Annotated in this window: 38 protein-coding genes; 17 read left to right on the top strand and 21 right to left on the bottom strand. The window is 63.7% G+C overall.

Translation table 11 applies throughout. The annotated features are described in order from the left end of the window. Positions 1-110: flagellin (locus tag L879_RS23375; protein ID WP_280948955.1), on the top strand; the 110-nt coding region annotated here is incomplete at its 5' end. Positions 111-179: 69 nt separating this feature from the next. On the opposite strand, the gene pdeM is transcribed toward L879_RS23375, so the two are convergent. After that, the gene (gene pdeM / locus L879_RS0117470; RefSeq protein WP_027317237.1) at positions 180-881 is read right to left on the bottom strand and encodes a ligase-associated DNA damage response endonuclease PdeM; all 702 of its coding nucleotides are present in this window, start codon (positions 879-881) and stop codon (positions 180-182) included. Next, positions 878-3385 (bottom strand): ligase-associated DNA damage response DEXH box helicase, encoded by a 2508-nt coding sequence (locus tag L879_RS0117465; RefSeq protein WP_027317236.1) that lies wholly within the window; start codon positions 3383-3385, stop codon positions 878-880. Before L879_RS0117465 ends, pdeM begins: the two co-directional genes overlap by 4 nt. A gap of 154 nt (positions 3386-3539) precedes the next feature. Between L879_RS0117465 and L879_RS0117460 the strand changes: the two genes are divergently transcribed. Next, the gene (locus L879_RS0117460) at positions 3540-4358 is read left to right on the top strand and encodes an SDR family oxidoreductase (protein WP_027317235.1); all 819 of its coding nucleotides are present in this window, start codon (positions 3540-3542) and stop codon (positions 4356-4358) included. A gap of 1 nt (position 4359) precedes the next feature. Here the strand turns inward: L879_RS0117460 and L879_RS0117455 are convergent, their stop codons facing one another. Beyond that, entirely contained in the window at positions 4360-5289 is a 930-nt protein-coding gene (locus L879_RS0117455) for a class I SAM-dependent DNA methyltransferase (RefSeq protein WP_027317234.1), read from the bottom strand. A 79-nt stretch (positions 5290-5368) separates the two neighbouring features. On the opposite strand from L879_RS0117455, the gene L879_RS0117450 reads away from it, so the two are divergent. The 4 genes from L879_RS0117450 (at position 5369) to L879_RS0117435 (ending at position 9418) form a co-directional block, all read left to right on the top strand. Then, entirely contained in the window at positions 5369-6424 is a 1056-nt protein-coding gene (locus L879_RS0117450; protein WP_027317233.1) for a ligase-associated DNA damage response exonuclease, read from the top strand. Then, positions 6421-8163 (top strand): cisplatin damage response ATP-dependent DNA ligase, encoded by a 1743-nt coding sequence (locus L879_RS0117445; RefSeq protein WP_027317232.1) that lies wholly within the window; start codon positions 6421-6423, stop codon positions 8161-8163. Before L879_RS0117450 ends, L879_RS0117445 begins: the two co-directional genes overlap by 4 nt. A 2-nt stretch (positions 8164-8165) precedes the next feature. Continuing rightward, positions 8166-8618, top strand: coding sequence for a secondary thiamine-phosphate synthase enzyme YjbQ (locus tag L879_RS0117440; RefSeq protein WP_027317231.1), 453 nt, complete (start codon positions 8166-8168; stop codon positions 8616-8618). Between the two features lie 128 nt (positions 8619-8746). Continuing rightward, positions 8747-9418, top strand: coding sequence for a response regulator (locus L879_RS0117435; RefSeq protein WP_027317230.1), 672 nt, complete (start codon positions 8747-8749; stop codon positions 9416-9418). A gap of 100 nt (positions 9419-9518) precedes the next feature. Here the strand turns inward: L879_RS0117435 and L879_RS0117430 are convergent, their stop codons facing one another. Beyond that, on the bottom strand, positions 9519-10460 hold the full coding sequence (locus L879_RS0117430) for an alpha/beta hydrolase (protein ID WP_027317229.1): 942 nt from the start codon (positions 10458-10460) through the stop codon (positions 9519-9521). Positions 10461-10552: 92 nt separating this feature from the next. Here L879_RS0117430 and L879_RS0117425 point away from each other — a divergent pair, with 92 nt between their 5' ends. Then, positions 10553-10816 carry a DUF6460 domain-containing protein gene (locus tag L879_RS0117425; RefSeq protein WP_051435405.1) on the top strand — a complete coding sequence of 88 codons (264 nt, stop codon included), beginning with the start codon at positions 10553-10555 and terminating at the stop codon, positions 10814-10816. Positions 10817-10834: 18 nt separating this feature from the next. Continuing rightward, the gene (locus L879_RS0117420) at positions 10835-12172 is read left to right on the top strand and encodes an MATE family efflux transporter (protein ID WP_027317227.1); all 1338 of its coding nucleotides are present in this window, start codon (positions 10835-10837) and stop codon (positions 12170-12172) included. Positions 12173-12187: 15 nt separating this feature from the next. On the opposite strand, the gene L879_RS0117415 is transcribed toward L879_RS0117420, so the two are convergent. Then, positions 12188-13273: a quinone-dependent dihydroorotate dehydrogenase gene (locus tag L879_RS0117415; RefSeq protein WP_027317226.1), complete on the bottom strand. Its 1086-nt coding sequence runs from the start codon at positions 13271-13273 to the stop codon at positions 12188-12190. Next, positions 13270-13614, bottom strand: coding sequence for a DUF952 domain-containing protein (locus tag L879_RS0117410; RefSeq protein ID WP_027317225.1), 345 nt, complete (start codon positions 13612-13614; stop codon positions 13270-13272). Before L879_RS0117410 ends, L879_RS0117415 begins: the two co-directional genes overlap by 4 nt. Positions 13615-13770: 156 nt before the next feature. Between L879_RS0117410 and L879_RS0117405 the strand changes: the two genes are divergently transcribed. Next, positions 13771-14403 carry a S24 family peptidase gene (locus tag L879_RS0117405; RefSeq protein WP_027317224.1) on the top strand — a complete coding sequence of 211 codons (633 nt, stop codon included), beginning with the start codon at positions 13771-13773 and terminating at the stop codon, positions 14401-14403. A gap of 3 nt (positions 14404-14406) precedes the next feature. On the opposite strand, the gene L879_RS0117400 is transcribed toward L879_RS0117405, so the two are convergent. Together L879_RS0117400 and L879_RS0117395 are read right to left on the bottom strand one after the other, a co-directional pair. Then, positions 14407-16128 (bottom strand): lysine--tRNA ligase, encoded by a 1722-nt coding sequence (locus L879_RS0117400; protein WP_027317223.1) that lies wholly within the window; start codon positions 16126-16128, stop codon positions 14407-14409. 103 nt (positions 16129-16231) lie between these two features. Next, complete coding sequence (locus L879_RS0117395) at positions 16232-17110, bottom strand: transporter substrate-binding domain-containing protein (protein ID WP_051435407.1); 879 nt, start codon at positions 17108-17110, stop codon at positions 16232-16234. Positions 17111-17178: 68 nt separating this feature from the next. Between L879_RS0117395 and L879_RS22145 the strand changes: the two genes are divergently transcribed. Then, on the top strand, positions 17179-19044 hold the full coding sequence (locus L879_RS22145; protein WP_051435404.1) for a glycosyltransferase family 2 protein: 1866 nt from the start codon (positions 17179-17181) through the stop codon (positions 19042-19044). On the opposite strand, the gene L879_RS24020 is transcribed toward L879_RS22145, so the two are convergent. The 3 genes from L879_RS24020 to L879_RS0117375 form a co-directional block, all read right to left on the bottom strand. After that, positions 19004-19171, bottom strand: coding sequence for a hypothetical protein (locus L879_RS24020; RefSeq protein WP_169732755.1), 168 nt, complete (start codon positions 19169-19171; stop codon positions 19004-19006). The genes L879_RS22145 and L879_RS24020 overlap by 41 nt on opposite strands. A gap of 64 nt (positions 19172-19235) precedes the next feature. Beyond that, positions 19236-21428 carry an SF1B family DNA helicase RecD2 gene (recD2, locus tag L879_RS0117380; RefSeq protein ID WP_051435403.1) on the bottom strand — a complete coding sequence of 731 codons (2193 nt, stop codon included), beginning with the start codon at positions 21426-21428 and terminating at the stop codon, positions 19236-19238. Between the two features lie 164 nt (positions 21429-21592). Then, positions 21593-22261 (bottom strand): hypothetical protein, encoded by a 669-nt coding sequence (locus L879_RS0117375; protein WP_027317220.1) that lies wholly within the window; start codon positions 22259-22261, stop codon positions 21593-21595. A 320-nt stretch (positions 22262-22581) separates the two neighbouring features. Between L879_RS0117375 and L879_RS0117370 the strand changes: the two genes are divergently transcribed. After that, positions 22582-23232 carry a hypothetical protein gene (locus L879_RS0117370; protein WP_027317219.1) on the top strand — a complete coding sequence of 217 codons (651 nt, stop codon included), beginning with the start codon at positions 22582-22584 and terminating at the stop codon, positions 23230-23232. Positions 23233-23268: 36 nt separating this feature from the next. Here L879_RS0117370 and L879_RS0117365 read toward each other — a convergent pair whose 3' ends face one another. Genes L879_RS0117365 through L879_RS0117355 form a run of 3 tightly spaced genes read right to left on the bottom strand, consistent with a single transcriptional unit; the run spans position 23269 to position 26380 of the window. Next, positions 23269-24264, bottom strand: coding sequence for a metallophosphoesterase family protein (locus L879_RS0117365; protein ID WP_027317218.1), 996 nt, complete (start codon positions 24262-24264; stop codon positions 23269-23271). Next, complete coding sequence (locus L879_RS0117360) at positions 24261-26087, bottom strand: AAA family ATPase (protein WP_051435402.1); 1827 nt, start codon at positions 26085-26087, stop codon at positions 24261-24263. Before L879_RS0117360 ends, L879_RS0117365 begins: the two co-directional genes overlap by 4 nt. Further along, on the bottom strand, positions 26084-26380 hold the full coding sequence (locus tag L879_RS0117355; RefSeq protein WP_027317216.1) for a hypothetical protein: 297 nt from the start codon (positions 26378-26380) through the stop codon (positions 26084-26086). The genes L879_RS0117360 and L879_RS0117355 overlap by 4 nt, the downstream gene beginning before the upstream one ends. 289 nt (positions 26381-26669) lie before the next feature. On the opposite strand from L879_RS0117355, the gene L879_RS22970 reads away from it, so the two are divergent. The 4 genes from L879_RS22970 to L879_RS0117335 all read left to right on the top strand — a co-directional run bounded on the left by L879_RS22970 (position 26670) and on the right by L879_RS0117335 (position 28864). Continuing rightward, a complete protein-coding gene (locus L879_RS22970) occupies positions 26670-27275 on the top strand; it encodes a hypothetical protein (protein ID WP_051435401.1) in 606 nt (201 codons plus the stop codon). 6 nt (positions 27276-27281) lie between these two features. Continuing rightward, positions 27282-27695 carry a hypothetical protein gene (locus tag L879_RS0117345; RefSeq protein WP_027317215.1) on the top strand — a complete coding sequence of 138 codons (414 nt, stop codon included), beginning with the start codon at positions 27282-27284 and terminating at the stop codon, positions 27693-27695. Positions 27696-27723: 28 nt separating this feature from the next. Next, positions 27724-27999 carry a hypothetical protein gene (locus L879_RS0117340; protein WP_027317214.1) on the top strand — a complete coding sequence of 92 codons (276 nt, stop codon included), beginning with the start codon at positions 27724-27726 and terminating at the stop codon, positions 27997-27999. A 364-nt stretch (positions 28000-28363) separates the two neighbouring features. Continuing rightward, complete coding sequence (locus L879_RS0117335) at positions 28364-28864, top strand: single-stranded DNA-binding protein (RefSeq protein ID WP_027317213.1); 501 nt, start codon at positions 28364-28366, stop codon at positions 28862-28864. On the opposite strand, the gene L879_RS0117330 is transcribed toward L879_RS0117335, so the two are convergent. The 3 genes from L879_RS0117330 to L879_RS0117320 all read right to left on the bottom strand — a co-directional run bounded on the left by L879_RS0117330 (position 28826) and on the right by L879_RS0117320 (position 31760). Next, positions 28826-29125 (bottom strand): hypothetical protein, encoded by a 300-nt coding sequence (locus L879_RS0117330; protein ID WP_027317212.1) that lies wholly within the window; start codon positions 29123-29125, stop codon positions 28826-28828. The genes L879_RS0117335 and L879_RS0117330 overlap by 39 nt on opposite strands. A 78-nt stretch (positions 29126-29203) precedes the next feature. Next, the gene (locus L879_RS0117325) at positions 29204-30502 is read right to left on the bottom strand and encodes a porin (RefSeq protein ID WP_027317211.1); all 1299 of its coding nucleotides are present in this window, start codon (positions 30500-30502) and stop codon (positions 29204-29206) included. 355 nt (positions 30503-30857) lie between these two features. Continuing rightward, positions 30858-31760, bottom strand: coding sequence for a hypothetical protein (locus tag L879_RS0117320; RefSeq protein WP_027317210.1), 903 nt, complete (start codon positions 31758-31760; stop codon positions 30858-30860). A 743-nt stretch (positions 31761-32503) separates the two neighbouring features. Here L879_RS0117320 and L879_RS22135 point away from each other — a divergent pair. Continuing rightward, on the top strand, positions 32504-38578 hold the full coding sequence (locus L879_RS22135; protein WP_035460051.1) for a cadherin domain-containing protein: 6075 nt from the start codon (positions 32504-32506) through the stop codon (positions 38576-38578). Between the two features lie 598 nt (positions 38579-39176). On the opposite strand, the gene rpsU is transcribed toward L879_RS22135, so the two are convergent. The 4 genes from rpsU to L879_RS0117290 form a co-directional block, all read right to left on the bottom strand. Further along, a complete protein-coding gene (gene rpsU, locus L879_RS23370) occupies positions 39177-39479 on the bottom strand; it encodes a 30S ribosomal protein S21 (protein WP_084021131.1) in 303 nt (100 codons plus the stop codon). 77 nt (positions 39480-39556) lie between these two features. After that, positions 39557-39751, bottom strand: coding sequence for a hypothetical protein (locus L879_RS0117305; protein ID WP_027317209.1), 195 nt, complete (start codon positions 39749-39751; stop codon positions 39557-39559). A gap of 70 nt (positions 39752-39821) precedes the next feature. After that, complete coding sequence (locus tag L879_RS23895; protein ID WP_027317208.1) at positions 39822-40178, bottom strand: DUF6481 family protein; 357 nt, start codon at positions 40176-40178, stop codon at positions 39822-39824. A 345-nt stretch (positions 40179-40523) separates the two neighbouring features. After that, entirely contained in the window at positions 40524-40733 is a 210-nt protein-coding gene (locus tag L879_RS0117290; protein ID WP_027317207.1) for a cold-shock protein, read from the bottom strand. Between the two features lie 437 nt (positions 40734-41170). Here L879_RS0117290 and L879_RS0117285 point away from each other — a divergent pair. Then, positions 41171-41388, top strand: a 218-nt coding sequence (locus L879_RS0117285) for an IS630 transposase-related protein (protein ID WP_027316171.1), incomplete at its 3' end; no start/stop codon positions are given.

The following is a 41388-nucleotide window of genomic DNA, read 5'->3' as shown; positions in this document are numbered from 1 at the left end:
ACGAGGCCTCGACCCGCTTCCAGGCGCTGCAGACCCAGCAGCAGCTCGGCGTGCAGGCCCTCTCCATGGCCAACCAGAACAGCCAGATGATCCTGCGCCTCTTCCAGTAAGAAGAGCAGCATTCATCGGACAGGAACCCCGCCTTCGCAGGCGGGGTTTCCTTTTGCCCTTTGCCCTCGTCAATCCCGGCAGAGCATGGACCTCGCGATGGCGAAGATCCGCTCGGAGCCGATGAGATGCGCGGTGAACCCATTCGAAAAGAGCGGCCTGAAGGCCGCATCGCAGGCGTTGAGGCCGCCCGCATAGGCGCCGAGCGCCGGCATCACGCAGCGGTTGCCATCCGTGAGGAAGCAGCGCCGCCGCGTGGCGCGCCCGCGCATCACCACCTTGCCGACGGGATGCAGATGCCCCGCAATCTCCGCCTGTTCTCCGGCCATCGGTTCGTGACGCAGGGTGAGAGAACCCAGCATCATTTCCTCCGCCACCTGCCCGCCGATATTCTCCGGAAGGACGCGGTCGTGGTTGCCCGTGATCCAGATCCAGTCGCGCCCCGTCTGCACGCCGCCGAGCGCCGTGCGCTCCTCGTCTCCGAGGCGGTCCGGGCCGCCGATATCGTGAAAGCTGTCGCCGAGCGCGATGACGGTTCTGGGATCGAAGCGGAACACCGCGTCGGTAAGGGCCGCAAGCGTCTCGCGCGTATCATAGGGCGGAAGCATCATGCCGCGCCGCGCAAACGACGAGCCCTTCTCGAAATGGAGATCGGCCACGAGCAGGACATCGTGATCGGGCAGATAGAGCGCGCCCGTGAGATCGAGCACCGCCGCCTGCCCTTTCAGCCCTATTTGCTGAGTGGTCCGTTGGATCTTTCGCAAAGCCGTCACGCCAAAGCCTCGTCGAGAAGCGCCGCTTCCGCCTCGGCCAGAATTTCGTCCGCGTTGTCGCTATAGACGCTCTCGCGGCCGATCTCCAGCATGACGGAGACGCTCAAAGGGGATACCCGGTCGAGCGGCTTGTGAATGATTCGCCCCCGGATGCGCTCAAGCATCATGCCGAGCCGCCTCACGTCGAGGAGTCCCGTTGCCGCATCCGCCCGCGCGGCGCGCAGGAGAACATGGCCGGGCTCGTGCTTGCGCAGCACGTCATAGACGAGATCGGTGGAGATCGTGACCTGCCGGCCCGTCTTCTTCTCTCCTGGGAAGCGGCGTTCGATGAGGCCCGCGATCACGGCGCATTGGCGGAAGGTGCGCTTCATCAGCGCGGATTCGGCGAGCCAGTCCTCTAGGTCGTCCCCCAGCATGTCCTGCGAGAACAGGTCGTCCATGAAATTCGGATCGCGCGCGGCGCGGCCTGCGATGTCGCCCGAGGCATAGATCGCGATTCCGTAATCGTTCGCCACGAAGCCCAGCGGCTTGAGCTTCGCCCGCTCAAGGCGGCGGGTGAGCAGCATGCCGAGCGTCTGGTGCGCGAGCCGCCCCTCGAAGGGAAAGCAGGTCATGTAGAAGCGATTGCCGCGCGGAAAGGTCTCTACGAGAAGGTCGCGCGGCCCCGGCACGATCGAGCGGCGGCGCTGCTGCAACAGCCATTCGGTCATCTGCGGCGGCAGGCGATCCCACTCGAAGGGATCCGCGAGGATGTCCCGCACGCGGGCGGCGAGAAACGTGGAGAGCGGGAACTTGCCGCCCTCGTAGGACGGGATCATCGGATCCGTGCCCGAGCCCGCGCGCGTCACCACCACCTCGTCCTCGGATATGCCCTCGAAGCGCAGCACCTCGCCCGCGAAGAGAAAGGTGTCGCCCGGCGTCAGCGTCTCGGCGAAGTATTCCTCGATCTCTCCGAGGATCCGCCCACGCGGCAGGACCGTGCCGGGACGCGAGCGCAGGCTCTTGCCGAGACGCACCTTGATCATGCTGGATTCGACGATGGTGCCGACATTCAGGCGGTATTGCTGCGCAATGCGCGCGTCGCGCACGCGCCATAATCCGTCCTTGCCCTTCACGATCTTGGCGAAGCGCTCATAGGCCCGAAGCGCATAGCCCCCGGTGGCGACGAAGGCGACGCAAGCCTCGTAATCCTCCCAGGAGAGTTCCGCGTAGGGCGCGGCGGAGCGCACCTCCTCGTAAAGCTCCTCCAGACGAAACGGCCCGGCGCAGGCCATGCCAAGGATATGCTGGCAAAGAACGTCGAGCGCGCCGATGCGCGCATCCGGCGTGTCCTGCGCCGCCTCGTGCACCGCATCCAGCGCCGCGCGGCATTCGAGAATCTCGAAGCGGTTGGCGGGCACGAGATAGGCCTGGGACGGCTCGTCCATGCGGTGATTGGAACGGCCGATGCGCTGCATGATCCGCGAGGCGCCTTTTGGCGCGCCCACATTCACCACGAGGTCCACGTCCCCCCAATCGATGCCGAGATCGAGGGTCGCGGTGCAGACCACGGCCTTCAGTTTGCCTGCCGCCATCGCCTCCTCGACGCGGCGGCGCTGCGCGACGTCGAGGGAACCGTGATGAAGCGCGATGGCGAGCCCGTCGTCATTGAGCTTCCACAGTTCCTGGAACGTGTATTCGGCCTGGAGCCGCGTGTTGACGAAGACGAGCGTGGTCTTGTGCCCTTTGATCAGCTCATAGATCGCCGGCATCGAGAGCGAGGCCGTGTGACCCGCAAGCGGCAACGGCTCGCCCAGTTCGAGCATGCGGATGTCGGGCCTGGCCCCTCCCTGCACCACGACGAGATCCGCGAGCGCATTTTCAGGGGAGCGCTGCGGCACCAGATAGCGCCTGAGATCGTCCGGCTCGCGCACGGTCGCGGAGAGCCCCACGGCGGTGGCCTGCGGCGCGATGGCCAGAAGCCGCGCGAGACCCAGCGAGAGCAGGTCGCCGCGCTTCGAGGTGACGAGGGAATGCAGCTCGTCCAGAACCACGCGCCTCAAGCCCTTGAACAGCTCCTCGGCCTCGCGATGGGCGAGCAGGAGCGCCAGCTGCTCCGGCGTGGTGAGCAGGATGTCGGGCGGACGCTCGATCTGCCGGGCCCGCTTGTGAGAGGGCGTGTCGCCCGTGCGCGTCTCGATGCGGATGGGCAGGCCCATCTCCGCCACCGGCCGCTCGAGATTGCGGGCGATGTCGGTGGCGAGCGCCTTCAGGGGCGAAATGTAGAGGGTGTGCAGCCCCCGCGCCCCGCCGGCCCGGCCTCGTCCCCGCTCCGCCAGCTCGACGAGGCTCGGCAGGAACCCGGCGAGCGTCTTGCCCGCTCCCGTCGGCGCCACCAGCAGCACGGAGCGCCCCTCTCGCGCCTTGGCGACGAGGTCGAGCTGGTGCGCCCGCGGCGTCCAGCCGCGGCTCTTGAACCAGTCTCGAAAGGTCTTCGGGAGGAGGGAGGCGGAGCGTTGGGACATGAACCCTCAAGATAAGGCCGCCGAAAAGGTTTCGCCATGGCCTCGCTTCGGAGCACCCGGAACATGTGAAAGCCGCCTCCTAGCCGCTTGCCATCGGGGCAAGGATCGACTCAGCTCGGGACCCGCAAAGAACCACAATGAGAGGACCAGCGCCATGCCCTACGATTCCCAGTTCGAGAATGCCGTCGCCGTCGTCACGGGAGGCACGCAGGGCCTCGGCGAGGCCATCGCCCGCACGCTCGCCGAACGCGGCGCCAAGGGGCTCGTGATCTGCGGGCGCAACGAGGAGCGGGGGCATGCGGTGGCGCGCTCAATCTCCGAACAGGGCTGCCACACGGAGTTCGTGCGGGCGGATCTCGAAAGCGTCGAGGAGGCCCGTCAGGTCACGGCGCGGGCGGACAGCATCTTCGGGCGGCTCGACGTGCTCGTGAACGCGGCGGGCATCACCGATCGCGGCACGATCTTCGACACGACGCCGGAACTCTTCGACCGCATGTTCGCGGTGAACGTGCGCGCCCCCTTCTTCCTCATGCAGGAGGCCGCCAAGATCATGCGGCGGGAGCGGATCGAGGGCGCGATGGTCAACATCCTGTCCATGTCGGCCCATGGCGGCCAGCCCTTCATCTCCGCCTATTGCGGCTCCAAGGGCGCGCTCGCCACGCTCACCAAGAACGCCGCCTTCAGCCTCATGCCCTGGCGCATCCGCGTGAATGGGCTCAACATCGGCTGGATGAACACGCCGGGCGAGGACCGGATCATGAAGACCTATCACGGTGCGCAGGACGGATGGCTGGAGAAGGCCGCCGGGGAGCAGCCCTTCGGCCGCCTGCTGGACCCGCGCGAGGTGGCCCGCGCCGTGGCGTTCCTCGCCTCGTCCGAATCCGGCCTCATGACCGGCTCGCTGATCGATTTCGACCAATCGGTGCTGGGCTGCTACGAGAGCGCGCCGCATCCCTCGACGCCGGCGCGGTAGATCAGCGCTGCAGCACCGCCAGGAACCCGGGAACCGGCACGCCGCGATCCTCGCGGGTCGAGACCGGTTCGAGGATCGCGACGGAAAAGCCGGTCCGCTCCGCGAGCGCGCGGAGATAGGCCTCGCTATGGGCATAGCGGGCGTCGCGGCCGAGGATGAAATCCGCGCCCTCATGGGCCTGCACCGTGAAGGCGAACAACCCTTCGCGCCCGAGCACCCGGTGCGCTTCGCGAAAGACCGCATCGAGCGCCGCCATGTAGACGAACACGTCGGCCGCCACCACGAGGTCGGCCTCGGCGTCTTTGCGGCCCGAGAGGAACGAGACCAGCTCGCTCTCGTGCAGGGCAGCGTAGAGCTTCGTCCTGGCCGCCTTCTCCAGCATGCGCGGCGAGAGATCGACGCCCTCGATGGAGGCGCAGAGCCCGTCGAGCGCCTGCGCCATCAGCCCCGTGCCGCAGCCGAGATCGAGGGTCGGACCGAACCGGTAATCGCGGATACGCTTCGAGCAGGCCCGGCGCAGGGCATCGGCGATCAGCTCCGGGCCGCGATAGGCCAGGCTCTTCGTCAGGTGCCGGTCGAACTTGGGCGCGTAATCGTCGAAGAGCGCCCGCACATAGCCGTCCGTCATCGCCTCGTCGGGCGGCAGGGCGCCGAGCCTGGCGAGGTCGATCCGAACGCCGAGCTCGTCCCCGGGTTCGAGAGCGAGCGCCTGCCGCAGGGCTTCCAGTGCCTCCTCCCGCCGGCCCATCTCGGCGAGCGAGCGCCCCAGCATGGCATGGGCCGCCGCGAAACCCGGCGCGAGTTCCAGCACCTGCCGCGCCAGATCGGCCGCGGCCTCGAAGTCCCGCTCGTCGAAGGCGGCGCGGGCATATTCGTAGCGTCGGTCGGCGAGGTAATCGCCGGAGGTTCGGACGGTGGTGGTCTGCGGCATGGCTTTTCGGATGCGGGAGAGACGGGGTTCTGTCAATGCGACTTGGGCTTAGCCCCGAGGCAACCCTATATTCTCATCCATGGCGCTGCGTTCCACCGACATCCTCACCCAGACCCCGCAAGGGCTCTATTGCCCCCTCGGCGACTTCCACATCGATCCGGTCAGGCCCGTCCAACGGGCGCTCATCACCCATGGTCATTCGGACCATGCCCGCGCGGGCCACCGCTCCGTCCTGGCGACGCGGGAGACCCTGCGAATCATGGGCGTGCGCTACGGGGAGGGCTTCGCGGGCTCGACCCAGGAGGCGCCCTTGCGCGAGAGCCTCCGCATCGGCGACGCGACCGTGCGCTTTACACCTGCGGGCCATGTGTTGGGCTCGGCCCAGATCGTCATCGAGGCGGGCGGCACCCGCGTCGTGGTCTCGGGCGACTACAAGCGCGCCGAGGACCCGACCTGCTTGGCGTACGAGGTCGTGCCCTGCGACGTGTTCATCACGGAGGCGACCTTCGGCCTGCCGGTTTTCCGCCACCCCGATACGCGGGCGGAGGTGCGAAAGCTCCTCGATTCCGTCGCCCTGTTCCCGGAGCGCGCCCATATCGTCGGGGCCTATGCGCTCGGCAAGGCGCAGCGCGTCATGGCGCTGCTACGCGAGGAGGGCTACGACAGGCCGATCTATCTTCACGGGGCCATGGAGCGCCTGACCGAGCTCTACAAGTCCGAGGGGATCCCCTTGGGCGAGACGCCCAAGGTCGCGGCCTCCGAGCGCGCGAAGCTCGCGGGCGCCATCGTGATCTGTCCGCCCTCCTCCATCCAGGACCTATGGTCCCGCCGGTTCCCCGATCCCGTCACGTGCTTCGCCTCCGGCTGGATGCGGGTCAGGGCGCGGGCCCGGCAGAAGGGCGTGGAGCTGCCCCTCGTGATCTCCGACCATTCCGACTGGGACGACCTCTGCCGCACGATCCGGGAGACCGGCGCCGGCGAGGTCTGGGTCACCCATGGCCAGGAGGATGCGCTCGTCCATTGGTGCACCGCCCGCGGCATCCGGGCCCGGCCCCTGCACATGCTGGGCTATGGCGACGAGGGCGAGGCGGAGGAGCCTCAGGCCGCCACGGCGGAAGCGGGAGACGGCGCATGAACCGCTTCGCCGCCCTCCTCGACCGGCTCGCCTACGAGCCGCGCCGCAACGCGAAACTGCGGCTGCTCACGGACTATTTCCGCCACACGGCGGACCCGGAGCGGGGCTACGCCCTGGCCGCCATGACCGGCGCGCTGACGTTCAAGGAGGCCAAGCCCGGCCTGATCCGGGGCCTCGTGGAGGAGCGGACCGATCCGGAGCTGTTCCGGATGTCCTACCACTATGTCGGCGATCTCGCGGAAACTGTGGCGCTGATCTGGCCCGCGCCGGGGCATCAGGAGGCGGCGATCCCTTTCCCGCAAGGGGGAGGCGACATCGGACCGGGCCACAACAATCCGCCGCATGTGCCCTCGTTGACGGAAGTGGTCGAGACGCTTGCCACCATGAGCAAGAGCGACCTGCCCGCGAAGGTCGCGGGCTGGCTCGACGCCCTCGACGAGACCGGGCGCTGGGCGCTGCTCAAGCTCATCACGCGGGAGCTGCGCGTCGGCGTCTCGGCGCGGCTGGCCAAGACCGCCGTGGCCCAGCTGGGCCAAGTGGAGCCCGATGAGGTCGAGCTGATCTGGCACGGCCTGGAAGCGCCCTATCAGGACCTCTTCGCCTGGGTCGAGGGCCGGGGGGACAGGCCGGAGACCAGCAATCCCGCCCCTTTCCATCCGCCCATGCTCGCGCATCCGCTGGAGGACGAGGATTTCGGGAAGCATGCGGCCGCCGACTTCATGGCCGAATGGAAATGGGACGGAATCCGCCTCCAGGCCGCCGCAGGCCGGGACGGCGACGGGCGTTCGGTGCGCCGCATCTATTCCCGCACGGGCGAGGACGTCTCCCGCGCCTTCCCGGACCTCCTAGAGGCGCTCGCCTTCGAGGGATCGATCGACGGCGAACTCCTGATCGTACGGGAGGGCCGCGTGCAGAGCTTCAACGTGCTCCAGCAGCGGCTGAACCGGAAGGCCGTGACCCCGAAGCTGATCGCGGAGTTTCCGGCGCATCTGAGGGTCTACGACATCCTGTTCGAGGGGACGGAGGACCTGCGCGCCCTGCCCTTCGCGGAGCGGCGCAGGCGGCTCGAGGCGCTCGTGGCAAGGCTCGCCGATCCGCGCATCGACCTCTCGCCCCTGGTGCCCTTCGCATCCTGGGAGGAGCTGGCCGCCGCCCGCGCCGATCCGGCAGCGGTCGGAGCCGGTCCCGACGCGGAGGCCATCGAAGGCTGCATGATCAAGCGGGCGGACAGCCCCTATCTCCCAGGCCGCCCCAAGGGGTACTGGTACAAATGGAAGCGCGATCCGTATCTCGTCGATGCGGTGATGATGTACGGCCAGCGCGGCCACGGAAAGCGCTCGTCCTTCTACTCCGACTACACCTTCGGCGTCTGGCGCGACGGGCCTGACGGCGAGGAACTGGTGCCCGTCGGCAAGGCCTATCACGGCTTCACCGACGAGGAGCTGGTGAAGCTCGACCGCTATGTCCGCAACCACACGGTCAACCGGTTCGGGCCCGTGCGGGAGGTGGAATACGGCAAGGAGAAGGGGCTCGTGCTGGAGGTGGCCTTCGAGGGACTGCAACGCTCGACCCGCCACAAATCCGGCGTCGCCATGCGCTTTCCCCGCATCAACCGCATCCGCTGGGACAAGCCGGCGGCGGAGGCCGACCGCATCGAGACCCTCGAGAAGATGCTCGAACGGGGCGAAAAGGAAGTTCATCCGTTGAAGGATCGACAGACTGAACGGAGCAAAGCGTGACGATGTTTAACGTGGAAACCCTCTCCGAGGGCAGCGTGACGCAGCAGGTCAACGGACGGCTCGTGGTGGAGACCCAGGGGCCGGGCTTCACGGAGATCACGGAGGCCGTCTCCCGCTGGGTGTTCGGCACCGGCGTCCTGAACGGCCTCCTGACCATCTTCTGCCGTCATACCTCGGCGTCGCTGCTGATCCAGGAGAACGCCGACCCTGATGTGCGCCGCGACCTGCTGACCGCCTTTGACCGGCTCGCACCCCGCGACGCCGGGTATATTCACGCAACGGAAGGTCCGGACGACATGCCGGCCCATATCAGGACCGTCCTGTCCGGGATTTCGCTGTCCATTCCCGTCGTGGACGGCCAGATGGTCCTCGGGACCTGGCAGGGGATCTATCTCGTCGAGCACCGGGACCGGCCCCATGCCCGCGACCTTATTTTCCACCTGATCGGGGCGTAATCCACATGAACGGATGCGGGATCTCCGTAGATTCCCGTAGATTAGACAAGATCATAGATTGCCGCCTTGCTATTTCGTGAAGGATGCGGCTAAGGCTCAAGGGAGCCTCTCGTGGGAGAAGACGAAACGTGCAAAGTCAAACCACCACGATCATCATTGCCGATGACCATCCGTTGTTTCGTGGCGCATTGAGACAGGCCGTCGCCTCCATCATGCCACAGTCCCGCGTGATCGAGGCCAGCGGCATGGAGGACTTGAACGCCACCCTGTCCCAGCAGCGCGACGTCGACCTCATCCTCCTCGACCTGACCATGCCGGGCGTCCAGGGCTTCTCGGGGCTCATGTCGCTGAGGGCGCAGTATCCCGAGCTTCCGGTGATGATCGTTTCCGCTACGGAGGATCCCACCGTGATCCGGCGCGCCATGGATTTCGGCGCTTCCGGCTTCATCCCGAAATCCATCGACATCGACAGCATCGGCGGCGCGATCCAGGCCGTGCTCGCGGGCGATACCTGGACCCCGCCGGATGTGGACCTCTCGGCCGCCGAGGACCCGGAAACCGCCGACCTCGTCCGGCGTCTGGGCACCCTCACGCCGCAGCAGGTTCGCGTGCTGACCATGCTCTCCGAGGGCCTGCTCAACAAGCAGATCGCCTATGAGCTCGGGGTTTCGGAGGCCACCGTGAAGGCCCATGTCTCCGCCATCCTCGACAAGCTCGGCGTCGACAGCCGCACGCAGGCCGTCATCGCCGCCTCGAAGATCGGCGTGACCCAGCGCCCCTCCCCGGCCGGGGCGAACTAAGACATTCTCCGGCAACGAGGGCCTGCCTTGGCCCAGGCAGTGGAAACCGGGCGAACGCGCGGGTCAGCACTCTCTGGCCCGATCCCCGTTATGGGATGCGTCAGAGCCTCTCGATGAACGCGTCGATCCGCGACAGCGCCTGCTCGCTCATGGCGCTGTCGAAGCGGATGAACACATGGCAGCCGCCGGGCCAGACGGCGAGTTCGGCCTGGTTGCCCGCCGCTGCGTAACGAGAGGCCATGAAGAGCGTGTCGTCCACCAGCATGTCCCTCGTGCCGACGGAGAAAAGCGTGGGCGGCAATCCCTTGAGATCGGCGAAAAGCGGCGAGATATCGGGATCCGTCCGGTCGCTCACATGGCCGACGAAGTTGTTGGCGAAGACCCGGATGTCGTTCGTGTTGAGGATCAGGCGCTCGCTGCCCCAGTGCCGGACGCTCGGCGTCAGGTTGAGATCGTAGCAGCCGGCGAACAGGTTCGCGCCCCGGAAGGGCTTGAGCCCATGCCGGTCCCTCAGGCGCAGCATCGTCACCGCCGAGAGATGGGCTCCCGCCGACTCGCCGCCGATGAACAGGCGCGAGGTGCCGAAGCGGCTCTCCATTTCCCGGATCACCCAGAGCGCGGCGGCCTCGCAATCGTCGGGGGCCGCCGGATAGGGATTCTCGGGGGCCAGGCGATACTCGACAGTGACGACCGCAAGACCGCAGCGGTCGGCGAGCCGGTCGAGCCAGGGGTCCTGCTCGTCCGCCGTGCCCCAGGTCCAGCCGCCGCCGTGGATGTGGAGATAGACGCCGCGGGGATTCTCCGGCGCGATGATCCGCAAGGGAATGGGGCCTCCGGGCCCATCGATCGTGATCGCCCGCGCCTTGCTGCTCAAGGGCATCAGGGGAAACGGCCCGAGCCCCTGGCGGCGGCGCTCGCGAACGAGGGCCGGCGGCACGGAGGTGGGATCGGGAAGGGCCGCGAGCTTGGCCACGATATCGGCGTTCTGGGCGCGGATCTCCTCGCTGATGGCGGAGGGATCGAAGAGAGCAGGATCGATCATGCGAAACTCAGGTGGTTGCGTTCATCGCAGGCCCCTGCGATGAAGCATATGCGGAGGCCCAGGTCCAGTTACGCTTTCCGACGAGAAGAGATATGTCCAATCTGAACCGTTTTCTTGGCGGCTCCCCAGGCTCCGTCCTGGTCAAGCTGATCTTCCTGTCCCTCCTCGTCGGGGCCTTCATGGCCTTCCTCGACATCACTCCCCTCAGACTGATCGAGGGAGTGTTCAACTGGATCGGCTCCGTCCTCGATCTCAGCCTCGATACCGTTAAGGAAGTGGGGCTCTGGGTCGTTTACGGGGCCATCATCGTCGTCCCGCTCTGGTTCGTTTCGCGCCTGTTCGGCAGCCGACGCTGACGCATTTCGAGGATCATCATGGACGGCTCAAGCGTCGCTCCGCGACTGGAGATCTCCCATCGCCGAATCATGGCGCTCGCCTTGCCGATGACCCTGTCGCACGTGACGACGCCGCTCCTGGGGCTCGTGGATGCGACGGTGATCGGACGGCTCGGCGAGGCGCATCTGCTCGGCGCGGTGGCGCTCGGCGCCGTGATCTTCGATTTCGTGTTCTGGAGCTTCGGCTCCCTGCGCATGGCGACCGCGGGCCTCACCGCCCAGGCGACCGGAGCCGGCAACCGGCATGAGATCGACCTGACCCTTGCCCGCGCCTTTCTGGTGGCGGCTGCGACGGGCCTGCTGCTGATCGTGCTGCAATGGCCCATCGCGGCGCTCGCCTTTTCCATGGCCGGAGCGAGCGAGGCCGTGACCGGCGCGCTCTCGATCTACTTCTTCATCCGCATCTGGTCCGCGCCCTTCACCCTGGCGAATTACGTGATCCTGGGCTCCACCTTGGGGCGCGGCCGCACGGATCTCGGCCTCATCCTCCAGGTGGCGATCAACGTCGCCAACATCGTGTTCACCATGGCTCTCGTTCTGGGCTTCGGCCTCGGCATCGCGGGCGCGGCCATCGGCACGGCGCTCGCCGAAGTGCTGGGCACGGGGCTCGGCATCGTCGTCCTGCGCCGTCTCGGCTCGAATCCTTTCGCCGTCACATGGGCCGAGGTTCTGAACCGGGCGGCGATGCTGCAGACGCTCGCCATGAACCGGGACATCATGATCCGCAACGTGGCGCTGATCCTCGCCTTCTCGATCTTCAGCGCGCTGGGCGCGCGGGACGGCGACGTCACGCTCGCCGCGAATGCGGTGCTCTACAACATGTTCCTGATCGGCGGCTATTTCCTCGACGGCTTCGCGACCGCCGCCGAGACCCTGTGCGGCCAGAGCATCGGCGCCCGCGACGAGCGCAGCTTCCGGCGCGCCATTCGCTTGAGCCTGGGATGGTGCATCGGATTCGGGCTGGCGCTGTCCGCCATCTTCCTGATCGCCGGCGGCCTCTTCATCGATTTCGTCTCGACCAATCCGGACGTGCGGTCCTATGCCCGGCACTATCTCGTCTTCGCGGCCCTGACGCCCCTGGTCGGCGCAGCGGCCTTCGCGTTCGACGGCATCTATACGGGCGCGACCTGGACGCGGTCCATGCGCGATCTCATGGTGATCGCCTTTACAGCCTATGCCGCCATTCTGCTGACGGCAGGCGACCTCGGCAACACGGCTCTCTGGATCGCGCTGCTCGCGTTCCTCGGCGCACGGGGCCTGGGTCAGGTTGCCCTTTATCCAAGGCTGGCGAAGAGGACTTTCGCCAGCCTGTCGTGAGCACGGGAACGGTCCTCAGAACTGTCCTTGCGCGATCGCCGATGCATCGCGACCCGTTGCTTGCGCCAGAGATGTCTTCTCGCGCTCAAGAAGCCGCAACAGACCGCTCTTGATCTCGGGAACGAGGCCCGGCCCCTTGTAGACCATGGCGGAATAGAGCTGCACCAGGCTCGCCCCGGCGCGGATCTTGGCCCAGGCGGCTTCGGCGCAATCCACACCTCCGACGCCGATGAGCGGGATCCTGCGCTCCACGCGCAGAAAGGTCTCGGCGAGAAGTTTCGTGGATGGAACGAACAGAGGCTTGCCCGAGAGCCCGCCCGTTTCCGAAGCAAGGCTCTTTTCCTTCAGGCTGTCGGGGCGGGCAATGGTGGTGTTGGAAACCGTGAGCCCATCGATGCCGCGCCTGAGCGCCGTGGCAACGATCGCGTCGAGCGCATCGAGCGAGATGTCGGGCGCGATCTTGAGAAGAACGATCGTCTTCTGTCCTCTCCGATCCGCCTTGTCGCGCGCTTCCATGGAACGCGCGAGCAGGTCGTCGAGGAAGGCCTCGCCCTGCAAATCGCGCAGCCCGGGAGTGTTCGGCGAGGAAACGTTGATCGTCAGGAAATCGGCAAGCCCGCAGAGCTGTTCGATGCACAGGACATAATCGGCGATCCTGTCGCTCGAATCCTTGTTGGCGCCGATATTCACGCCCACGATTCCCGGACGTCCGCGCCGGTGCACAAGCCGTCGGCGCACGGCGTCGAGGCCTTCGCTATTGAGCCCGAACCGGTTGATCACCGCCTCGTCGCGCGTCAGGCGAAACACGCGCGGACGTGGATTACCGTCCTGAGGCTTCGGCACGACTCCGCCGATCTCGACGAATCCGAACCCGAGGCCGAGGAGCTGATCGGGCACTTCGCATTGCTTGTCGAAACCCGCCGCAAGCCCGATGGGATTGGGAAACTTTTTACCAAGCACGGTTACGGACAGGCGTGGATCGTCGGCCGGCGGCGCAGTCACCGGCATCAACGACAGCCCCCGGATCGTCAGCTGGTGCGCCGTCTCGGCATCGAGGGCATGAAGCGCCGGTTTGGCGAGGGAGAACAATGCGCCGATCATGGTTCGAGATCCGGAAAGACATGCAGGCCATCCGCCCCGAGGGGCAGAGGCTTCACCCATCGCACTGCGGAGAGAGGCAATTTTGCGTAAAGATGCGGGAACAGGTCCCCGCCCCGCGACGGTTCATAGCGCAGGGCTTCGCCGAGTGAGTCGGCATCGATGGCGATCAGCAGGAGGCCGTCCTGACCCGCAAAATGCCTTGCCGCCGTCTCGCGAACCTGTGCTGCCGTTGAAAAATGGAGGTACCCATCCTGGATATCGATGGCAGCGCCCTCGAAGAAACCGCATCGCTCGGCTTCTCGCCACTGCGCTGCGGCACAGATTTTATAAATAATATGCATGAAAAAACCGATTATCTCCGCGTCGCTTCTGGAGCAACCCTGATTAGACATATTGTCTCAAGAGTTGTGAGCCAGTTGTCTGTGCCACAGAACACTCTTAATTCCTATTCATAGGTTCGGTTTCATTGAATTCCGCTCCTTGCGAAGGTTAGTACCATGTTATCTCACGAGCGTGTTTGGGCCGCTATCGATGCGTTAGCATCACGACACGGCATGACGGCATCCGGCCTTGCTCGCAAGGCAGGTCTCGATGCGACCAGCTTCAACAAGTCGAAGCGTATCAGCCCCGAGGGCCGGGAGCGCTGGCCCTCCACCGAGTCGATCTCGAAGATCCTCAAGGCCACCGGCGCGAGCCTGGAAGATTTCCTGCGCCTCGTCGAACCCGCCGGTTCCCTGCGCCGCTCCATGATCCCGCTGATCGGCATGAAGGAAGCAGCCGCGGGCAAGATCTTCACCGAAGAGGGGATGCCTCTGGAAGGTCCCGGATGGGACGAACTGGAATTTCCCGATTTCGGGCAGGAGAAGGTTTTCGCCCTCGAAGTCACGGGCGATGCCCTGGCCCCGCTCTATCGCGATGGCGACGTTCTGATCGTCTCGCCGACGGCGAGCACCCGCAAAGGGGACCGCATCGTCGTCTGCACCACGGGCGGCCAGATCCTGGCCAAGGAGATGAAGCGCCGCTCGGCCAAGACCCTGGAAATGACCTCTCTCGCCAAGGACCAGGAGGATCAGGTGATCCCGGCGGAGGAGATCGCCTGGTCCGCCCGGATCATGTGGGCGCGGCAGTAAGATTTAAGCCGCGCGCTCCTTCAGGAACGCCTCGTGCTCGCGCACGAGATCGCCAGCGAGCGCTTTTCGGATCAGCGCCCGCGTCTCCTTCACACCGTAAAGCGCAACGAAGGAGCCGAAGCGCGGGCCGCGCGGCTCGCCCAGCAGCACCTGATAGATCGTGTTGAACCACTCGATGGAAACGCCGGGCCGTTCGGGCGTCGCGCCCTTGGCCTTGAGATCCTGGTAACGCGGCTCGGCGCGGCCGACATTGTAGATCTCTTCCTGGATCGCTTCCGCCGTCGCGGGACGCTCCCCCGTCTCGAAGGATCCCAGAACCTCCTCCAGGCGGCGCAGGGAAGCGGCCTCCACCTCGTCCGCCAGACGATAGGTCTTCTGCGGCTTCACGAAATCCTCGAAATAGCGCACGGCGCGCTTCACGAGGCTGTCGAGGCGCGGATGCGTTTCGGGAGAGACGCCGGGCGCATAGCGACGGATGAAGCCCCAGAGCACCGCCGGGTCTTCCGAGTTCGCCACGGCCACCAGATTGAGCAGCATGGAGAAGGAAATCGTCGTGCCGGGCTGGTTGGCGCCGCCGGACGAGACCAGCTCGGGCGCCGGAGGCTCGCCGCTGTGGATGTGCCAGACCGGGTTCATCAGGCGCGCCTTGGCGTCCTGCGCCGGGTATTTCTCCAGGAAGGTCAGGTAATCGTCCACCTGGCGCGGGATCACGTCGAAGTAGAGCTTCTTCGCCTCGCGCGGCTTGTTGAACATGAACAGCGCCAGGCTGTCCGGCGTGCCGTAGGTCAGCCACTCGTCGATGGTGAGGCCGTTCCCCTTGGACTTGGAGATCTTCTGCCCCTTATCGTCGAGGAAGAGCTCGTAATTGAAGCCTTCCGGCGGCAGGCCGCCGAGCGCCTTCGTGATCTCGCCCGAGAGCTTCACGCTGTCGATGAGATCCTTGCCCGCCATTTCGTAATCGACGCCGAGCGCCACCCAGCGCATGGCCCAGTCGGGCTTCCATTGCAGCTTGGCGTGACCGCCCGTCACCGGCGTCTCGAAACGCTCGCCCGTCTCGGGATCGCGCCAGACGATGGTGCCGGCATCGAGCTTGCACTCGTCGATCGCCACCTGCATCACGACACCGGTCTTCGGATGGATCGGCAGGAAGGGCGAGTAGGATTGCTGGCGCTCCTCGCGCAGCGACGGCAGCATGATCGCCATCACCGCGTCGTAGCGTTCGAGCACCGTCAGCAGAGCCTTGTCGAAGACGCCCGACTTGTAGCACTCGGTCGAAGACATGAACTCGTAATCGAAGCCGAAGGCATCGAGGAATTCGCGCAGGCGCGCGTTGTTGTGGTGCGCGAAGCTTTCGTGCGTTCCGAACGGATCGGGCACCTGGGTGAGAGGCTTGCCGAGGGCGGCTGTGAGCAGATCCTTGTTCGGCACGTTGTCCGGCACCTTGCGCAGGCCGTCCATGTCATCCGAGAAGGCGACGAGACGGGTCGGGATCGTGTCGCCCGTCAGGATGCGGAAGGCATGCCGCACCATGCTGGTGCGCGCAACCTCGCCGAAGGTGCCGATATGCGGCAGGCCCGAGGGGCCGTAGCCCGTCTCGAACAGGGCCTCTTTCTTTCCGGTCCGTTTGAGCCGCTCGACGAGCTTGCGCGCCTCCTCGAAAGGCCAGGCGGTGGCGGTCTGGGCGGCTTCAATCAGGGCAGGATCGCGAGAAAGAGGTTGGGACATGGGCCTATATGTGCAGGAAAACGCTTCCAGAAGCGCGGCACAGTAGGGATGAGACCCTGAAGGGTCAATGCGGCTTGAAGCGGATCAGCGATGCCGTCAGCGCTCAGAAGGGGCCGACGGGGAAGAACCGCAGGTAAAGCTCGGCGTATTTGCCCTCTTTCGCGATCTGCTGGAGGGCGAAATCGAGGGCGCGGCGCAGATTGTCGTCCTCGGGGCGGGTGATGAAGCCGATCCCCTCTCCGAAAAACCGGCTTTCGAGATAGGGGCCGCCGCTGAAATCGCAGCACCCGCCGGAATCCTCGCCCCCGATCCACAGGGCCAGGCCGAGTCCATCGGCGAACAGGTAATCGACCTCTCCTGCCTTGAGGGCCGCCTGGGCGGCGGGCAGGTCCAGATAGGGCTTGAGATCGGCCCCCGCCATGAAAGCCTTGGCATAGGCCTCATGGGCCGTACCGCCCAGGACGGCGATGGCCTTGCCCTGGAGCGCCTTGGCTTCGGGCGCAGGCAGGTTCCTGTCCTTGCGAACGGCGAAGCGGGCCGGGATCTTGAAGTAGGGTTTCGTTACGGCAAAGCGCTGCCGCAAAGACGTTGTGATCGGAATGGCGGCGGCCACGACGTCGCCCTGCTTCTCGGCGAGAGCATCGAGCAAGGTATCGAAGCGGCGGACCTGGACGGTGCAGGTCAGGGACAGGCGCTCACAGGCGGCCCGGGCGAGTTCCACGGACAAGCCTGTCGGATTGCCGTCGAGCCCGGGGAAGTGAAGCGGCGGGAAATCGTCATCCACGAGAAAGCGGATCGTCCGCGCAGCCGGCAGTTCCGGACGTTCGAGCTGGGCCCTCGGGTCCCAGAAATGCGGGATCTCGACCGCCTGCACCCGCGCCGCCCCGGCCACGAGGATCAGCGGCAGGGCCGCAAGGGCCGGAACCAGGGGCTTGATCTTGCGGCGGAAGCGCGCGACCAGTGTAACAATATCTATCATCATCGCGCCGATACTCTCTTGCCCGCCGTTCCGGACCATTCACAAGCACCCCCTGAAAGCGTGCTGCGCTCATGAGGCAGGGTCTAGCGGACAGAGGCCAGCAGTCAACAGCGCTGGCGGTCGAGCTGGGCTTCCTGGCCGATCACGGCCATGAGCCGGAGGCCCTGCGCCAGGCGACGATCCTCGCCCGGATCGCCGGCGTGCCCGCGGACGAATTCGTCCTGAAACATGGACTGATCGGGGAAACGGAGTTCTACAGGGCTCTGGCGGCGGAGCTCGGCCTGCCCTTCCTGGCGGCCCCGCGTCTCTCGCCGCACGTACGCTATCCCGACGGCATCCTGGCGGGCCTGGCGCCCCTGGCAGGCGCGGGGGCGGGCTTCGTGGCCGCGCCCCATGGTGCCGCCCTGGCTCACCTTCTGAAGGCCCGCTCCCCAGGGCGGCTTCTGGCCATCACCACGCCCTCGCAGCTGAGGGAGGCCGTGTTCCGGGTTCAGGCCCCACTGATCGCGCACCGGGCCGCCCACGACCTCGCGGAAAAGGCCCCTGCCCTGGCCACCGATGTCGGCTACGGGCAGATCGTCACTCTCTTCATGGGGCTCAGCCTCTTTTCCTTCGGGGTCGGCTATGCGCCCGGCTTCACGATCGCGTTCCTCGGCACCGCCCTGAGCCCCCTGTTCCTGGGAATGGTCGTGCTGCGGCTCTCGGCCCCGTTCCTGCCGGAACGGGCCGTGGCGGATGCGCAGCGCCCGCGCATGGAGGACGCGGATCTGCCGGTCTACACAGTGATCGCGGCGCTTTACCGGGAGAAACGTGTCGCCGCGCGGCTCCTCGAGGCCCTCTCCCGGCTCGACTACCCGGCCGCCAAGCTCGACATCAAGCTCGTTCTCGAAGCCGATGACGAGGAGACGCCCGAAGCGCTCCGCGCCGCCGGATTGCCGGGCAATGTCGAGGTGCTGGTCGCGCCGCCCGGCCAACCCCGCACCAAGCCGCGCGCCCTCAATGTCGCCCTTCCCCTGGCCCGGGGAAGCCTGACCGTCATCTACGATGCGGAGGACGTCCCGGATCCGGGTCAGTTGCGCCTTGCCGCCGCCCATCTGCTTCAGGCTCCGCCCCAGGTCGCCTGCCTGCAGGCGCGGCTCACCATCGACAACACGGACGATTCCTGGCTCACCCGGCTTTTCACCATCGAATACGCCGCCCTGTTCGACGTGTTCAATCCGGGCCTGGCCGCGATCGGCAGTCCCGTTCCGTTGGGCGGCACCTCCAATCACTTCCGCACCGCGATCCTGCGGGAGGTCCATGGATGGGATGCATGGAACGTCACGGAGGATGCGGATCTCGGCATCCGTCTTGCCCGGCTCGGCTATGCGGTGAAGGACCTGCCCTCCTCCACCCTCGAGGAAGCGCCCGGCACCCTGCGCCTGTGGATGCGGCAGCGGACGCGGTGGATGAAGGGCTTCGTGCAAACCGCCACGACCCATTCGCGCGAGCCTTGGACCGCGCTCCGGCAGCTTGGGGCCTTCAAGTTTTTCAGCGCCCTCGTCCTGACCTGGGGAATCGTGCTCAGCGCCCTGGTCTACCCGCTCTTCACCGGGCTGTTTCTGGGCGCATGGCTTTTCGGGACGAACCAGGCCTCCGGCTCGCGATGGGACGCGGCTCTTCAGGCCTCTGCGCTGATCCTCTTCCTGTCCGGCGCGGCCTCGATCCTCGTTCCGGCCTGCGTCGCCCTGCATAGGCGGCGGCTCTGGCGGCTTGCACCGTGGCTTCCGCTGCTTCCGCTCTATTACGGGCTCGTCAGCCTCGCGGCCTGGGGAGGATTATGGGAGCTGGCGACAGCCACGTTCCGCTGGAACAAGACGAGCCACGGCCTGGCCCGCACCTCGCGCAGCGGATTGGTCAGAAGCACCATGCCAGGCCGGCCAGCACCAGATCGTTGAAGACGGAGCCGCCATAGCGCCACCAGAGCAGGCCTCCTGCCGCGGTCACGCACAGCACCGCCCCGGCGATCAGCCCCGCGCGGGCGCGCCGTTCCTGCAGCTGTATCTGTGCGGTCTCAAGGCTCATGGCTACCGTTCCGGCCGAGGTTCAAAAGGAAATTATAGGCTGGCCCGGCGCGAAGCGAAAGGGATCAGGCCGCGAACCAGTTGCGGAGCCGGGTCAGGCGCGGTTCCTCCTCCCGGGTCACGGCCTGCGCCAAGGCGGCCCGGCTTCCAATGAGGATCAGCAGGCGGCTGGCCCGCGTCACTCCCGTATAGAGCAGCCTGCGCCGGAGCATGGAGGATTGCTGCGGCATGACGGGCATGATGACGGCCGGATATTCGGATCCTTGCGCCTTGTGGATCGTCACCGCATAGGCAAGGGCCAGTTCGTCGATATCCTTGAGCGTATAGGTCACAAGGCGCTCATCGAAGGCGACGGTGAGTTCGCCTTCCTCGCGGCTCACCGCGCGCACGATGCCGACCTCGCCGTTATAGACGTCGCGGTCGTAGTCGTTGCGCACCTGCATGACCTTGTCGCCTGGCCCGTAACTCCACCCGGCCCGCTGCAGGGCATCATGGCCGGGCGGGTTGAAGAGCCGCTGCAATTCTGCGTTCAGCATAGTCGTGCCGAACCGTCCCCGGTTCATGGGGCAGAGCACCTGAACGTCGCGCACCGGATCGAGGCCGAAGCGGCGCGGGATCCGGTCCCGCATCATGATGGTCATCTTGGCGAGAGCATCCGGCGGCGTGTCGGCCTCGATGAAGTAGAAATCGGAATCCGGCCGATGCTCCAGCTCGGGCAACGCTCCGCGGTTGATGGCATGCGCGGCGGCGACGATGCGGCTTTCCCGTTCCTGCCGGAACACGTCCTGGAGACGCACGACAGGGACGGCGCCGGAGGCGATGATGTCGGACAGGATCTGGCCCGGTCCGATAGACGGAAGCTGGTCCACGTCTCCGACGAGCAGGAGGCCGGCCCCGTCCGGCAGAGCCCTCAGAAGGGCCGCCATGAGCCGGATGTCGAGCATCGAAGCTTCATCGACCACGATGAATTCGCAGTCGAGCGGCGTGTCGGCGTCGCGCCGGAATCCTCCCTCCGACGCTTCGAGGAGACGATGGACCGTCTTCGCCGGAAAGCCCGTGCTTTCCGAAAGCCGCTTTGCCGCGCGCCCGGTCGGCGCGCAGAGGGCGATCACCCGGCCGTGCCGGGCGCAAAGCCTCGTGAGGCTTCTGATCAGCGTGGTCTTGCCCGTGCCGGGCCCGCCGGTGATGACCGATACCTTCGCGCGGCAGGCACCCGCCAGCGCCTCGCGCTGGCTCGGCGAATAGGACACGCCGATGGCGGCCTGCACTTGGGCCACCACCTCTCCGTCATCGAGGCCCGACCAGGGATGGTCGCCCTTGGACAGTTCCTTCAGGCGATGGGCGATGAAAAGCTCGGCGCCGTAGAGGCTTCTTAGAAAAACCGCGCGCTGCCCGCTCAGGTCATCCGCCATGAACTGGCCCGCCGCACATTGCGCATCGAGCACGGGCCTGAGCGAGGCCTCGGCAATCTGGAGCAGGAGACTCGCCTGCCGCAGCACTTCATCGGCACCAAGGCCCGAATGCCCCTCCTTCGCGGCTTCCAGCAGAACATGCGCGAGACCGGCCTTAAGCCGCATCTCGGCCGTCGGCTCGATGGACAGCCGCAGTGCCACCTGATCGGCCAGGGCGAACGCGAATCCGGGAATGTCGAGCGCGAGCCGGTAGGGATTGGCCGTGATGATGGCGATGGCATCGGCTCCATAGGCGCGGTAGATGCGCGAGAGCAGAAACCCGCCGATTCCTTGCGCGTTCAGAAAGGCTGCGATGTCCTTCAACGCGCGATGCTCGGCGAAAGCCGCGCCGATGCTCCGGGCCTTGGCCGTGCCGATCCCGTGCACGCGCGTCAGCTCGTGCGGTTTCGTCTCGATGATGTCGAGGATGCCAGACCCGAAGGACGCGATGAGCCGTTGGGCGAGCGCAGGACCGACGCCCTTGAGGAGCCCCGAGCCCAGGAAGCGCTGCAGTTCCTCCTCCGTGGCCGGCGCCGAGGTCCTGAGCTCGGTCGCGTGAAACTGCATTCCATGATTGCGGTCGTGGAGCCACGCCCCGCTGGCATCGACGACCTCGCCGATGGCGAGGGCCGGCGCATGACCGACGACGACAACCGGCCTGCGGTGGCCGCGCGCCTTCACGCGCAAAACGCAGAAGCCCGTTTCATGGTTGTGGAACGTCACACGCTCGATGGAGCCGACGAGATGCTCGGGGAAAGACAGCGCCTCCTGATTTGAGGAAACGGCCAAGGCGGAGGATTTCAGCATCGATCAGCAAGACCACGAGTTCCCCGACATCTTCGAGGAAGGGAACACGGACATGACGGCTGAAGCCCCGGACGAGAAAAGCGGATCCGATGCTTCCCCGATGGGCGCACCGTGCAGATCCGCACGGTGCATTCATCCCCTATCGCCCGGGATCGCAGCGAAATTCAGGCCGCGGCCTTCTTGGTCGGCCAACCCAGCTCGACGAGACGCGCCTTGGCGAAATCGCGGATCTCATCGCGAATGCCCTCCGGCAGTTCGGCGAGCCTCTTCTGCGTGTCGGCATGGAGCATCAGATCCGTGACCGCATTGATGGTCTTCGCCTTCCTGATCTTCGCCTTCAGATCGTCCTCGACCTTGCCGTCGGAGAGAGCCGCTTCGGCCATGCCCTTCTGCGGCTCGGCCTTCTCGACTTCCACATGCTGCTCGGCGAATCCGGGCCTGGCCTGCTTGAACTCGTCGGCCTCCTCTTCCGAATAGACGTAGCCGTGCAGTTCGATGAGCTTGAGGATCACGCGGTCCTTCGCGCGTTTCTCCGCCATCGCGTAGACATAGGCCGCCTGCTTGCCTGAGACGCGATAGTTCACGCCGATCAGCGCCTCGCCGATCGACCATTCCACGCGCTCGCCCATGCGGCCGGTCACCTGGATCACCGCCTCGTCCCGCTCGGCGCGGATGATCTTGGGCTCGTCGAAGACCACCTTCGCCTGGGCCGCAATGCGCTCGAGCGTCTTGTGATAGATCACGGCCGTGCCCTGCACGCGCCAGACATTGCCGGCCATCGGCTCGCCGAACTTGGCGAGCACCTCGGAGATTTTCTTGTCGGTCGTATTCATTCTCGATCCTACATTCTCATCGTCGCCCGCCTATCGGCTGCACGCTCTTCCAAAGCCCGTTTCCCGGGCGGCGCGTTCTTTTTTTGTTCTTTGCGAAATGTAGCTCATCCGACCCTTTTCCGCCAGCATCAGGGTCGCCAATAAAATCAATAATTACAATGATTTAAACGGTGCGCCGTTTTGTCCTAACGCACCGGGAAAGGTCCTTTAAGCGAGGCAGGGAACGGATCGTGGCGATGCTCAAGTCATGATTTGACCACGACTTTCGTGTTCTATATATGTTCTCATTCGTCAAACGGGACGATACCCTGGAGGCCCCGATGTCCGCGCCAGCGATCCTCGACCTTTCGGATCGGCGCCCTCCCCGCCGCACGGGGAGCCGCCGCACCGCGAAGCGGCCTGCCCCATCGCTGACGCGCAACGCCCTGATCGCAGACTTTCTCGCGATCTGCCAGCTCGACTCAGGGGTTGAATCCTTGCGTGCCGCAGCCGATCCGGCCAGCTTCGCCATCGGCAGGGAAACCGTCGAGCATGTCGCCGATTTCGAGATCGTCCGCGACGGATCGCCCATTCTGGTCGATGTGGCGGCGGAGGACGATCTCCTGATCCACCCCCTGCGCGCGGCCGCGATCCACGGCATCAGTGCATCGGACGGGCGACCGTTCACGATCGAGACGGCGGAGAGCATCCGGGCGGAGCCTCGCTTCACCACCATGCGGCTCATCATGGCCTGCAGGCGCACGCCCGTGACGGCGGGCGACCGGGTGCGCGTCCTGCATCAGCTCGACGAAGTCGGGGCCATGCGGCTCGTGGATTGCGCCAGCGCCGTCATGAACACGCAGGATGGGGTGGCGGCCGTGCTGGCGCTGGCCTGCGAGGGCCTCATCGCGGTCGATATCAGCCGCCCGATCCTGCCCGAGACGCAGGTGCGCCGACGCCGCCTGCCCTATTCCGATCCTTTCGCGTTCTAAAGCATCGGACGAGATATCGGCCTCACGCCCGATGCTTCAGGAGGCGTTCCGTTCCACCGCCTCGCCGAGCAGCGAGCGCACGATGGCTCGCACGGCTTCAGAGGTATCGTCAGCTGCGAATTTCGCTTCGATCTCGTCGCGAATGATGGATCCGTCGCCGCTGCGCTTCAGCTCTGTCGAGGACTCGGCCTGAAGCAGCGTGACGAAGGCGCTCTCGACCTCGCGCGCGACCAGAGCTCCATCCGCAGGATCGACCACGCGCCCCGTCAGGTCGAACACGTTGCTCTCGAAAGGCAGCGCCTGCGCTTCCAGAGCGCCCTCGGCATCGAGGATCCAGGCGCGCGGAACGTGATCGACGAGGTCGACCGACTGACGCGTGATCGTGCCGGGATTCATCCAGCGCGTGCGTCCGGCGAGAATGGATTTCTGCGTCTTGTGGATGTGACCGTTGATGAGAACGTCGCAGCCGTCGACCGCAAAAGGCGGCACCGCGCCTGGATAGGCGCCGTCGAAGGCGATGTCGTGATGCGTGAACCATGCCTGCAGATCGACGCCGGAGAAAAGGCCGCGGATATCGGCTGGAATGGACTGCCCGTAGGGCGTCATTCCGACGCCGACCCGCCGCGCACCGATCTGGAACTCGGCCACGGGCGACGACGCGGCCACCACATCGACCACGTCGCACAGACCCAGAAGCGCCAGCGAGTCGCTGTCAGTCAGCATGGTGTGCTGGATGTCGTGGTTGCCCACATTGACGAGGGGCCTGTGGCGGAAGCTTTTCAGGATGCGGATCAGCTGGTTCTTCAGCGCCACGTCGGGCTCGACCGGACGGTCGAACAGATCGCCGAGAATGACGACGGCGAGCTGCCGCTCGTTGGCGATGGCGACGCAGCGCTCCAGCTTGCCGAGAACGGCCTGGGGCCAGATGGCATCCTTGCGCCGGCCGGGACGCCGCGAGCCCACATGCGGATCGCCGATCACGAGGATTCCGTTGCAGGCGATGGTTGGAAGACGATCTCCGGACAGGATCATGCGGTGAGCCGCTCCGCGGGCTTGGAAGAATGGGCGTGATGGTCCAGCAGGGTCTCAGGACTGACGGGCGAGCCGCAGGTCGGGCAGAGCCCGCCGGTTTCCGCAACAAGGCTCGCCATCTCGGCCTGCAGGGCTCGCAGCCCCTCATCGACCTGCGCCATGCGCCCCCGGGCGATCTGCGAAGCGCTGCGAAGATCGGCAAGGCGCTTGAGAAGGGTTTGAGCCGAGGCCGTGCTTTCCATCACGGGGACAGCCTCGGGCAATTGCTGCAGGGCGATCAGCCGCGCGCGACCGCGCTGCAGCTCGCGAGCGCGATGAAGGACCTGCCGCCCCAGGCGCTCACGCTCCCGCGATCGCTCGACGGCGCGGGCCAGTTCCGTGAGTTTCTCCTCACCGGGAAGCTTCGCGGTGACATCGGCGCGTCTGCCTGCCCACTCCAGGCGGTACTTGAGATCGGAGAGGCGTGCTCCATGGGCCTGAAGCTGCTCCAGCCTGAACGCTTCAGCCTTCACAGTCTCGGCCATCCGGCGCATGCCGGTCAGCTTGGCCTTCAGGCCGTCGAGTTCGTTCAGGCTCTCGAGCGTTTCCGTCATCGCGATCAGGTCGCGCTCACCTGTGCGCACGACATCGTTGTCGCGACGGCAACGTTCCCGGTGGATGACGAGCATGTCGCGGATATAGCCCGCCTCCTGACCGATGGAGAGAACGGCCGAGCGTCGGGATGGCGCTTCGCCCAAGAGAAAAACGGGAAATTTCTGGTGTGCGATGTGAACGTCGAGGTCCTCGACCTTTCGGATGCGGATGAGATCCGCCACCCAGTCGGGAACATTGCGGCCGCCTGTCTCGTAGCGCATGCCCTGCTCCTCGACGAGGGAGCCATCCGCCTCATGCAGCGACCAGATATTGACCGGCGAGCGGCGCGGCTGGCGCGTGAAGCGCAAGGTCCGCTGCCCGGCGACGCCGATCTCGATCGAGGCCGACTTCGCGCCGGCCCGCACGAGGCTGTCGCGCGCCTCGCCATAGAAGACGGCGCGCAGGGCACGAATGAAGGTGGACTTGCCGCGGTTGTTCGGGCCGATGAGCGCGTTCACGCCGGGGCTCAGATGCAGCGTCGCATCCTTGTAGGCCTGCACGTTCACGAGACGGATGAAGCGCAGGCCAGGCTGCGCCTCGCTCCATGCTGCGCCGGTCTCCGGCGATATCACCTCGACGCCGGATGCAGGCTCGCCGACGATCCGCGCAATGTGAAACTTGCCTGAGAACTGCGACAGGTCGTGATGGGAGACTGCGAGGCACTGCACGCCCAGGCGCGCCGCGCCGTCCTCCAGCACCCGGTAGAAGGACGAGACGCGGTCCGGCGCGATCCAGCAATCAGCCTCGTCGAGCGCGAGGAAGCGCGCCACATCCGCCTTCACGACGGCGATGAGCCGCAGGGCCATGCCGATGACATTGGTGAGCGCGCCGCCATTGTCCTCCAGCACGTCTTCGAGCGCGCCATCCGGGCGGCGCACGCAGATGTCGAGGGAAGCGAGGCCGCGCTCCGTCGAGAGCTCCAGTGCCACGGGCTTCTCGCCGGGCAGAACCTCCTGCACGAGCGCCGTCAGCAAGGTCTCGAAAGCGGACAGGCTGCGGCGGCTGGCGGAGCCGTGAACGGCCTCGATGAAAGCCTCGACCTCGTCCTTCACCGCCAGCCGGCCCTTGGCGAACTCGATATCGCGCGTCAGATCCGCGATGCGCCCGCGAAGGGCATCGCGCCGTCCTTCAAGCCGTGCGAGAGACGCTTCCGCGCGTGAGACATCGTGATCGATGGCGGGTCGGATCAACGCTCGTCTCCGAGTTGCTTGAGACGCGTCTCGATGTCCCACAGGGCGGCCTCGAATTCTTCCGCAAGCTTGGCATTTCGCTTCTGCGCATCCTCGATCAGCGCCTGAATCTGCCCTTCGTCGTCCGTCCCCAGTTCCGACAAGGCCAATGCCCGCGCCTCCTCGAGCTCGCGCGTGAGACGCTCGACTTCACCCTCGGCGCGAATGCGCTCGGCGCGAATGCGATCATAGGTCTTGCGAAGCTCCTCGATGCGGCGCAGCTGGTCGGTTTCGAGGCGTGTCGGGGTCGTCATGGAATCGCGGCTCCGCTGGAGTTGAATTGTCGAGCTTCAGTTATCGTCAGCGCTATTTCGCCGCAACGACTTTGCCTCTTTTTCGGCCGGATCGCAGGCGATCTCTTCAATCCTGCCCCCTGATCCTCCACATAGTATCCGTTACTCGAAGATTACAGTCCCAAGCGGCAGACTTTGCTTGACATCGCAACTGCCGGGCCTATGTTCTTTGTTTGTTCGCATCACTCCTATGCACCGCAGATGTGACTCCATTGGGGCAGAGTCGAGAGCCTCAGCAAAGGACGCCGGGATGACCGCCATGACGACTGAGCGACCGATCTTCGAGAACGCGGAATGGCTCGTGAGCGAAAGCGGGCTCGAGCACAAGAGGACGGGCTACTTCATCGACCGGGAGAGCCTCGGCCAGCGTCGCGAAGACGGCCTGTGGTCATGGCCGCTGCATATGGCGGAGAAGAACTGGTGCGGCATGCCGTCCTTTGCCGAAGCCTTCACATGCGCGGCATCCGTCTACGGTTTCGCCGCGGATGCCGAACTGGCGCAAAGCCTGCAGGTCGCGCGGTGCGAAGTCTCGGCCTGGCCGCAAGCCGCCAAGGCAGCGCCCAGTCCCGTTCCTGCAATCCCGCGACGCTTGCATCCGCAGGCCTCAATGCCCATTTCAGCCGGATGGCGCTACGCCGGCAAAAGCTTGAGCGGTCAAGATTTTCAGGGTGCGGATGAGACTTGGCGCCTGCGTCCCGAAAAGGGTGCGCGCCCGTTCTTGAAGAACCTGCGCAAGCGTTCCGAACATTTGAATCCGGCACGAGACATGACTGCCTCATGGCAGGCTCCGCACCGGATCCGGACAACCGGAACAAGGCTTGTCCGGCTGCTTCAGGCAGCCTGGAACATACGGTGAGAGACAATGCCGATCTTCGGCCTCGAGGAGACGATGCGCGCCGGTGCCGGCGTTCTCCATGGCGACATGTCCGATGCGCAAGCGACGGCGCCCGACAACGCGGATGAGTTCGCGCAGCATGTGATCGAGACGATCTGCCATGCCAGCGTGACGCCGGCGGTCGGCCGCCGGGCCTTCGAGCGCTGCATGCGCGCGCTCGGCGATGGTGCGACGGCGCGCATCGGCTTTCGTCATCCGGGCAAGGCGGAGGCAATCGACATGATCTGGCACGAGCGCGAGCGTCTTTTTTCCGAATATGTGGCGAGCCCCGACAAGCTGCGCTTTCTCGCAACGCTGCCCTGGGTGGGCCCTGTAACGAAACATTCCCTGGCGCGCCGCCTCGGCGTCTTCACCGAAAGGGGACGACGAGCCGTTGCCTGAGACGAACGACAAGAAGAGGTATCATCCCATGGCCAAGCTCTGCGCAAGCGATGTCGGCTTCTGCGTCGTCGACGACAACGCCAATGCCATCGCCGACACTCTCGTCCATCGCGTCCGCGTGGCTGCCACGGAGATGGAAAGCCATGTCAACCGCCTCTACCGGGGCCGTCAGGCGTTCGATCTCGAAGACGGCGCGCGGCGCGATCTCGACAAGGCGATCGAGCAGTTGGCCTATATGGTGCGCACATTGCGCGAGGTTCAGGACGAGCAATCGAAAGTCGTCTACCTGCAGGCTGCCGAGTAACCGGCATCCGGTGCAAGGGGATGCTCCGTGAGCCGTCTCCGTGCGCGGGATGACGGCTTTTCCCTCGTCATTCCGCCTCCCGTGACGGCGAACCCGATCCACCTCGCCGAAAGAGGCTCCGGGAAGCCGCCATCACCGCTCCCTTTTCTTCGTCACGGTGTTGCCGCGACGAGGTTCGAGCATGACGGAACCATTTCGATTGCGCCTTAACCCCTGCATCTGCGCTTCGCACTTGTATTTTAAACGGAACAAAGATAGAACAATAAGCGATGCCCGTCCCGGGCAGGAGTGTGCAACCGACCTGAAAACGTGCGGCAGTCTCGATGCCGCAGCCGTTCAGGAGAGATGAAGTGGAGAGGCTGTCATGGCGGGCAGTGTGAACAAGGTGATCTTGGTGGGCAATCTGGGGCGCGACCCGGAGGTGCGTCGTCTGTCGAACGGGGAGCCTGTGGTGAACCTGCGGATCGCCACGTCGGAGACCTGGAAGGACAAGGCGACGGGCGAGCGCAAGGAGAAGACCGAGTGGCACTCGGTGGTGATTTTCAACGAGAACCTGGCGCGGGTGGCGGAGCAGTACCTGAAGAAGGGCTCGAAGGTGTATGTCGAGGGCCAGCTTCAGACGCGCAAGTGGACCGACCAGAGCGGCCAGGAGAAGTACACCACCGAGGTGGTGCTGCAGCGCTTCCGCGGCGAGCTGACGATTCTGGACAGCCGCGGGAGCGGCGGCGGCTCGGACTATGCCGACGAGGAGCCCGGCCAGATCAGAAGCGGCGGCGATTTCGGACGGTCCTCGCCCATGGAGCGCAGGCCCGAGCCTGCCGGCGGCTCACGTCACAGCGATTTCGACGACGATATTCCTTTCTGAACCGCCGGCCCCAGGCATCGCGAAATCATCGAGGATCCCAGAGCTGTTTCTCCGAATACGGAAACAGCTCTTTTCATAAGCGGGCCTCGCCTCCCGACCGGCAAAGCGGGTTATCCCATCAACAGATCGTTCGTCTCCGAGATCCTCAGGGATGTTAAGCGCGCTCGGCGCATTGCCGAAGAAGCGCAGCTGCGAGGCAATGGACGTGCCGAAGGTCGGGAACATGATCGCACGGATCGGAAAGCTCAGGATCATGCCCATGGAGAGGGTCAGGAGTTTCGTTGCGGTGCTTGGGCGCACGAGACGGCCGAACAGGGCTCCCGCATGGGAGCCCCCATCTCAGAAATCCCGCTGAACCCGCACTCGCGCTTCAAAGGCATCGGCGGAATCGATCAGGCGCGAAGAGGCCGTATCGGTCTCCGGAACCGCCCCGCCCTGCAGATTGACCCGGCGGTAGATACCTTCCACGCCGATATAGAAGCCGCGGACTGGAAGCCAGACCAGATTGCTCCCAAGGCGCAGATCATCCGTATCGATGAAGCCCGACGACGCGCCGTTCGCAGAGGTCACGACGCCGTTGGACGGATACTCGATCACGCCGTAAGAGGCGAAGACGGCCTGCCGGATCGTCGGCGTCCAATAATGCTGGAACAGCGCCGTCGCCGCCCAGCTCCGGGAGCGCTGGATGTTTCCGAACACATCGATATAGGCATCGGTCTGATTCACATTGAGCTTCTTGATCGAGGTATTCCCCATGCCAAGGTAGCTCATGGCCCCTTCGGCATAAGCGCCCTGCAACCAAAGCTCGTCGCCCGCGGCAATCACCGGGAGCTTGAACTGGAGGCCTGCCTGCACGGCAAATCCGTATTCGGTATCGGGAAATGCCGCCGGATCGAAAGCTGGAACAAGATTGTCGCTGCGGATCTGGTGCAGAGCCGCCGTGAGCTGGACCTTGCCCCATGACTCTTCCCACAGAAGCTGGCCGACCACATCCGGCACACGCTCTCCAGCCGCCAGGAAGCCCTGGCCGTCGAAGTCTGCACCGTTGGGGTTGCTGAAGAATTGCCGCTCCACGTTATCTTCCAGGGCGAGCGTCGCCGACAGGGCGCCGGCCTTCACCGTGTAGGCAAGAGCCTGGGTGGAGAAATCGGACACGAAGATCGAGCCGAAATTGTAATCGTTCACGTAGAAGTCGAAGAAGGATTGAACGCGGCCGGCCGTAAGCCCACCGAACTGGACGAAAGCCCGGTCGACGACGGCCGTACTGCCGCCGTAGTTACCGGTGTTGCGTGTCAGCTCGTAGCGAAGATAGGTGCGCAGGAGACCGTAAGAGGTATTCGTGCGGGCATCCATGTTCAGCCGCGCACGCGCGCGAAAACCGATACTGTCCTCTTCCCGCGTGCCCGGCTCCAGATAACGGTACTCGGCGCGCACACGGCCGCTGATGCGCAGGCACGTCTCCGTCCCCGGAATGTAGAAGAAGCCCTCGCCGTGAGTGGAACAGAGGCGCACATACTCGACAGGGGCAGAGCTTTTGGCAGGAAGGTCGGCGGATTGCGCCCCGGCCGAAACAAGGCAGCCGGCGACCAATCCCGTGAGCGTTACGAACCTGCTGCGATCAGAACGCCGCCATCTCATCGTCGCTGCCTCCTGCTTTTCAACTCCCCCGCCGAAGAGCCTATGCGGCCGGGATCGAGCGCTCGGCCGATGACTTTCTTATCTTGTTGCAAGACGTAGCAGAAACTAAACCTACGGTCGAGAGCCTCCATCAGCGGAGAGCTACTCCTTCAGGATAAGTGACACGCAAGATGACCGCCGCATGGAACAGGGCCTGCAGGCCAAGGCCAGGAGAACGTCGGGTGCAATCTCTTCGTTTCGGAAGACGCGCGCCCGGCGCGACTGCCCGACATGATGCTGCTATCTGCGTTCCGAGGTGGCCTGAATATGAAGAGCACACGCGCCTGAGGCAGCATCGCTCGTCTGAAGCACGGCTTCAGAACCGTGCGCTGATGCCCAGCACCGGGCCATGCTGGAGCATGTCGAACTCGTATCGCCGACGGCCCTCGCCCTGCGCATAGTCGACGGACAAGGCCCGGTATCCGATCACACCTGAGAACGTGATGCCGTTGTAGGTGCCGAAGTCGAAGCCGTAGCCGCCGAACGCCTGCCAGGAGAAATCGCTTCCGGCGCCGAAGCCGCCGATGTCCCCACGCAGGAACAGTTCCTGCCCCGGCGCCACGGCATAGCGGATGCGCGCTCCGACGAGCGGATCGAGCCAGTCGACCGAACCCGACCGGGCGATGGCACGCGCCCCGGCAATCGCGAGGTCGGCCGTCTGCACGCCCGCCGCGATGCCCAGCGAGAGATCGGCAGACTGATGCCAGTAGCGCATGCCGGCGAGGACATCGAAGGCCAGCGGCCCCAAGCGGGCCACTTCATAAGCCGCGCCGGCCTCGACGATGGCCATCTCGACATCCAGGCTGAGGGCGGCGCCGACGGTTCCACTCACGCCGGGCGCCAGCGCCCGTGACCTGACCGTGCTTCGGTCCAAACCGATCTTGGTCCAGACAACGTCACCAAAGAGGGCGAAGGGACCGTTTCGGAGCTCGGCGTCGCCCATGAGGGCGACCAGGCTGTCGCTCTGTTCAAGGACGTCGAGGAAGCTGGCATTCACGCTTTCGGAGCGCCCGCGCACCGTCTGCGTGCCGTTCAAGGAGATCAGCCAGCCATAGGGCGTGAAGCGGAACGTCCATGTGGGAAGCGCCGCGAGCGGCGTCTCGACGGCGGCCGCAGGAGCGGGCGAGAGATCGGCCGCGAGCGTTGTCCCACCCATCGCGATCAGAACGCAGAACGGTGCGAGAAGGCCGTGACAGAGATGGCGCAAGGAGGGACACATGGGAGCGATCCGTTCATTGTGGGAAAAGAAGGGTCATGAGTGCGTCGCCGACTCCGAACTGGCGATCCGCACCGTGCCCGTATCCTGGGCCAGGACCATGTCGGGCAGCGCCGCCAGTGACACGGCGGTGCCCAGCAGGATGGCACGAGACCGTCACAGGTGAACCTCCTCCAAAATATCCCATGACGTCTGGTCAGAGACACGCCCGTGGCGGCGCATGTCACATCCGAATTGGGTCGGCCGCGAAGCCGGCGAGAGGCAGTACCGCTTTGAATTTTGATCCGGCAGTTAGCGTGCCGTCAATGCCGATCGGGTTCGGGTCTCCTTCTGGAGTGCTTCTTTTGGGTAGTGGGCCCTCTCAAAGCCGACCGGGATCAAGGGGGGAGAATGCTCACTCAGCCCGGCTCTCCTTGCTTGTGGCTTGCCAAGTTGCCTCAGCACCGATGGTGCCAACTCCGCCTGGCGTGGCAGACACTACTGCGGGACCATCTCACGCAGCGCCGATGCGTGTGCCACAACGCGCGGCGATGCGCAGGCTGAATCGATGGCCCTGGCAAGGCGCGCAACTCTTCAAGCAGCCTATCTGGCGAGCCAAGTACACCGAGGCTTTCATCGCTTTGTGAGAACTCCAATCAGATTCCCGGAGTGTAATTTTTCGACTGTATTGCAACATGATTGCAATTGACTTAGCGGAAGGTGATTTGCGACAGGGAATATTATCCCTTCTGTCGATGAGTTAAACGATGACCGAGCTCACCATCCAAGCTGCTTCCGCGGGTGGCAATGATGCGCCGACCGACATCATTGTGGTGAAGTCGGATGGCGAGGTTGGCGTCCCGCCCATGACGGGCAATCAAACGAACGCGACAGTGACTGCCCTGGCCGATGGCGGCTATGTCGTCACGTGGGAGCTCTTTGGTCTGTTTGGTGTTCGCCCTGATCTTTACCTTCAGAAGTACGACGCGTCTGGTCTCGAAGTCGGCAGCGAGATCCTGATCAACACCACCAAGGCCGGCGACCAGACCGCAGTCAGCGTCACCGCGTTGTCCGACGGCGGCTTTGTCGCTGTCTGGGAGGCCGAAGCTGTCGACGATGACCGCTTCGGCATTGCTCTCCAGCGGTTTGACGCGACCGGTGGAAAGGTCGGCGGCGAGATCCAGGTCAATACCTCTTGGCGGTACGAGCAGCGGTTCCCGAGCATCGCGACGTTATCCAACGGTGACCTGGTTGTGGCGTGGGAATCCGAAATATGGGACGGAACCGGTCCTCATAAAATCATAGCCCTGCAGCGTTATGATGCGACCGGCGCGCCGGTCGGCGGCGAGACCAAGGTCAACACCACGGAGTCTAATGGCATAAACTTCGCCAAGGTCGAGGCTCTACCCGATGGGGGCTATATTGTAGCATGGCAGATCTACACCTATGACGCGGTTCTGAATTACAGCGCTCCGGATATTTACCTGCAGCGTTACGATGCCAGCGGCGCGAAGGTCGGTGGAGAGATCCTGGTCAACACCTACACGGGATACTATCAGCAGTCGCCCGTCATCACCGTGTTGTCTGGTGGCGGTTATGTCGTCGTCTGGCATACATTCACCAATGGCCAGGACATCGCGCGCGATGGCGTCTATCTGCAGCAATTCGATGCCTCCGGCGTCAAGGTAGGCGGCGAGATCCGGGTCGATACGACATCGGCGTACATGCTACCAAGCGGTCTTGAGTTCCCGGCAATAACAGCCTTGACCGATGGCGGTTATGTCGTGGCCTGGACAGCCAATGACGGCTCCGGAACCGGGATCTACCTGCAGCGTTTCAATGCGGCCGGCGTCAAGATCGGCGGCGAGGTTCTGGTCAATACCGGAACTACATCCGATCAAAGTTCTCCGAGAATAACGGCTTTGTCCGATGGCGGCTATGTCGTGACCTGGGAGTCGATTGCGACACCCAGCGGTGTCTTCATGCAACGGTTCGATGCATGGGGTCAGAAGGTGGTCGCCGAACATAGTGTCGCCGAAAATGCGACGGCCGGTACGGTGATCTGCACCCTGAGCGCCATCGACCCCGATGCGGGCGATACCTTCACGTACAGCCTCGTCGACAATGCGGGAGGACGCTTCGAGATCGTCGGCAGCCAGCTCCGCATCAAGGCGGGGGCTAGTCTGGATTATGAAAGTGCGGCCTCTCATCAAGTGACCGTCCGCGTGACCGATCAAGACGGCTTGAGCTACACCGAAACACTCACGATCACTCTTGCGGACGTTAACGAAGCGCCGACGGGTCTCAACCTGAGCACATCGTCGATTGCAGAGAATACGGCAGCGGGCACCGTGGTCGGTACCTTAAGCGCCAGTGACCAGGATGCAGCAAGCACTTTCACCTATTCGATCAAGAGCGACCCTGACGGCAAATTCGAGATCATCGGCAATCAGCTGCGGCTCAAAGCCGGGTCTAGCCTCGACTGTGAGGCCCAGTCGTCGCACATTGTGACGGTCCGCGTGACGGACCAAGGTGGCCTGACTTATGACAAGGCCTTCACGGTCACCGTCACGAACGTCAATGAAGCGCCGACCGATATTGCGCTCTCAGGCGCGACAGTCTCTGAGAACGCGGCATCTGGGACGGTCATCGGAACACTCAGCGCCAGCGATCCGGACGCCGGATCGACCTTTACCTACGCTATCCTGAACGATCCGAGCGGCAAGTTCGAAGTCGTCGGCAATCAGCTGCGGCTCAAGGCGGGAGCCAGCTTCAACTATGAGAGTGCGTCCTCACATCAGCTGACCGTACGGGTGGCGGATCAGAATGGCCTTGTTCACGATAAGACCTTCACCATTGCCGTCACGAACGTCAATGAGGCACCAACAGCGCTGAACCTGAGCGCTACCACGATCGCCGAGAGCGCGACAGGGGGCACCGTGATCGGCACGCTCAGTGCTATGGATCCGGACGCCGGCAGTAGCTTCACCTATGCGATCCAAAATGACCCTGACGGCAAGTTCGAAATCGTCGGTAACCAGCTCAGGCTGAAGAATGGGGCAAGCCTCGATTTCGAGGGCGCACAGGCGCATCAGGTCACCGTTCGCGTGACCGACCAGGGTGGTCTGACTTATGACAAGGCCTTCACGGTCGCCGTCACGAACGTCAATGAAGCGCCGACCGATATTGCGCTCTCAGGCGCGACAGTCTCTGAGAACGCGGCATCTGGAACGGTTATCGGAGCTCTCAGCGCCGACGATCCGGACGCGGGAGAAACGTTCACCTACGCAATTCAGAGCGACCCTGACGGAAAGTTCGAGATTGTCGGCAACCAACTTAAGGTAAAGGCCGGAGTCAGCCTCGACTTCGAGAGCAAGGCCTCACACCAGGTCACGGTGACGGTGAAGGATCAGGGAGGCTTAAGTCACGATGAGATCTTCACGATCACGGTCACGGACGGCAACGATGCGCCAACCGCCGTTGCGCTATCGAACGCGGTCGTATCGGAAGATGCCGCGGCTGGGACGCTGATCGGCACTCTCAGCGCGAGCGATCCGAATACTGGCGATACTTTCATCTACACCCTCGTTGACGATGCAGGGGGGCGCTTCGAGATCGTCGGACATGAGCTGAGGCTCAAGGGTGACGTAGATTATGAGAGCGCAGCGTCGCATCAGGTGAAGGTGCGGGTCACGGATCAGGGCGGACTAACCCACGATGAGGTCTTTGCCATCGGTGTCTCGAACAGCCCAGATGCACCGACCGATATCGTGACTGTGAAAGTCGATGGGGAGACACTGGTCAGTGCGGCAATCTATGATCAGTATAATCCGAGCGTGACATCCTTGCCCGACGGCGGCTTTGTCGTCGCTTGGGAGATCTGGGGCAACGGCGTCTACCTGCAGCGATATGACGCCGCCGGGGAGAAGATCGGCAGCGAGACACATGTCACCAGCACATACTGGAGAGGAAATCTTCCAGCGATCACGGCGCTGGCCGATGGCGGCTATGTCGTGACATGGCAGTCTATTTTAGGCTCGGACGGCTCGAACTGGGGCATCTACTCTCAGCGGTTCGATGCCGCCGGCGCCAAGGTGGGCGGTGAGACGCTGGTCAACACCACGACGGCGGGCGATCAGACCCTCCCTCACGTGGCGGCTCTGCCCGATGGGGGCTATCTCGTCACCTGGGAAAGCCGGGATCAGGACGAGTCAGGCAGCAGTGTATACCTGCAGCGCTATGACGACTCCGGCGCCGCGATTGGCGGTGAGATTTTCGTTAACACGACGACATCAAGAACCAACATCTATCCCGAGATCGTGGCCTTGTCGGGTGGGGGATACGTCATCGCGTGGGAGTCTGATGATCCCATAGCCTATGGTCGTGTCTACCTGCAGCGCTATACCGCCGATGGCACTCCGGTCGATGGCGCAATGCCGGTCGATACGACGCAGGTTTTCGGTCAGTCAGACCCTGCCATGACGGCTCTGTCCGATGGCGGCTTTGTCGTGACATGGGGGGCCTACGATGCCGATAACGGAGGCATCTTCCTGCAGCGTTATGACGCCTCCGGCGCCAAGATCGGCGGTGTCGTGCTCGTCAATACCACTACGGCATACTCACAGATCTTTCCGGACGTCACGGCCTTGCCCGATGGGGGCTATGTGGTGACGTGGACAACCCGGTACTATGGCGGCTCGACCGCGGACATTTATCTGCAGCAGTTCGATGCAGCCGGTGCCAAGGTTGGCGGCGAAGTCTTGATCAACACCACGACGACGGGACTCCAGGAGACCGCAAGCGTATCGGCTCTGGCCGACGGCGGCTATGTGGTGACATGGCGATCGCTGGAAGATACCCAGACGCTGGGTGCTCCCGCGATCATCTATCAGCAACGCTTCGACTCCACAGGCGCGAAGGTTGTGGCCAAGCACGCTCTTGCCGAGGATATGGCAGGAAACGCCGTCGTGTGCACTCTCAGCACCATCGATTCCGATGCAGGTGACACCTTTACCTATAGTCTAGAAGATGATGCAGGCGGCCGTTTTGAGATTGTCGGGAACCAGTTGCGGCTCAAAGCCGGAGCATCTCTGGACTACGAGAGCGCCTCATCGCATCAAGTGACGGTGCGTGTAACCGATCAGACCGGCCGAAGCTTAGCCAAAGTCATCACTGTCGACATCACGAACGTCAATGAAACGCCGACGGACATTGACCTGTCGAATGCCACGATCCTCGAGAATGCGGCATGGGGCGCTGTGATCGGGGCCTTGAGCGCTACCGATCTAGATGCGGGATACACCTTCACTTACGCTATCCTGAGCGATCCAGACGGGAAGTTTGAAATCCTCGGCAACCAACTCAGACTGAAGGCCGGTGCGCATCTCGATTACGAGACCGGTACGTTGCATAATGTGACGGTGCGGGTGACAGACCAAGGCGGCCTGAGCCACGACAAAGCGTTTGTCATCTCGGTCCTTGATGCAAACGATGCCCCAACGAGCATTGTGCTGTCGGGAACCTCGATTGCCGAAGACGCTGCCGCAGGTACAGTGATCGGCGCCTTGAGCGCCAACGATCCGGACGCGGGAGAGATCTTCTCCTATACTCTCGACGACGATGCCCAAGGGCGCTTCGAAATCGTGGGCAACCAGCTACGCCTCAAGGCGGAGGATAGCCTCGATTACGAGAGTGCGACCTCGCATCAGGTTGTGGTACGCGTCACGGACCAAGGCGGCTTGACCCATACCGAAACGCTCGTCATTGATGTTTCGGACGTCAACGAGACCCCGACCGGTGTGACCCTGAGCTTCCCGAGGATTTCGGAGGATGCAACGGCAGGAGCGCTGGTCGGCACGCTCAGTGCGGTCGATTTCGATGCGGGCGATACCCTCACGTACAGCCTCGTCGACAATGCAGAGGGACGCTTCGAGATCGTCGGCAACCAGCTTCGGCTCGCGGCGGGGTCTAGCCTCGATTACGAGAGTGCGACCTCTCATCAAGTGACTGTCCGCGTGACCGACCAGAACGGGCTCAGTATCGACCAGGTCATCGCCATCGCCGTCGACGACGTCAATGAAGCGCCAACGAGTCTCATCCTGACTGGCGGCACTGTCCGTGAAGCATCCGCTACTGGCACGGTTGTCGGCACGCTTTCATCCCAGGATCCGGATGCAGACACTTCGTTCACCTACAAGCTTCTCGACAATGCTGGCGGTCGGTTCGCGATCAGCGGAAATAAGATTGTGGTGAGTGAGGGTGTCAGGATCGACTACGAGCAGACAACGTCTCATTGGGTGACTGTGCAGGTCGCGGACGAGCATGGGGCGACTTACAACAGAAAGTTCCGCATCAACGTATTGGATCTGGCAGTCGAGAAAATGGCTGGTGGCGCCGGCTCCGATCTGCTGAAAGGCGGCTCCGGGAGAGATGCATTCAAGGGCGGGGCAGGCAATGACACGCTTTGGGGAGGCCCGGGGAACGATACCCTTCAGGGTGACGCTGGGAGAGATGTCTTCGTGTTCGATACCAAGCCGAACGGAAGCTCCAACAAGGACAAGCTCGCGGACTTCAGTGTGAAGGACGATGCGATCTGGCTCGACAACAAGGTCTTCACCAAGCTCGGCAAGGCAGGCTCGGAGACGAAGCCCGCGCAGCTGAAGAAGGAGTTCTTCACCATCGGCTCCAAGGCCAAGGACAAGAACGACTACCTCGTCTACGACAACAAGAAGGGCGTGCTCTATTACGACGCCGACGGCTCGGGCTCGAAGTACAAGCAGGTGGAGATCGCCACGCTCTCGAAGAAGCTCGCCATGACCTACAAGGACTTCTTCGTCATCTGACAGTCGGAGTGAAAAACCAAACAAGAAGCGGAATTGTTCGCTCAAATGTCGATCGGGAAATCTAATGCCGACCTACGGCGCGTACAAGGCACGCTGTCATAAAGTAGATCGTTGGCTTTGCGACGAGTTTTGCCTTGCAAAAGATCGTCTTTTCGTTCATTCTTGATTGATCAACCGACGTGTTCGGCCTGCTCTCCTTTGCTCTTGATTGAGCGCCGAGCCCGCTTTCCGTTCCAATCGATTGCTATTCCTCAGCCCGCTTGGCGGGCTTAAACGTCGTTGCTTTGCATTCGACATCTTCAAACACGAAAGGCTGCTAGGACTACGACCCGATGCAGCGACAGGAAATTTATGAATCGTTTAAGATACGCCCGGCTTCCGAAGCACAAGCCGCAGCCACCGAAAGATACTCCGTCGGTCAAGACAGCCGACAAACCAAGACCGGCTGACCTCTCGCGTGAGGAACTCCGTCATATCATTGAAATAATCGGCTAACATCCAGGTTCGGCTCCGACTACTGACAGCGTAAGTGGCGCGGGATATTCCATGCGCCACTTGCAAAGGCATCAACCCGCTATGAGGCTTGGCCTCGGAACGACTAAACCTTCGACTCTTCCATTGGAGTGCGGGATCCGATGCCGGAAGCAGTTGCGGGTCTGCGCGATCCGGAAAAACGAGGTTTAGGCTTGGGAGCCGCGATCAGTCCCTCCCGGATGGCCTGCTTACGAGCCAGTTTGCGGCTACGCCGCACAGCTTCCGCCTTCTCCCGCGTCTTGCGTTCAGAGGGCTTCTCATAGGCTTTCCGTGCTTTCATTTCGCGAAAAATTCCTTCGCGCTGCATCTTCTTTTTGAGCACTCTCAGCGCCTGATCGACATTGTTGTCACGAACCAGAACTTGCAATGGATATCCTTTCTATGCCTCGCATTATGGCTGTCGCAGCATATGAATGCTGCGAGACAGCAATAAGTCCAGAGGTACTACGTGCTGCGAATTTCACTTTCGCGGACAGCTCTCTCGATGAAGCCCGCCTTGATCCGGTATGAAAGTTCGCCCGTCTGATCGGCCGGCATCAGCCGGATGACCTCGTAAACACCGCCGGAGCTCGTCTGGGCGTCAGAGAATCCGGGCTGCTTCAGCCTGACCAGTTGTCGAACCTTGAACTTGTGAGTCATTGCTCAATCTCCTCGCTCTTGAGTGAATATGATCAGACGCAGTCATCAGGATGTGACTTGGTATGGGGCACTATTTTCGCGCCTTGCGAGCGGCGTAACGGGCATCCCGGGCGGCCTTGCGCTCGGCCTGCAACCGAGCCTCGTTCTCTATCGTTTCTGCGATCGCACGCGCTTCCTGCTCGGCTTGCGCGGCAACAAGAGCCTCCCGCTCCGCGATAAGGCGTGCGTTCTCGGCAAGGCGCTGAGCGTCCCGTTCGGCCATGCGAGCATCCCGCGCGGCGCTTATCGCTGCCCGAGCGGCCCGCCGTTCCGCAACCGCCGGGTCATAAGGACTGGGCCGCTGATGAAACTTGGCGGCCATAGCCTGCTTTGCGTCTCTGGCGGCACTCAACCGTTCGCTAAAATCTTTCTGCTTCATTCCACTCATTGATCTCAATACGTCTCTATCAGTTGATCGGTGCCCACTATCGGACGCGTTTAATGCTGATGATGGTGCCTTCCGGAAGGGAGCCTTGCTCTTGTTGGGCTCGGGCGGTTGAGGCGATGACTGCAGCGCCACTCGCCTCAACGCGATTGTTGACCCACAGGTAGGCCGTGCGACCATCGTCATAGTTCACCGCGAACATGACTGACTTTACAGGGGCGGTTTTGCGAAATGTGTTCATCGCGTCCTCAGTTGTTTGACCATCGAATGATGGGGCACCGCAAAGAAAAAGCCGCTCCACCCGGGAGCGGCTTTGCAGAAGCACTTATAGTTTGCGCGCGATCATCCTTAGGCCTTCTGGATGTTGTTGACGGCGACCTTGCCGCTGCGGCGGTCCTCGGCTGTATCGAAGGAAACCTTCTGACCTTCGACGAGGTTGCGCAGGCCGGCGCGCTCAAGAGCGGTGGCGTGGACGAATACGTCCTTGCTGCCATAGTCCGGTTGGATGAAGCCGAAGCCCTTCATATCGTTGTAGAATTTCACAGTGCCCATGATCATGGGTATAACCTTTCGCGGTTGATGCAGATGCGCTTGAGCGGAGGCATGCGGAACATGACCCAACCCGGTTCGTCGATGGTTTGTAGAGAGTCTGAACGTGCGCCTGACAGTGCCAACAGCGAAACGGCCCGATTATCCGGCCAAAGGCGATGATATGGATATAGAGCACGAAAATATTTTTACAAGAGATAACATGAAAATTATAACGGAATGGGCCACATTTACATCATTTTCTTCAGCAGATCACTAAGAAGTATCTTTATGAAAGTTTGAAATCAGACGGTCCCGGCAAAAACGATTACGACCATAAATTGGAATTTCTGTGCGATATACGGGTTCATGCTAGAGCAAGGGCAATTCTGACGGAATCGTTTGGACTATACGATGTGACGGCTTCGTGATTCACTCATCTTGGCCCTCTTTGGAGGAGATGAGCGATGACCAAGTCCTACTCGTTGGACCTTCGCCGCCGCGTGGCGCGCTTTGTCGAGGCGGGGCACTCCTGTCATGCCGCTGCCCGGCACTTTGACGTGTCGGTCGCCTTCGTGGTCCGGCTGATGGCTGCCTATCGGGACACCGGCAGCCTAGCGCCCAAGCCGGAGGGCGGCTGGCGCTATTCCAAGCTCGACCCGCACCGCGAGTTCCTCATCCGCCG

The organism is Microvirga flocculans ATCC BAA-817, assembly GCF_000518665.1.
In the GTDB taxonomy this organism is placed as follows: domain Bacteria; phylum Pseudomonadota; class Alphaproteobacteria; order Rhizobiales; family Beijerinckiaceae; genus Microvirga; species Microvirga flocculans.
The sequence above is the reverse complement of the archived record's forward strand: the minus strand, read 5'-3'. Positions and strand labels throughout refer to the sequence as shown.

Excerpts from the sequence above, each read along its gene's own strand:
- L879_RS24020 (WP_169732755.1), bottom strand. The coding sequence starts at position 19,171 with ATGAGCCTTGAGACCGCACAGATACAGCTGCAGGAACGGCGCGCCCGC.
- L879_RS0117405 (WP_027317224.1), top strand. The coding sequence starts at position 13,771 with ATGTTATCTCACGAGCGTGTTTGGGCCGCTATCGATGCGTTAGCATCA.
- L879_RS22135 (WP_035460051.1), top strand. The coding sequence starts at position 32,504 with ATGACCGAGCTCACCATCCAAGCTGCTTCCGCGGGTGGCAATGATGCG.
- L879_RS0117420 (WP_027317227.1), top strand. The coding sequence starts at position 10,835 with ATGGACGGCTCAAGCGTCGCTCCGCGACTGGAGATCTCCCATCGCCGA.
- L879_RS0117340 (WP_027317214.1), top strand. The coding sequence starts at position 27,724 with ATGGCCAAGCTCTGCGCAAGCGATGTCGGCTTCTGCGTCGTCGACGAC.
- L879_RS0117395 (WP_051435407.1), bottom strand. The coding sequence starts at position 17,110 with ATGATGATAGATATTGTTACACTGGTCGCGCGCTTCCGCCGCAAGATC.
- L879_RS0117410 (WP_027317225.1), bottom strand. The coding sequence starts at position 13,614 with ATGCATATTATTTATAAAATCTGTGCCGCAGCGCAGTGGCGAGAAGCC.
- L879_RS0117370 (WP_027317219.1), top strand. The coding sequence starts at position 22,582 with ATGTCCGCGCCAGCGATCCTCGACCTTTCGGATCGGCGCCCTCCCCGC.
- L879_RS0117320 (WP_027317210.1), bottom strand. The coding sequence starts at position 31,760 with ATGTGTCCCTCCTTGCGCCATCTCTGTCACGGCCTTCTCGCACCGTTC.
- L879_RS0117400 (WP_027317223.1), bottom strand. The coding sequence starts at position 16,128 with ATGTCCCAACCTCTTTCTCGCGATCCTGCCCTGATTGAAGCCGCCCAG.
- L879_RS0117450 (WP_027317233.1), top strand. The coding sequence starts at position 5,369 with ATGGCGCTGCGTTCCACCGACATCCTCACCCAGACCCCGCAAGGGCTC.
- L879_RS0117365 (WP_027317218.1), bottom strand. The coding sequence starts at position 24,264 with ATGATCCTGTCCGGAGATCGTCTTCCAACCATCGCCTGCAACGGAATC.
- L879_RS22970 (WP_051435401.1), top strand. The coding sequence starts at position 26,670 with ATGACCGCCATGACGACTGAGCGACCGATCTTCGAGAACGCGGAATGG.
- L879_RS0117440 (WP_027317231.1), top strand. The coding sequence starts at position 8,166 with ATGTTTAACGTGGAAACCCTCTCCGAGGGCAGCGTGACGCAGCAGGTC.
- L879_RS0117430 (WP_027317229.1), bottom strand. The coding sequence starts at position 10,460 with ATGATCGATCCTGCTCTCTTCGATCCCTCCGCCATCAGCGAGGAGATC.
- L879_RS0117465 (WP_027317236.1), bottom strand. The coding sequence starts at position 3,385 with ATGTCCCAACGCTCCGCCTCCCTCCTCCCGAAGACCTTTCGAGACTGG.
- L879_RS0117415 (WP_027317226.1), bottom strand. The coding sequence starts at position 13,273 with ATGATCGGCGCATTGTTCTCCCTCGCCAAACCGGCGCTTCATGCCCTC.
- L879_RS0117375 (WP_027317220.1), bottom strand. The coding sequence starts at position 22,261 with ATGAATACGACCGACAAGAAAATCTCCGAGGTGCTCGCCAAGTTCGGC.
- L879_RS22145 (WP_051435404.1), top strand. The coding sequence starts at position 17,179 with ATGAGGCAGGGTCTAGCGGACAGAGGCCAGCAGTCAACAGCGCTGGCG.
- L879_RS0117330 (WP_027317212.1), bottom strand. The coding sequence starts at position 29,125 with ATGGGCATGATCCTGAGCTTTCCGATCCGTGCGATCATGTTCCCGACC.
- L879_RS23895 (WP_027317208.1), bottom strand. The coding sequence starts at position 40,178 with ATGAGTGGAATGAAGCAGAAAGATTTTAGCGAACGGTTGAGTGCCGCC.
- L879_RS0117305 (WP_027317209.1), bottom strand. The coding sequence starts at position 39,751 with ATGACTCACAAGTTCAAGGTTCGACAACTGGTCAGGCTGAAGCAGCCC.
- recD2 (WP_051435403.1), bottom strand. The coding sequence starts at position 21,428 with ATGCTGAAATCCTCCGCCTTGGCCGTTTCCTCAAATCAGGAGGCGCTG.
- L879_RS0117355 (WP_027317216.1), bottom strand. The coding sequence starts at position 26,380 with ATGACGACCCCGACACGCCTCGAAACCGACCAGCTGCGCCGCATCGAG.
- L879_RS0117445 (WP_027317232.1), top strand. The coding sequence starts at position 6,421 with ATGAACCGCTTCGCCGCCCTCCTCGACCGGCTCGCCTACGAGCCGCGC.
- L879_RS0117455 (WP_027317234.1), bottom strand. The coding sequence starts at position 5,289 with ATGCCGCAGACCACCACCGTCCGAACCTCCGGCGATTACCTCGCCGAC.
- L879_RS0117290 (WP_027317207.1), bottom strand. The coding sequence starts at position 40,733 with ATGATCATGGGCACTGTGAAATTCTACAACGATATGAAGGGCTTCGGC.
- L879_RS0117335 (WP_027317213.1), top strand. The coding sequence starts at position 28,364 with ATGGCGGGCAGTGTGAACAAGGTGATCTTGGTGGGCAATCTGGGGCGC.
- L879_RS0117325 (WP_027317211.1), bottom strand. The coding sequence starts at position 30,502 with ATGAGATGGCGGCGTTCTGATCGCAGCAGGTTCGTAACGCTCACGGGA.
- L879_RS0117425 (WP_051435405.1), top strand. The coding sequence starts at position 10,553 with ATGTCCAATCTGAACCGTTTTCTTGGCGGCTCCCCAGGCTCCGTCCTG.
- L879_RS0117460 (WP_027317235.1), top strand. The coding sequence starts at position 3,540 with ATGCCCTACGATTCCCAGTTCGAGAATGCCGTCGCCGTCGTCACGGGA.
- L879_RS0117345 (WP_027317215.1), top strand. The coding sequence starts at position 27,282 with ATGCCGATCTTCGGCCTCGAGGAGACGATGCGCGCCGGTGCCGGCGTT.